Source organism: Mesorhizobium sp. M0633 (assembly GCF_040320645.1).
Classification (GTDB): domain Bacteria; phylum Pseudomonadota; class Alphaproteobacteria; order Rhizobiales; family Rhizobiaceae; genus Mesorhizobium.
Window position 1 is genome coordinate 1 of the sequence record NZ_JAMYQC010000027.1, and the last position, 54,346, is coordinate 54,346.

The following is a 54,346-nucleotide window of genomic DNA, read 5'->3' on the forward strand; positions in this document are numbered from 1 at the left end:
CGTCCGCCAGACTCAACTGACCCAGAACACGATCCGCCATCCCGAATCTCCCTGCTTCGACCATCATCACAGAATCACCAATCGGCTTCTGTGCAAAGGTCTCTCAAGGGGGGAGATTATCCCGCTCAGCCGCTTTCGCCCGAACGAGCTAAGTCGAGACGCAGCCGATCCCGCGCTCGACCAGGAAGCGGTGGCCGCCTGCCGCCGCCGCCGTTTCGATCAGCCGATGGCCGCTCTCGGCGCAGAAGGCGGGAATGTCGATGACGGCGAGCGGGTCGGTGGTTTCGAGCCACAGCCGGCTGCCCGGCTGCATTGCGGCCAGGCGCTTTTTTGCCTTGAGCACCGGCAACGGGCAGTTCAAGCCTTTGAGGTCGTAGACGGCGGCGGGGCTAGTTGAGGGCCTGTGTTCTTGGCCCCCATCTTCTTGCTCAAGCATGAAGTTCAGCCGCCAAACATGCCGAGCAGCTTTTTCTTCAACCTTGTCGCCGTGCTTTCGGCGTCCGCAGCCTGCGTTTCGACTGCCGGGGCGGCTTCCGATGGCGCTACGGTGGCGGTGGCGACAGGCATCTCGGCGGCGGTCTTGGCAGCTTCCTTTTCGGCGAGCGCCTGGGCTTTGGCAGCTTCCTTCTCGGCCAAGGCCTGTGCCTTGGCTGCCTCTTTCGCGGCCTTGGCCGCTTCTATGGCGGCAAGCCTTTGTTCCTCGGCCTTCTGCTTGGCGGCCTTTTCGGCATCGAGCGCCGCCATCTTGCGGCCCGCCGGCGAATCGATGCGGCCCATGCGCGCCGTTTCGGCCACGGTGCCGTCCGGGTTGAGCGAGGGCGGCTCGATCGGAACGCGTTCGCCGCGCGCACGCCGTTTCGACCAGTCGGAAACGATGCTGGCTTCCTTGATCCCGGCGATGGTCGGCTTGGGTGCCGGCACGCTGGCCTTCATGGCGCCGTTGAAGGCCGCCTCATAGGTGCTTTGATAGGCGTTGATGGCGCTCTTCAGCGAATCGGGCTGGGTGGTCGCAGGGCAAGCGCCGGTCGGATTAAAGGTCGAGCCGTCGGCCGCAACCTGGTTGAAGACGTAGCGCTTCTCGCAGACGTCGACTTTCGGCGGCACCTTGGTGACTTCGAAATTGTCGTAGCCGACCTTCAGCATCTTCCAGAATTCGTAGTTCGGGTCGTTGCGGTAACGCGCCATGTTGGCGGCGGTCATGCGGAACGGAAAAGCCTGGATCTGGAATTCGGTCTGGCCGCCCTGGAAGGCGTCGCGGCCGAAGGCGTAGATCTGCTCGATCTGCGCGTCGGTCATCGAATAGCAGCCCGACGACGAGCAGGCGCCATGGACCATCAGGTTGGAACCCGTGCGGCCATTGGCGCGGTCATAGGCGTTCGGGTAGCCGATATTGAAGGACAGGTGGTAATTCGACCGCGGGTTCATCTGTGCCGGGCGGACCGTGTAAAAGCCTTCCGGCGCCTGGCGGTCGCCTTCGGTGAACTTCGGCCCGAGCTTGCCCGACCATTTGCAGATGTCGTAGCTGGCGACCAGGTCGTAGCGGCCGTTGGTCTTGGCCTTCCAGATTTCGAGCTTGCCTTCTTCCTTGAAGATGCGGGCCATCACCGAGGAGGTGCGGACCATGCCCTTGGCCTTCATCTCGGCCAGGATCTTGTCCGGCAGCGGCTTGTTGGCTTGCGGCGCAAAATCCTTCATCGAAGCATCATTGCAACCGGCGACGCCGATCGCAGCGATCAGAACTCCGGTGCGGGCAAGCTTGGCAAACATGGATATGGCTATCGTCTTCATCTCTGCACCGCGGATGCCGCGGCTGCTAAACTGACCACTGACGGACCCTAAGCCCGTTAACCTTGAAAATTCCTTACCGCAATCATGCTGGCGCGTCCCCTTACGGCAACCCCACTGAGCCGAATGCGGCGGCATTTTTGTGGCGAAACTGGTTCACGCCGCCACATTTCGGGCCGCGTGCCTGCCGGATGTTATAGATTGCGGCCCATCGCCAGGTATTTCTCGCGGCGATGCTCGCGGAAATCGGTGTTGGCGCCGGAGAATTCCTTCATCGTCCTGGCGATGTGGTCGCCGGTTGCGGCGATCACCGTTTCGGGGGCGCGATGGGCACCGCCGAGCGGCTCGGCAATGATGGCGTCGATGATCTTCAGCTCCAGCAGGTCCTGCGCCGTGATCTTCATGTTGGTCGCCGCGTCCTTGGACCGCGTGGTGTCGCGCCACAGGATCGAGGCGGCGCCCTCCGGCGAGATCACCGAATAGATGGCGTGTTCGAGCATGTAGACGCGGTTGGCGGTGGCGATCGCTATGGCGCCGCCGGAGCCGCCTTCGCCGATCACCACCGAGATCGACGGCACCTTCAGGCCAAGGCAGGCCGAGGTCGAGCGGGCGATGGCTTCCGCCTGGCCGCGCTCTTCGGCGTTGACGCCGGGATAGGCGCCGGCAGTGTCGACCAGCGTCAGCAGCGGGATTTGGAAGCGGTCGGCGAGTTCCATCAGCCGCACCGCCTTGCGGTAGCCCTCCGGCCGGACCGAGCCGAAATTATGCTTCAGCCGGCTTGCCGTGTCGGAACCTTTTTCCTGGCCGAGGATCGCCACCGGCTCGCCACGGAAGCGGGCGAAGCCGCCGACGATCGCCTGGTCCTCGCCGAAATTGCGGTCGCCGGCGAGCGGCGTGAAATCGGTAAGCAGGCCCTTGATGTAGTCGATGCAATGCGGCCTGTCCGGATGGCGCGCCACCTGCACCTTCTGCCACGGCGTCAGCGCCTTGTAGGCGTCGCGCAGCGCATCGCGCGAGCGCTTCTCGAGACGGGCGATCTCATCGCCGACATCGACCGCCTCGCCGTTCTCGGCAAGCTTCTTCAGCTCAAGGATCTTGCCTTCGAGATCCTGCACAGGCTTTTCGAAATCGAGGTAATTGTACATTCTTGGGCGGACCGGCAAGTCGGAAGGCAATGACTGACGCAAGCCTGAAAATGCAGGCTGGGCGCGGTGGAACGTCGTTCTCACATAGCGGCATGACGCCTAGTCGGCAAGCGGATGATGATCGTTGACCAGACGCACCAGCCGCTCCTCCAGCACATGCGTGTAGATCTGCGTCGTTGAAATATCGGCATGGCCAAGCAACTGCTGCACGGCCCTGAGATCAGCGCCGTTCTGCAGCAGATGGCTGGCGAAAGCATGGCGCAGCACATGCGGCGATATCTTCGCCGTGGCAATGCCGGCCCGAGCGCCAAGCCCTTTCAGCTCGCGGGCAAAGACCTGTCTCGAGAGATAGCCGCTGTCGGAGGCAGCCGGAAACAGGAACGGGCTGTCGGCAAGAGCCGGCACCGCCCCCCGTGCGGCAAGCCATGTCCGCATCGCGGTGCGCGCCTTGGCCGACAGCGGCACCATGCGCTCCTTGTTGCCCTTGCCTCGCACCATGAAGAAGCGGTCGTCGCGCTGTGCCACCGTCACGGGAAGGCCGACCAGCTCCGAAACGCGCAAGCCGGTGGCGTAGAGCACCTCGACCAGCGCGTGCAGGCGCAGCGCCGCCAGGCTGTCGCCGTCATGCAGGGAGGGGTCCATTGCCTCCTGCGCGGCACGGTCGAGCAGCCGGCCGGTGTCGGCCTCGCTCATCGTCTTAGGCAGCGGCCGGCCCTTCTTCGGACTGTCCAGCGTGCCGGTCGGATCGTCACCGCGCAGGCCTTCGGCGTAGAGGAACTTGAAGAACTGCCGGATCGCCGACAATTTGCGCGCCTGCGAGGTGGCGGCAAAGCCGCGCGCGGCGATGTCGTCGAGGTAGGCGCGGATGTCGGCGCTGGTGGCAGCGGCAAGCCCACCGCCGATCCCGGCGGAAGCGTCCTCGAGGTCGCGGCGATAGGAGGAAAGCGTGTTTTCGGCGGCGCCGCGCTCGGCGCTCATCATCTCCAGGAAAGCTTCGATGCGGGCGGCGCTGTTCATTTTTTGGGATTGAGCTTTTCCGGAGGGATACGCACGCTCATTTCCGCCTTCCTCGGCTCGACGAACATGACCAGGGCGAACATCGCGCCATAGACAATGCCGGCCAGAATCGCGAGCGTCACGACAAAGCGAAACAGTGTTGGCATTAATTTTCGCCCGTCGTCTTATTCTTCATTTCCAACCCTGTGCCCTTATGAGACGCCAATCCGGCCAATTCAAGGGTGAAGCCCATAGTCCCGGTTGCGCCGCGCTTGACGCAAACAGGCTTTTGATGTCGATACGCCGCCAAAGAGGCCCTAGAAGCATGAACGCGCTACCAGCAAATCCTCCGGGCGAGAGCTATGCCGCGCTGCTCGGCCGGCTGGGCGGCCGTTCCATCGTCTTTGTCGGGCTGATGGGCGCCGGCAAGACGGCGATCGGCCGCAAGGTGGCGGCGATGCTGGCACTGCCCTTCATCGACAGCGACCAGGAGATCGAAACTGTTTCGCGCATGAGCGTCCCGGACCTGTTCGAGCGCTATGGCGAGGCGGAGTTCCGGGCACTGGAGCAGCGCGTCATCCTGCGTGTGCTGGAGCACGGGCCGCAGGTGCTGTCGACCGGCGGCGGCGCCTTCATGAACGCGCAGACGCGCGAGGCGATCGCCAGCCATGGCGTTTCGGTTTGGCTGAAAGCCGAGATCGACCTGTTGATGGAGCGCGTTTCCAAGAAACAGAACCGGCCGCTGCTGAAAAGCGCCGATCCGCGCGCCGTGCTGGAACGGCTGATGGCGGAACGCTACCCGGTTTACGCCGCGGCCGATGTCATCGTGCCGACCCGCGACGACCGCAAGGAGATCATTGCCGCCGAAGTGGTGGACGCGCTGCGCGGCCATCTCGGCGTTGCCGATATTGACGAGGTGCGGTCGTGAGCGCTGATGCAACGGTCTCTGTCGAAGTCGGGCTTGGCGAGCGTGCCTACGATATTTTGATCGGTCCCGGCCTGCTGTCACGCGCCGGCGCCGAGATTTCGCGCCGTCTGCCGGGGACGCGGGCGGCGGTCGTCACCGACGAAAACGTCGCGGCCGCGCATCTCGCGACGCTTGCGGCCGGCCTGGCAAGCGGTGGCATCCAACATGCCGTCATCACGTTGCTGCCAGGCGAAAAGACCAAGAGCTTTGCCCATCTGGAAGAGGTGGTCGACGGCGTGCTGGCCGCCAAGCTGGAGCGCGGCGACGTCGTCATCGCGCTCGGCGGCGGCGTCGTCGGCGACCTCGCCGGCTTTGCCGCCGGCATCGCGCGGCGCGGCATGAACTTCGTGCAGGTTCCGACCTCGCTGCTGGCGCAGGTCGATTCCTCCGTCGGCGGCAAGACCGGCATCAACAGCAAGCGCGGCAAGAACCTGGTCGGGGTATTCCACCAGCCCAGGCTGGTGCTGGCCGACACCGAAGTGCTCGACACGCTGCCAATCCGCGAGTTTCGCGCCGGCTATGCCGAACTGGCCAAATACGGGCTGATCGACCGGCCCGAGTTTTTCGCCTGGCTGGAAGAAAACTGGCGTCAAGTGTTTGCCGGCGGGCCGGAGCGGGCTGCGGCCATCGCCGAGGCCTGTCGTGCCAAGGCCGACGTCGTTGCCCGCGACGAGTTCGAGACCGGCGACCGCGCGTTGCTCAATCTCGGCCACACCTTCGGTCATGCGCTGGAGGCGGCGACCGGCTATGACGGCGCAAGGCTCGTGCATGGCGAGGGCGTCGCCATCGGCATGGCGCTGGCGCACCGCTTTTCGTCAAGGCTCAATTTGGCGAGCCCCGACGACGCGGCGCGTGTCGAGGCGCATCTTCGCGCCGTCGGTCTGCCCTGGCGCATGGCCGACATTCCAGGCGAACTGCCCGACGCCGAGACGCTGTTCTCCTTCATCACCCAGGACAAGAAGGTGTCGCGCGGCGCGCTGACCTTCATCCTGACGCGCGGCATCGGCCAGGCCTTTATCGCCCGGGATGTGCCGGCCTCGGAAGTGCTGGCGTTCCTCCGGGAGAACCATCCGGGTCGGCAGGAAAGCCGCCCGGGATGAGCCAGGCCGGCTGGATCGCGGCTGCCGTGCTCGCCGGCCTCGGCCTGCTGGGCTTCGTCTTGCGCCGGCGCCTGCTCGCCGCCTTCGGCTACGAGCTGCAACGCATCGAGCCGCAGCGCTCTGCGCGCGAGGAACTGCGCGGCGCCGTCGACGATTTCCGCCGCGACGGCCAGGTGGTGCGCGAGGACCGCGCCCGCATCGGCGGCCTGTTCGACCTCGAGGAGCTCGAAGTGTCGGACGTCATGGTCCACCGCACGAATATGCGCTCCGTCAACGCTGACGACCCGCCCGAAGCGGTGGTTCGCGAGATCCTGCAGAGCCCGCACACCCGCATGCCGTTATGGAAGGGTTCGCTCGACAACATTGTCGGCGTGCTGCACGCGAAGGATCTGCTGCGCGCGCTGAACGAGGTCGGCAACGATTTTTCCAGGATCGACGTGATGAAGATCGCGTCGAAACCGTGGTTCGTGCCCGACACCACGACGCTTCAGGAGCAGCTCAATGCCTTCCTGCGCCGCAAGGCGCATTTCGCCATCGTCGTCGACGAATATGGCGAGGTCGAGGGGCTGGTGACGCTGGAAGACATCATCGAGGAGATCGTCGGCGAGATCGCCGACGAGCACGACATCGACATCCAGGGCGTCAAGCAGGAGGCCGATGGCTCCGTCGTCGTCGACGGCACGGTGCCGATCCGCGACCTTAACCGGGCGCTCGACTGGAACCTGCCGGACGAGGAAGCCACCACCATCGCCGGCCTTGTCATCCACGAGGCGCAGTCGATCCCGGACGAAAAGCAGGCCTTTACGTTTCACGGCAAGCGCTTCGTAGTCATGAAGCGCGACAAGAACCGTATCGCGCGGCTGAGGATCAAGCCGGCGATGCTTGGAGAATGACAGTGCGCACCTTGTGGCAGCCGTGGGCAGTCAGGAGTTGGTGACGATCGATCGGCGAAGCCTGCTTCTGGCGTCGATGGCGGCGCTGCTGCCGGGACAGGCGGCGGCATTGCGGCTGCGTTCGCCGTCGCCCGAAACCTTCGACTATGGGCCGGCCAAGCTCGACATCTATTCCCGCGATGGCGCAAGCGGCCTGCCGGTCGTCTTCTTCGTCCATGGCGGCGCCTGGCGGGTCGGCAACCGCAACAATGTCAATTCCAAGCCTGGTTTCCTGCTCGACAATGGCTTCGGCTTCGTCTCGATCGACTACCGGATGCTGCCTGAAGCCGACGTCGCCACCCAGGCGGCAGATGTCGAACTGGCCTATCGTTACGTCCGCGCCAACATCGCCAGGCATGGCGGCGATCCGGACCGGATCGTCGCCATGGGCCATTCGGCCGGCTGCCATCTCGTAGCATTGACCGGGCTGCGCGGCGGCCTGCCCGGCGTCGCGGCGCTGGTTCTCGACGACACCAGGGCCTACGATCTGGAGGCGCTGGCCAGAAGCGGCGGCATTGCAGGGGTCTATGCCCGCGCCTTTCCCGATCCGGCGCAGTGGCGCGCGCTGTCGCCTGTCACCTATGTGGAAGGCCGCAAGCACCCGCCGACCTTCATCGCCCATTCGCGGGCGAAAGCCCGCGCGGCGGACGCCCAGGCCTTCGCCGGGCGTCTGCGCGCCACCGGAACCAGGGTCACGCTGTTCGACGGCGGCGCCTATTCGCACATGTCGATCAATCGCGACTTCGGCACCGACGGCGATGCATTGACCGCAGCGGTGATGGCTTTCCTGAGGGCGAGCCTCGGCTGAAATTTACCAGCGGGTCTTTTCACCGGGCGCCACCGGCTCGATTGCCAGGGCGTGGACGCCGGATTTCAACTCCTCGGCCAGCAGATCGTTGACTGCGCGGTGACGCTCGACGCGGCTCATGCCGGCAAAGGCTGGCGCGACGATGCGGACGCGGAAATGCGTCTCGCCAGTGCCGTCGAAGGTGGCGTGATGGCCGGAATCCACATGATGATGCCCGGCATGGAGATGGCTTTCGTTGATGACGTCCAGCCGTTCCGGCGAAAACGCCTTTTTCAGCTTATCTTCCATCGTTGCCTGTATGGACATCGCCGCTTCCCTTCACCACATCTATGTCATCGCACAAAATTCGCAATTCGCCGGTTTTATGCCGCGATTCAGCGGTTAGGGCGATCATCGCGAAAATGTCAATTCTTGTTTCGCATCAGCGAACAGCCCATAAATGGGTGAGATGAAGCCGTACCCAAAATATTTCGAGAAGATTCGCATCCGCCCGGAGAAGGACGCGGAGCTGAAGTCGCGTTCGCCGATCTGCCAGTGGGATGGCTGCAAGGAGGCCGGTACCCACCGTGCCCCGGTCGGACGGATGAAGGAAGGCGAGTATTTCCAGTTCTGCTTCGATCACGTGCGCGAGTACAACAAGGGCTTCAATTATTTCTCGGGCGTTCCCGACACCGAGATCGCCCGCTTCCAGAAGGAAGCCATGACCGGCCACCGGCCGACCTGGAAAATGGGCGTCAACGGTGCCTCGACACGCTCCTCGCCAGACTTCGCCCAGGCGCGCTCCGGCCGCGCCGGCTACTACAATCGCATGCGCGATCCGTTCGACCTGTTCAAAGGCCCGAAGGACCCGCGCGAAGCACGCGAGCGCAAGGCCAAGCCGCTTGAGGCCAAGGCACTGGAAACGCTTGGCCTTGATACAAAGGCAAGTGGCAAGGATATCAAGGCGCGCTATAAGGAACTTGTGAAACGCCACCACCCGGATGCGAATGGCGGCGACAGAGGTTCGGAAGACCGGTTCCGCGATGTGCTCCAGGCGTATCGCGTGCTCAAGCAGGCAGGTTTGTGCTGAGCGACCATACGGTTCGTGTCGCTTTCCAACTTTCATAAGGTTGGAAAAGGCTCTAAGACCGCCCCCGAACAAAATCGATTGCCGGCGAAACGCGGCGTTTCGCTTGTGGAGACGTTGATAGAGATGAACAAGGTCGATCGCGACATCGCCAACCTGCCCGACACCACGGTGTCGGTGAAGGAGACATTCGGCTTCGACTCCAAGATGGTGGTGCCGGCCTATGCGGTGACGAGCGAGCATGTCCCCGACATCGATCCGGACTACCTGTTCGACAAGAACACGACCATGGCGATCCTCGCCGGCTTTGCCTATAACCGCCGGGTCATGGTGTCGGGCTATCACGGCACCGGCAAGTCGACGCATATCGAGCAGGTCGCCGCCCGCCTCAACTGGCCCTGCGTGCGTGTCAATCTCGATAGCCATGTCAGCCGTATCGACCTCGTCGGCAAGGACGCCATCGTCGTCAAGGACGGGCTGCAGATCACCGAATTCCGCGACGGCATCCTGCCCTGGGCCTATCAGCACAATGTCGCGCTGTGCTTCGACGAGTACGATGCCGGCCGCCCGGACGTGATGTTCGTCATCCAGCGCGTGCTGGAATCGTCGGGCCGGCTGACGCTGCTCGACCAGAGCCGGGTCATCCGCCCGCACCCGGCCTTCCGGCTGTTTTCGACCGCCAACACGGTTGGGCTGGGCGACACCACCGGCCTCTACCACGGCACCCAGCAGATCAACCAGGCGCAGATGGACCGCTGGTCGATCGTCACCACGCTGAACTACCTGCCGCACGACAATGAAGTGAACATCGTGCTGGCCAAGGCCAAGCACTACCGCGATGGCAAGGGCAAGGAGATCGTCAACAAGATGGTGCGGGTCGCCGACATGACGCGCTCGGCCTTCATCAACGGCGATTTGTCGACGGTTATGAGCCCGCGCACGGTTATCACCTGGGCCGAGAATGCCGAAATCTTCGGCAATATCGGCATGGCGTTCCGGCTGACCTTCCTCAACAAATGCGACGAGCTGGAACGCTCGCTCGTCGCCGAATTCTACCAGCGCGCCTTCGGCGAAGATCTGCCGGAATCGGCGGCGAATGTGGTGCTGGGCTAAGCAGAGTCTCGATGGCGGGTCCGGGCGACAACACGCGAAACAAATCCAAGACCGGCGCTGAGAACGACAGCTTCAAGCGCGCCGTCACCGTCTGCATGCGCGCCATCGCCGGCGACAAGGATCTCGAGGTCGGCTTCGCCAAGGATCGGCCGGCGCTGGCCGGCAGCCGCGCCCGGCTGCCGGAATTGCCGAAGAAGGCATCGAAGGCGGACATCGCCATCACCCGCGGGCTCGGCGATTCCATGGCGCTGAAGCGCGCCTGCCACGATGCGCGCATCCACACCAGGCTGGCACCGGAAGGCAAACAGGCCCGCGCCATCTATGACGCGGTCGAGCAGGCCCGCGTCGAGGCGATCGGCAGCCGCGCCATGCAGGGCGTCGCCGACAATATCGGCTCGATGCTGGAGGACAAATACGCCAGGGCCAACCTCGTCGACGTCAAGGACAAGGCCGACGCGCCGATCGAGGAAGCGCTGGCGCTGATGGTGCGCGAAAAGCTGACCGGCCGCACTGTGCCGAAAAGCGGCGAACGGCTGGTCGATCTCTGGCGCCCTTGGGTCGAGGAAAAAGCCAGTGCCGATCTCGACGGGCTGTCGGCAAAGCTCGACGACCAGCAGGCGTTCGCCCGCGTGGTGCGCGAGATGCTCGCCTCCATGGAAATGGCCGAGGAACTCGGCGATGACCAGGAGACGGAAGACTCCGAGGACAACGACGAAAACCAGCCGCAAGGCGAGGAGCAGAGCGAGGAGGGCGGCGAAGACGATTCGGGCTCCGAGCAGTCGCAGTCCGAGGATACCGAGGCATCGTCGGACGACGAGCAATCGGCCGAGACGGAGGCCTCCGACGCCACCGCCGAGGATCTCTCCGACGATGACGACGCCGATGCGGAGACGCCCGGCGAGGCGCGCCGCAACGACAATCCCTTCACCAATCTGCCGAAAGAGATCGACTACAAGGTCTTCACCACGGCCTTCGACGAGACCGTAGGTGCGGAGGAACTGTGCGAGGAGGAGGAGCTCGACCGGCTGCGCGCCTTCCTCGACAAGCAGCTCGCCAACCTCTCCGGCGTCGTCGGGCGGCTGGCCAACCGGCTGCAGCGCCGCCTGATGGCGCAGCAGAACCGCTCCTGGGATTTCGATCTCGAAGAAGGCTATCTCGATCCGGCACGGCTGGTGCGCGTCGTCATCGACCCGATGCAGCCTTTGTCCTTCAAGCAGGAGCGCGATACCAAATTCCGCGACACGGTGGTGTCGCTGGTGCTCGACAATTCGGGTTCTATGCGCGGCCGGCCGATCACGGTCGCCGCGACCTGCGCCGACATCCTGGCGCGCACGCTGGAACGCTGCGGCGTCTCGGTCGAAATCCTCGGCTTCACCACCCGCGCCTGGAAGGGCGGACAGGCGCGCGAGAAATGGCTGAAGGAAGGCAAGCCGCCGAACCCCGGCCGGCTCAACGATCTGCGCCACATCATCTACAAATCCGCCGACCATCCGTGGCGGCGGGCGCGCCGCAATCTCGGCCTGATGATGCGCGAGGGCCTGCTCAAGGAAAACATCGACGGCGAGGCGCTGCTGTGGGCGCATAACCGGCTGATCGCGCGGCCGGAGCAGCGCAAGATCCTGATGATGATCTCGGACGGCGCGCCGGTCGATGATTCGACGCTGTCGGTCAATCCGGGCAATTATCTCGAGCGGCATCTGCGCGCCATCATCGAGCTCATCGAGACGCGCTCGCCGGTCGAGCTTTTGGCCATCGGCATCGGCCACGACGTCACCCGCTACTATCGCCGCGCCGTCACCATCGTCGATGCCGAAGAACTGGCCGGCGCCATGACCGAGCAGCTGGCCTCGCTGTTCGCCGAGGAAACCGTGCGCGACACGCGGCGCGGCGGCATGCGGCGCGCCGGATGATTTGTTCCCGCGGCGGCTTTTGGCAGAAGCTTTTGGCCGCCATTGCGTTGTTCGGCATCACTTTGGCCCCGGCTGTCGCTGCCGGGCCGGCCTCGGTCGAGCCGGCCGAAATCTCGGCCCGGCCCATAACCCAGTTTCGCATCGGCAATGACGAAAAACAGTTCGGGCCGCTCGAATTCGTCGGCGGGCTCGAAATGACCTCGCCGACGCGCGATTTCGGCGCGCTGTCGGCGCTTCGGTTCCTCAAGCCAGGCAGCGATTTCATCGGCGTTGCCGACACCGGTTTCTGGTTCTTCGGCACCCTCGTTCACGATGCCGAGAAGCGGCCTTCCGGCATCCAGAATTTTCGCATGCAGCAGATGGTCGATGCGGCCGGCCAGCCGATCGACGAGAAATGGGCGGTCGATGCCGAAGGCCTCGCGGTCAAGGACGGCATTGCCACGGTCGGTTTCGAGCGCGATCACCGTATCGCCGAGTTCAAGATCGACCCGGACGACATGAAGGCGCCGTTCAGGCAATTGGACTTCCTTATCCCGGCCTGGGAACTCCGCCGCAATCGCGGCTTCGAGACCGTTACCCGCGCCCATCCTCACGGGCAGCACGCGGGCGGGCTGGTCGTGGTGTCGGAAAAGAGCCTCGACAAGACCGGCAACATCTTTGCCGCGATCATCGAAGGGCCGCGCAAGGGCGTCTTCACCATCAAGCGCAATGGCGATTTCGACATCACCGACGGCGCCTTCCTGCCGGACGGCGACCTGTTGCTTCTGGAGCGCAGTTTTTCGATGGCCGGCGGCGTCAAGATGCGGCTGCGGCGCATCTATGGCGAAAGCGTCGAGAAGGGCGCCGTCGCCGACGGGCCGGTGCTGCTCGAAGCCGACATGGGCTACCAGATCGACAACATGGAAGCGCTCGACGTCTGGACCCGCGACGATGGCGCGCTGATCGTGTCGCTGATGTCCGACGACAACCACTCGATCCTGCAGCGCAATCTTTACCTGGAATTTGTGCTGCACGAGGATTGACGCGCGACCGGCCTGCTGGCTGACAGCATCGCTGGCGTTTCCGCGCCGTTTTGCAGCGCAGGCAATTTCCCTCGCAATTTCCCCTGGCAATGACCCGCGTCGCGGGTTTTCCAGCCGGCTCTCACCATCAGCAAAAATACTTTAGCCGTGACTTGACAATTTGTGTCATCGGCGAAATACTCAAGTCCATGCTTAAGTATTCCGAGATCGACAGCATCCTGCGGGCTCTTGCCGAGCCGACGCGCCGGGCAATCCTGGAAAGGCTGAGCCGCGGGCCGGCCACCGTCAGCCAGTTGGCGGAGCCGTTCGGCATGACCTTCGCCGCCGTGCTCCAGCATCTTCAGGCGCTGGAAGCGTGCGGGCTGATCCGCAGCGAGAAGGTCGGACGCGTGCGCACCTGCCGGATCGAGCCCGGCGGGCTTGCCCCGCTCGCCGACTGGATCGCCGCGCGCCGTACGCCGGCCGAACGCCACCTCGACCGTCTCGGCCAGATCCTGGCGGAGACTGACCAAACGAACGCAACAATCCACGACCAGGAAAAGGACGACAAGAAATGAACCAGATTGCCCCCGTGAACGACCAGCAGTCCGTCATCCATTCGACCTTCACGATCGAGCGGACCTATCCGCAATCGCCCGAGAGCGTCTTCTTCGCCTTTGCCGACAAGGCGACGGTGCGGCGCTGGCGGGTCGAAGGCGACGGCTTCACCATCGCCGAATTCACCTTCGATTTCCGTGTCGGCGGCGGCGAGGTTTCGCGGTTCAGCTACCAGGGCGGCCCGGAGATCAGGCTCGATGCGCAGTTCCAGGACATCGTCCCTGACCGGCGCATCGTATTTTCATACCGGATGGCGGTCGGGGCGCAGCCGCTGTCGGCGTCGCTCACCACGGTCGAGCTTGCACCTTCCGGCGAGGGCACCCGCCTGACCTATACCGAACAGGGTGCGTTCTTCGATGGCGTCGATTCAGCGCAAGGGCGCGAGGAGGGCACACGCGGGCTGCTGCAGGCGCTTGCCGCCGAGCTTCAGAAGGCGAAGTAGAGGTTCGCCGGCGTACCGGGCGGCGTCCAACAAGGCCCGCCCGGATTGCGAGGTGGCCTATTGCCCCTTGCTCGCGAGCCAGACGATGTGACGGGCGCCGCGCTTGCCGTGAGCCCGCACCTTGACCTCCTCGACCGTGAAGCCGGCCTGCTTGAGCCTTCGGGTGAAACCTGCGTCAGGGCCCTGCGACCAGACCGCCAGCACACCGCCGGGCTTGAGAGCTGCTCTCGCGCTGATCAGGCCGGCTGCGCTGTAGAGCGCATCGTTGGCCTTGTAGACGATGCCCTCGGGGCCGTTGTCGACATCGAGCAGGATCGCGTCCCAGGCCGAAGCTTGCGATCGGATGAGCTGACCGACATCGGCCTCACGAATGCTGACGCGCCGGTCATCAAGGCAGCCGCCGAACAGCTCGGCCATCGGGCCGCGCGCCCAAATCACGATGGCCGGCACCAGTTCGGCAACGGCGACCTGCGCATCGTCGCCGAGCTCGGCCAGCGCCGCGCGCAGCGTAAAGCCCATGCCGAGGCCGCCGATCAGGATGTTTGGGGTCCGGCGGCCGGCAATCCTTTGACAGGACAGTTTCGCCAGCGCTTCTTCGGAACCGCTGAGCCGGCTGTTCATCAGCTCGTTCGCGCCAAGCATGATCGAGAATTCGCCGCCGCGCCGTTTCAGGCGGAGTTCCTGTCCGCCGTCAGGCGTTTTTGCCGAGTCCAGTTGAAGCCAGGGGATCATGCTCGATAGTCTTTGAGCATGATCTTGTCCGAAAACCGGTTCCCACTTTTCGGGATCACGCTCTATGCCGCCAGTGCCGGCTGGCTCCAGCGGGCGGCAAGCAGCCGGTAGGGGATCAGCGCCACCACCGCTATGACCAGCTTGACGCCGAGATCGCCGAGCGCCCAGGAAATCCAGCGCATCGTCTCGACCGGCAGCACGCCCATCAGCGGCGCGGTTTCCAGCGCAAAGCCGTCATTGGGCCCGGCGAAGGCGAACGCCGCCGCGAAGGCGACGGTGAAAAACACCACCGTATCGAAGACGGAGCCGACCAGGGTGCCGACGATCGGCGCGCGCCACCAGCTCTGCCGGCGCAGCCGGTTGAACACGGTGACGTCGAGCAACTGCGCGGTGAGAAAGGCCGCACCCGACGCCGCGGCAATACGCACCAGCCGGTCGGCGGCGGTCTCGAATTCGATCAGGCCGTGGCGAAACAGCAGCGGTGGGATGACGATCGAGCAGACCACCGCTGTCATGAAGCCGACAAAGACGATCCTGCGCGCCACCGCCGGCCCATAACGGCGATTGGCGAGATCGGTGACCAGGAAGGAGAACGGATAGGTGAAGGCGCCCCAGGTCAGGATGTCGGCCAGCGACAACCCGCCGATTGCACCCTGCATCGGGAACTGCACGAGGATGTTCGAGGCCACGACGACGAGCGCCATGGCCGCCACGAAGGGCAGGTACCGCGAGAGGAAAATCATTTTTTTATCCTGGGTAATGGAACCAGCGGAACGCGATCCGGAACCCGGTCGCGCCCTGGAAGGCGGCCGCCGCCGAAAAACTCAGGCGGCCGGCTGTTCGGCGAGCTTCTTGGCGATCTGCTTCTTCAACAGGCGGGCGCGCTGCGACAATTCCTTGGCATCGGCCTTGGCCAGGAAGGCATCGAGGCCGCCGCGATGCTCGACCGAACGCAGCGCGTTGGCCGAAATGCGCAGGCGCACATTCTGGTTCAGCGCTTCCGAGATCAGCGTCACATTGACGAGATTGGGCAGGAAGCGACGCTTGGTTTTGTTGTTGGCGTGGCTCACATTGTTGCCGGACATGACTGCCTTGGCAGTGAGTTCGCAGGTGCGGGACATGGTTCTAACCTTCGGTTCTCGGTCCTGGCCAAACATTCGACCCGCGCCGGGTGGCGCGCGGTTTCGGTCAGGCGGCCTTATGGAAAAAGTTGGCGTTCCATAGTTGCATTTCGCCGATGCGTCAAGCTTGGGGTTGCTTCGGGGATGGGGAATCGCACTTTCGGAGTAGGTGTCGTCGGTGAAGCTGCTGATCGCCCCCTCAGGAGGAGATGTTGCTGTCCCGCGGATCTCTCAAGACCTAGGTTCCTCGCCCACCGCGAAGCGGGGGAGAGGTGGCCGCCCACGGGTCTTGCCTTCGGCAAGCCCGAGGACAGGCTCTGCGGCCGGAGAGGGGCCTTTTCGTAGAGCGCGGTTCCCCCTCTCCGTCTCGGCTTCGCCGAGCCACCTTTCCCCCCGCAACCCTTTCCCTCTGCCGGGCCGAGGCAGATCGGCAGATTCGTCGAGGGCGCCACATTTGTTCTTGCTTTGTCCGGCAGCTATGCTACTAATTTCGGTATGGTGCTAATTGGCTCCAACGACCCGCCCGCCGAGGCGGGTTTTTTATTTTGGCCGTCGACCAGCCCCAACGTTGCCTGCCGACGGCGCCTTTCACATTAAGGCCGGAATTCAGCCTATAAGCGGTCGCACAGGGACATGCCAGACCGGAGCCGCCCGTCCGGTCGACAATCAAGGACCCGCCATGCCTCGTTCTTTCCTCCATGCCCTGGTCGTGCTGATGGCCGTCGCGCTTTCGACGACGGTTTCGGCCGCTGAGCCGCAATCCTTCACGGGCGAATATTCGGTGTCGTTCCTCGGCCTCTCCGTGGCCAAGGCGAAATTCTCCAGCCATTACGAGGGTGACACCTATTCGATCGAGGGCAGCGTTTCCGCCGCCGGGCTCGCCACTTTGTTCGACGATACGCGAGGCACGATCTCGTCGAAGGGCAAGATTTCGGGCAAGCAGTTGCAGCCGCAAGCGTTCCACGCCGACTACACGTCCGGCAAGAAGGCATCGATGATCGACATCCAGTTTGCCAACGGCGTCGTCACCTCGACCAAGGTCGTGCCTGAGCCGAAGAAGCGCAATCCCGAGAATTGGATACCGCTGGTCGGCAGCCATCTCGTATCGGTCCTCGATCCGATGGCCGCGACCGTCATCCATGCCGACAGCCTCGACCAGGTCTGCGGGCGCACGGTGAAGCTCTATGACGGCGAAATGCGTGCCGATCTCAAACTGACCTACGAGTCCAAAGGGTCGATCTCGGTGACCGGCTACAAGGGCGATACGGTCACCTGCAGGCTGGGCTTCGAGCCGGTGGCCGGCTACCGCAAGAACCGCAAGGCGCTGAACTACCTGAAGAAACGCAGCCGCATCATGGTGACGTTTGCACCGGTCGGCCAAAGCGGCGTATATGCGCCGATCCGCGCCACGGTCAGCACGCAAATCGGCCCGTTGACGATCAGCGCGGAGCGGTTCGAAGCGAACGAATAGGCGTGATGGTGCGCCGCCAACGGGGCACGGGGGCGACGGATATGGCGCGCGCAACACTGATCGGCTTCTCCGCGGTCGCCATGTGGGCGCTGCTGGCGCTGCTTACGGATGCTTCGGGCGCCGTTCCGCCGTTCCTGCTTTCAGCAATCACCTTCACGATCGGCACTTGCGTCGGGCTGGTTGCCCGGCTGTTCATGCCGGCAGCCGGCGGCGCCGCGAAGATACCGCGCCAGGTCTGGGTGATTGGCATTGCCGGCCTGTTCGGCTACCACTTCTTCTACTTCACCGCGCTGCGCAATGCGCCGGCCGTCGAGGCCAGCCTGATCGCCTATCTGTGGCCGCTGCTGATCGTGCTCGGATCGGCGCTGATGCCGGGCGAGCGGCTGGCCTGGAACCACGTCGCCGGCGCGCTGCTCGGCCTTGCTGGCACGGTCCTGATCGTCACCAAGGGCGGCGGGCTTGCCTTCGACGCGCGTTATGCCTTCGGCTACGCCATGGCCGGCGTCTGCGCGGTGCTGTGGTCGTCCTATTCGCTGTTGTCGCGGCGCTTCCCCTCGGTGCCGACCAGCATCGTCACCTGGTTCTGCGCCGCCACCGCGACCCTTTCGCTGGTCTGCCATCTGTTGCTTGAAGAGACGGTGCTGCCCGCCGGCGCCGGCCAGTGGCTGGCCGTGCTCGGCCTCGGTCTGATGCCGGTGGGGGCGGCGTTCTATGCCTGGGACATCGGCGTCAAGCGCGGCAACATCCAGGTGCTGGGGGCGGCGAGCTATGCCGCGCCGCTGCTGTCCACCCTGGTGCTGATATCAGCCGGCTTCGCCGAGCCGTCATGGCGCATCCTCGCCGCCTGCGTGCTGATCACCGGCGGCGCGGCACTGGCGGCGAAATCGCTGTTCCTGCGCAAGAGGGCCGCGAGCGAGGCAAACGCATGATGCCGTTTCCCGGCGGCATCGATGCCAATGCCAATGCGACGCTGCTGTTTTCGCTGGCGGCGGCGGTGATTTACGCGTTCAGCCTTGGCATGCGGCCGCGCCTTTCGCGGTCGGCGGCAAGGACATTGGCGGTGGCGATGCTGGCGGTGCTGGTCGCGCAGCAGGGCGGCCCATGGCTGCTCGTCGCCGCGCTGGGCGTCAGTGCCATCGGCGACGCCTTCCTGTCGCGCGACGGCGAGAAGGCATTTCTTGGCGGCACGGCCAGTTTTCTTGCCGCGCACGTGCTTTACGTCGTGCTGTTCCTGCGTGCCGGCGGCGGCCTCGGGCTGCTTTCGGCCGAGCCGTGGCGGGCAGCGATCGTGCTGGCGATGATCGTGTCGGTGCTGGCCATGCTTTTCGCGCTCCGGCGCCGCATCGGCCCGGCCTTGCGTTTGCCGATCGGTGTGCATGCCGCGGCACTGCTTGCCATGGGCATTGCGGCGCTCACCCTGAACAGCGTCGGGGTCGTCGGCGGCGTCGTCCTGCTCATGCTGTCCGACGGGCTGCACGCCGCGGAAAAGTTCCTGCTGCCCGCCATCTCGCCACACCGCATTTGGGTGCGCCATGCGGTCTGGGCGCTGTATTACGTCGGCCAGCTGGCGATTACGCTGGGTTTGCTGCTGGGCTAGGTGCCTAGGGCGTGCCCGGCAGCCAGCCTGGTTCGGCAAGTTCGAAGGCGGCGAAATCGAAACCCGGCGCCACGGTGCAGCCGACCAGGGTCCATTCGCCGAGGCTGCGCGCCGACTGCCACCAGCCTGCCGGCACGACGATCTGCGGTCGCTCGCCCGCGGCAAGCGCCGTACCGAGGATCTCCTCGATGACGGGACCGCCTTCTCGGTGTATCGATAGCGCCAGCGGCGCGCCGTCATAGAAATGCCAGACCTCGGCCGCGTCCTTGACCCGATGCCAGGCCGACAATTGGTCCTTCTCGAGGAGGAAATAGATCGCCGTCGAATGGCCGCGGGCGCCTGCCGCGCCGTCGCGAAAGGTCTCGGCATACCAGCCGCCTTCCGGATGCGGCTTCAGGCCGAGCAGGGCGATGATTTCGGCGGAACTGGTCACGACCCTAGCTCCTGGCGCCGCTCAGAAATTGTCTTTGCGCTTGCGGATCTCGGCGAACACTTCGGCGTCGGAGGCGTTCTCCAGGCCGAGATGCCTGCGGATCGCCGGGTCGTGCCAGCGCAGGAACGGATTGGTCGACAGTTCCTCGCCGATTGTCGTCGGCAGCGTCGGCTTGCCGTCGGCGCGCAGCGCCTCGATCTTGGCGGCGCGCTCTTTCAGCGCCGAATTGGTCGGGTCGACGGTCAGCGCGAAACGGGCGTTGGCCAGCGTATACTCATGGCCGCAATAGACGACCGTCTCGGCCGGCAGCGCCGCGAGCTTCTTCAGGGATCCGTACATCACCGGCGGCTTGCATTCGAGCAGCCGCCCACAGCCGAGCGCAAACAGCGTGTCGGCGGCGAAAGCCACTTTCGACGCCGGCAGATGATAGGTGACATGGCCGGCGGTATGGCCGGGTGTGGCGATGACCTCGATCCGCTCATCGCCGAGGTGGACGACCGAGCCTTGCTCGACGGTTTCGTCGATGCCGGGAATCTTTGCCTTTTCGGCTTCCGGCCCGACAATGCGCAGCTTGAAGCGCTCCTTCAGCGCCAGATTGGCCTCGACATGGTCGAGATGGTGGTGGGTGGTCAGGATCATCGTTGGCGTCCAGCCGGTGCGCTTGATCGCTGCCAGGATCGGCGCCTCCTCGGGCGCATCGATGAGCGCCGTCTGACCGCTTTTCGGGTCATGCACCAGCACGCCGAAATTGTCGCTGCGGCACATGAATTGTTCGATCTCGACCGGCATCGCATCTCTCCCTTTATTGCCGCAGACATAGGGCGCCTGCCAGCCGATGTCATCTGCCTTTGTTGAACTTGGACTGCTTCGAAGCTACCGTTCCGCGCATGCATTCAGACATTGTCGATCTCCGTTCGTTTTATTCGACCACGCTCGGCCGCCTGGCCGAACGCTCGATCACCATGGCGCTGTCCTCGATATGGGCCGTCGTGCCCAACGAGCGGCTGGTCGGCCTCGGCTACACCTTGCCTTGGCTGGAGCGCTTCGGCAGCGATGCCGAGCGCGTCTTTGCCTTCATGCCGGCGACACAGGGCGCAGTGGTCTGGCCGGCGACGGGGCCGACGGCGACCGCCCTGGTCTTCGATGAGGAACTGCCGCTGGTCGATTCCTGCATCGACCGCATGCTGCTCGTCCATTCGCTCGAACATGTCGAGAACCCACGCGAGACGCTGAACGAGATCTGGCGGGTGCTGTCGCCGGCCGGCCGTGTCGTCATCGTCGTGCCCAACCGGCGCGGCGTCTGGGCACGCTTCGAGCATACGCCTTTCGGCAATGGCCGGCCGTTCTCGCGCAGCCAGCTGACCGAATTGCTGCGCGAAGCGAATTTCACGCCGGCGGCGTGGTCCGATGCGCTGTTCTTCCCGCCGTCGCCGCGACGTTTCATGATGCAGTTCCACAATGTGCTGGAACGTGCCGGCCGGCGCTTCTGGCCGATCTTTTCGGGCGTTATCGTCGTCGAGGCGCAGAAGCGGCTCTATCAAGGCGTGCCGGTCGCCCAGCGCGCGTCCCGCCGCGTCTTCGTGCCGGTTCTCTCGCCGCATGGCGCGCCGACGCTTGGCCGGCTGTCGCGGGCCGAACACCCGGCACCGCCAGGATGACGCGTTCGTGATCCGAGACGTGCTTTTTCACGCCTATCTGACGATATCAGGTTTGCTGTCCGATTGAAGGCCGTGCGGCCGATCCCTATGACCGGTTTGGCATTGCTCCGAATGCAAGGATTTAACCGATGGATGATCGTCCGGATGTCGAGGCCAGCGCCCAGAAGCTTGCCACGTCGATCGAAGCCAGCAGCCTGCGTGAGCAGCTGGCAACAATCAAGATAGCGCTGACCACCTCGCCGGTGCGAAAACAATTGCTTTGGGCAGCGATCGGCATCGTCGCCGTCATCGTGGCGAGCTCGATCGGGCAGGTTCTGCTCAATCGCTGGAACCAGCCTTTCTACGACGCGCTGGCGCGGCGCGACATGCCGGCTTTCCTGCATCAGCTTCTGGTCTTTGCCGGCATCGCCGGCGGGCTTGTGGTGCTCAATGTCGGCCAGACCTGGCTCGACCAGATGCTCCGCCTGAAGCTGCGCGAGGCGCTGACGCTCGACCTGATCGACGAATGGATGCGGCCGGCGCGTGCCTTCCGGCTGACCCATGCCGGCGCCATCGGCGTCAATCCCGACCAGCGCCTGCAGCAGGATGCCGGGCATCTCTCCGATCTTTCCACCGGTCTTGGCATCGGCCTGCTGCAGTCCTGCATCCTGCTTGCCTCGTTCGTTGGCGTCCTGTGGTCGCTGTCTTCCGGCTTCGTCTTCCACATAGGCGGCCATTCGCTGGCCATACCCGGCTACATGGTCTGGGCGGCGATCCTTTATGCTGGCACCGCCTCCTGGTTGAGCTGGCTGGTCGGGCGACCGTTGATCCGCTTCAACAACGATCGCTATACGCGTGAAGCGGAGCTGCGCTCCTCGGTGGTTCGCGTCAACGAGAATGTCGATGCCATCGCGCTGGCGCATGGCGAGGCCGATGCCAGGCGCCGGCTCGAATTCGATCTCGGCACGGTGCTGGGCGCCATGCGGCGCATCTACAGCGCCCAGATCAATCTTTCCTGGGTTACCGACACCTATGGCTGGATCACTGTCGTCGCGCCGATTCTGGTCGCCTCACCGGTCTATTTCGCCGGCGATATCAGCTTTGGTGGCTTGATGATGGCAGTCGGCGCTTTCAACCAGGTCCATTCGTCGCTGCGCTGGTTCATCAACAATATCGGCGGCATCGCCGATTGGCGCGCTACGCTGATGCGGGTCGCCGACTTCCGCATCGCGCTTGGCGACACCGACGCGCTGCACGATACGGAACGGCGCATTTCGTTCGGCGAAAACCCGGACGGCAGCCTGACATTCGAGAAACTCGAGATCGCCTCGCCGGAGGGATGCACCAAGCTTGCCGAGCCGCATGTCGAAATCCGCGCCGGCGACCGGGTCATGATCACCGGAGATCCGGGCGCCGGCAAGACGCTGTTCTTCCGGGCCATTGCCGGTCTGTGGCCATGGGGCAGCGGACGGATCGGCATGCCGGCCGGAGAAGCGCCGATCTTTGTTCCGCGTACCCCCTATTTTCCGCTCGGCAAGCTGCGCGAGGTGCTCAACCATTCAGACGGCGCGGCGGAGGCGAGCGATGCCGAGATCTCGGAGGTGCTGGCCGATGTCGGGCTGCAACGCCTGTCGTCCTCGCTCGATCGCTCGGCGCGCTGGGAGCGTGAGCTCAGCGACGACGAGCAGCGTCTGCTGGCCTTTGCCAGGCTGGCCTTGCGACGGCCGAAATGGGTGATCATCGACGAGGCGCTGGACGCGTTCGACGGCCCAACGCTGAGGCAAGTGCTGTCGATGCTGGAGAAGCGCCTTCCCGACGCCGCGATCCTCAATATCGGCCGCGGCCAGCACAATGCCCGCTTCTTCCGGCGGGCGTTGACCATCGTCAAGGATGCCGGCCAACCGCCACTCAAGCCGGCCCGTATCAGGGCAGGTGCCATCGAACCGCCGCCGGTTATCGTTTCGGCTGGCCGAAAGAAATAGAAGGCAAGCTTTATTTCGCCGCGATCGCGGCGAAAAACTGTCGCGATCGTTTCAGATGGGAACGTTCCGATCAGCCATGCTTGACGCTCTCGCCCTGCTCGCCTGCCTTGCCTGCACCCCGGCGGCACCTGCGGCCGCACCGGCCAATGCAATTGCCGTCGATGTCGAGCTGGTGCTGGCCGTCGACATCTCGCAGTCAATGGATGAAAGGGAGTTTGCCCTGCAGCGCGCCGGCTATGTCGCGGCGCTGCGCCACCCCGACTTCATCAACGCCGTGCGTGCCGGCACCTTCGGCCGCATCGCCATCGCCTATTTCGAATGGGCCGGCACCATCCGCGACGACGCGGTCATTGCCTGGCAGGTCGTCGACAGCAAGGAGAGCGCCAACGCTTTCGCCGACAAGATCGCGGCCCGCCCGTTCAGGAGCTTTCGCGGCACCTCGATTTCCGGTGCTGTGGCTTTCGGCGCCGAGCTTTTCAACGGCACGGCCTTCACCGGCAAACGCCGCGTCATCGACGTCTCGGGGGACGGCCCAAACAACACCGGCTTGCCGGTCACAACGGCACGCGATGCGGCGCTGGCGAAGGGCATCGTCATCAACGGGCTGCCGATCCTGATCAGCCCGTCACCCACCTTCAGCCATCTCGACCGGTATTATGCCGAATGCGTTACCGGCGGGCCGGGCTCGTTCGTGCTGCCGATCTATGCTGCTTCCGAATTCGCCACCGCCACTCGCCGCAAACTGATCCTCGAGGTCAGCGGCATCGAGTATCCCAAGGTGGATCCGAGGACGATCCGCATCGACGCACCGATCGACTGCCTGCAAGGCGAGCGCGACCGAAGGTTTTTCTCGGACCCATATTTCCCGGAACTTGACCGATAAGGCTGGCCCAGGGGTAAGCTAGGCTGGTGGCAGGCCGAAGGCCGGGAACAGAGATGGCCCGAGCGGCCCTATGAAGATCGTCAAGGAAGCGATCCCGCCCTCGGCTGCGTCGAACACATGCAGGGAATGGGCCCGCCATTCAGGGCCATCGTGGCTGCGGGAATAAACCCCGACCGCCGGCTGGGCATTGGCCCGGGTGGCCAGCGTGCGAAAGCCGCCAAACCTCGGCCAGACGGTCTCGAAGAGACCGCGGATCGCTTCGCGGCCTTGATACCATTCACGCCAAGGCGGCATGGTGTAGATGGCGTCCTCACGCAGCAGCTCGATCAAGCTGTCGAGATTGGCGGCCTGCCAGGCCTGCATGTAGCGTTCGAGCAGCAGGCCTTCTTCGCGGCTGGGCCGTGATCGGCTGGCCGGCCGTCCCTGAGGATAGCGCGCCGCCAGCGTTACGCGGGCCCGCTGCAACGCGCTGTTGATCGAAGCCGTCGATCCGCCCAGCAAACGCGCCGTCTCGACAGCCGACCATCCGAGGACGTCGGCAAGCAGCAGCGCGGCGCGCTGCCTGGGCGGCAGATCCTGGATCGCCGCGACGAAGGCGAGCTGGACGGCCTCGCGGCTCTCGTAACGGGCTTCCGGACCTGGCTCGCTGCCGGCAATGTCTGGAAGCTCGGCGTCGGGGTAGGGCTCCAGCCAGGCGATGTCGGCTACGGGCCCGCCTATGGCCGCCCCGTGCGAGGGCTGCCGTCCGGGTTCCCGGAGAATGCGACGCGCCCTCGACCTCGCCTTGATGGCGTTGAGGCAAGCGTTGGTCGCGATCATGTAGAGCCAACCGCGAACCGAACCTCGCCCGTCGAACTCCGATCTTGCGCGCCAGGCGCGAAGCAACGTGTCCTGGACGAGGTCGTCGGCCTCGTGCAGCGAACCCATCATGCGATAACAATGCAGCTTGAGCTCGCGGCGATGGGCGGCCGTGACCTTCTCGAAGGCCAGCCGATCGAGGATCGGCTGGCCTGCTGGTTCCAGAGGTGGTTGAGCGTCTGTCATGTGGCTTGTGCGGTTACGAGCGAGCGTTGCATTACGCGCCCCTCAGGCGGCCGGGGCAAGCCCGCTACCGCTCACCATGAAGGAACTGCCTTGCGGCTGGCCGGTGGCGAGTGCGACCACCGCCCGTCCGACATCGGCCGGCGTTTGCATGTCGGTCATGGCGGCGATGAAGTCCGCCGGCTGGATGCCCATATAGGCCGCTATGCTGTCGACGCCGGCCTTGCCCACGCCGGTTTCCGGCATGATGCGCATCGGCGCGAGCGCCATGAAGCGCAGGCCGAGGCCAAGCCGGTCGGCCTCCTTCTGGCTATGACCGGCCAGGAACATCTGCATGCGTTTTGCGCCGGCATAGCCGCCGGCGTTCGGTGGTCCGCCGGTCAAGGCCGCGCCGCTGGAGATCAGAACGATCCGGGTCCCCGGCTTGAGCGGACGCCGCAGAGCGGCCCGGCAAAACAGGAACGATGCCTTGACGTCCGTGTCCCAATTTGCCGAGAACGCCTTCCAGTTCTGTTCATGCACCGGCGCAGAAGGCGCCAGCGCGCCTGCACAGATCACCAGCACGTCCGGCTCAAGCGCGGCGAAGACCTTATCCGGGGCGGAGTCCACCGTAGCATCGACCGCGAGCGTCTTCACGCCCGAGACCTCCCAGGCAAATTGCGCCAGGGCCTGTTTTCCGCGGGCAACGGCCAGCACCGCCGCTTTCTCCTTGAGAGCGGCCTCCGCGATCGAGCGGCCGACACCACGGCTGCCTCCGACGACGACGACATTCTGATTTTGCAACGATCCCATGGATCACCTCTCGTTCCCGGCCGCCGGACCATCCAGGCGCGCTCATCGATAAGGACAGCGCAGGTGTGCCAAAATCATCGGTGCCAGGTGGAAATATCTTTCAGGTGACGGCAGCCGCGCTTCGTTTTTGTATTCAGTGTCATTACCTCTGGGGTAATCGACCAGCGCATTACGTCTCGGCAAACTGCTCCCATCAAGCCGGTTGTCCGGCCTTCGACCACAAGGAGATACGCCATGACCGCCTACGCCGTCGCCCATATGCGCCAGGTCACGCCGGGGCCGCAGATCGTCGAGTACCTGCACAAGATCGATGAAACGCTGGAACCGTTTGGCGGCCGCTTCGTGGTGCACGGAGGCGAGGTGGAAGTCGTTGAAAACACCTGGCCGGGCCACCTCGTCATGATCGAATTTCCAGACATGCAGCAGGCGCGCGCATGGTACCGCTCGCGCGCCTATCAGGAGATCTTGCCGCTGCGCACCGAGAATTCTCAGTCCGACGTGGTCCTGGTCGATGGCGTTGCGCATCCGCACAAGGCCACCGACGTTCTCGAATAAGGGGACGATCTGCGACGATTGGCTCTTATCGTTTCAGCAGAAACACCGCCTGCTGGCCGAAAAAATTCCAGAACCACCACGGCATCGAGAAGCCGATCCGCTGGCCATTGGCGTCGAGCGCGGTCGCCTTTTCCACCGTCGCGCCAAGCTCGTCGCACAGATTGACGAAATCGCGAATGGTGCAGAAATGGATGTTGGGGGTGTCATACCAGGAATAGGGCAGGTCCCTGGTCACCGGCATGCGGCCGTTGAAGAGCAACGAAAAGCGCACCCGCCAGTGGCCGAAATTCGGGAATGAGACGATGGCGCGGTTGCCGATCCGGAGCAGTTCGTCGAGCACCAGCTTCGGATTGCGTGTCGCCTGCAAGGTCTGCGACAAGACGACGAAGTCGAAGCCCTTGTCGGGATAGAATTGGAGATCCTTGTCGGCATCGCCCTGGATGACCGACAGGCCACGCGCCACGCATTCGTTGACGCCGCGCTGCGACAGCTCCAGGCCGCGGCCATCGACCTTCTTGGTCGCCTGCAGCAATTCGAGCAGCAGGCCGTCGCCGGAACCGACATCCAGCACCCGCGACTGCGGCGGGATGAGATCGGCGACGACTTCGAGGTCGACGCGCTGGGCGCGGTTGACGCTCATGCGTTCGCCTCTTGCCTGGCGCATGATCCTGATCCGAAAAGTCTGCAACTTTTCGGGGTCATGCGCTGATGCCTGGCGCATGGTCCTGATCCGAAAAGCCGGCAACTTTTCGGGGTCATGCGCCGAGCCCTCTCGCCCGAGCGGCCGAGGCGATGAAGCCTTTGATGGCGGCGAACAGTTCGGGCTCGTCGAGCAGAAAGGCGTCGTGGCCGCGGTCGGTCTCGATTTCGACGAACGATACCGAGGCGCCGGCCGCGTTCAGCGCGTGCACGACCGAGCGGCTCTCTTCGGTCGGGAACAGCCAGTCGCTGGTGAACGAAACCAGGCAGAAGCGCGTCTTGGTGCTGGCGAAGGCATCGGCCAGCCGGCCGCCATGGTCGGCGGCGAGATCGAAATAGTCCATCGCCCGGGTCATGTAGAGATAGGAGTTGGCATCGAAGCGATCGACGAAGGTCATGCCCTGATGGCGCAGATAGCTCTCGATCTGGAAGTCGGCATCGAAACCGAAGGTCAGCGCTTCTCGGTCCTGCAGGTTGCGGCCGAACTTGCGGTGCAGCGCTGCTTCCGACAGATAGGTGATGTGGGCGGCCATGCGCGCCACCGCCAGCCCCTTTTCCGGCCGCTTGCCATGCTCGAAATATTTGCCGCCGTGCCAGTCCGGGTCGGCCATCACCGCCTGCCTGCCGACCTCGTGGAAAGCGATGTTCTGCGAGGAATGGCGGGCGCCGGTGGCGATCGGCAGCGCCGAGAAGACGCGCTCGGGATAGCTGGAGGCCCATTGCAGCACCTGCATGCCGCCCATCGAGCCGCCAAGCACGCTGAACAGCTGTTCGATGCCGAAATGCTCGACCAGCATCAGCTGCGCCCGCACCATGTCGCGGATGGTGATGATCGGCAGGTCGAGCCCGTAAGGCTTGGCTGTGGCGGGACTTGTCGAGGCGGGGCCGGTGGATCCGAGGCAGCCGCCGATGACGTTTGACGAGATGACGAAGAAACGGTCGGTGTCGATGATCTTGCCGGGGCCGATCAGCACCTCCCACCAGCCCGGCTTGCCGGTCACCGGATTGGTGTTGGCGACATGCTGGTCGCCGGTCAGCGCATGGCAGACGAGGATGGCGTTGGAACGCGCGTCGTTGAGCGTGCCATAGGTCTGGTAGGCGATCTGGAACGGCGACAGCAGCGTGCCGGCGTCGAGCTTGAGCGGCTTGTCGGCGCCGAAACGCAACACCGGGCTCGACGGCTGGTCGGCCTCGTTGTTGGTTTTTCGAGCGCGCAAAGCGACCATTACATCTCCTTGCCCGGCCTTCCGTTGTCCGCCGGTCCGGGCAACAGCCAGTCAGGGCAACAAAAACCGGCCATGCCTTCGCAAAGCCGGTTACAAGATGCAAACGGCCCTTTAGCAAGTTGTTTAACGTGGCTGCAAGCCGACCGGCCAAATCACCACGGAACTGTCGATGCTCTTCTATGACTCGCGCGTGGGTTCGTCAACGGCAAGTTCTTGATCCCGAATTGCCGCCCCTCGACATTCCGGGCCACGGCTTGTATTTCCGCTGCGGCCTCCCGATGGAGGCACTCTCGACGGATTTCATGAAATGAGCCAGACACCGGATCAGACACGTCCAAGGCCCCGCGCCGGCATCATGGACATCGAAGCCTATGTGCCCGGCAAGAGCGCGGCGCCTGAAGGTGTCGCCAAGGTCCATAAATTGTCGGCGAACGAGAACCCGCTCGGTCCTTCGCCAAAGGCGATAGAGGCCGCGCGCGCGGTCGCCGACAAGCTCGCGGTCTATCCCGACGGCAGCGCCAGGCGCCTGAGGGAAGCGATCGCCGAGGTGCACGGGCTCAACCCGGCGAACATCGTCTGCTCCAACGGCTCCGACGAGATTCTGGGCCTGCTGGCGCAGACCTATCTCGCACCCGGCGACGAAGCCATCATCACCGAACACGGCTTCATGGTCTACAAGATCTACATACAGTCGGCCGGTGCCGTCCCGGTAACGGTCAAGGAGACCGATGAACGCGCCGACATCGATGCGATCCTCGCCGCGGTGACGCCGCGCACCAGGATCATCTTCCTTGCCAATCCAAACAATCCAACCGGCACCTACGTGCCGTTCCAGGAGGTGCGCCGCCTGCATGCCGGCCTGCCGCGAAACGTGCTTCTGGTGCTGGATGCAGCTTACGCCGAATATGTCCGGCGAAACGATTATGAAGCCGGCGTCGAGTTGGTGGGCAGCGCGGAAAACGTGGTCATGACCCGCACTTTTTCCAAATTGGGCCTGGGCGGGGCGCGGATCGGCTGGATGTATGCGCCAATGCACGTCATCGACGCGATCAACCGCGTGCGCGGGCCTTTCAACGTCAATGCGACGGCAATCGAGGCCGGCATCGCGGCGATCCACGACCGCGCCCATATCGAACGCAGCGTGGCGCACAACGAGACCTGGCTGGCATGGCTGAGCGAGCAACTAAGCTGGCTCGGGCTGCGGGTGACACCGAGCGTCGGCAATTTCATCCTCATCCACTTTCCCGAGGACAAAAAGCATTCGGCGGCGGCCGCCGACGACTACCTCAGTGCGCGCGGCTACATATTGCGGCGCGTTTCCGGCTACGGCTTTTCGAACGCGCTGCGCATGAGCATCGGGACCGAAGAGGCCAATCGCGGCGTTGTCGCAGCACTCGCGACATTCCTGAAAAGCTAGAACACCATGACCTCACCGATGTTCGAAAAGATCGCGCTGGTCGGCATCGGCCTGATCGGCTCGTCGCTGGCCCGCGTCATCCGCCGCGAGGGACTCGCCGGCCAAGTCGCGATTTCGACGCGCAGCGACGCGACGCTGGCACGCGCGAGCCAACTCGGCCTTGGCGACACCTATACGACGGATGCGAAAGAGGCGGTTCGCGATGCTGATCTGGTTATCGTTTCGGTGCCGGTCGGCTCTTCAGGCACGGTCGCCGCAGAGATCGCGCCGGCGCTGAAGAAGGGCGCCATCCTCACCGATGTCGGCTCGACCAAGGCGTCGGTGATCGCGCAGATGCAGCCGCACGTGCCTGATGGCGTGCACTTCATCCCCGGCCATCCTTTGGCCGGCACCGAAAAATCGGGACCGGACGCCGGTTTTGCCGAACTGTTCGAGAACCGCTGGTGCATTTTCACGCCGCTGCCCGGCACCGATCCCGCAGCACTGGAAAAACTCTCGGAATTCTGGCGCCGCTGCGGCTCCAACATCGACACGATGGACCCGCAGCATCACGACATGACGCTGGCCATCGTTTCGCACCTGCCGCACATCATCGCCTATAACATCGTCGGTACCGCCGACGATCTGGAGTCGGTGACCAAGTCGGAGGTCATCAAATACTCGGCTTCCGGCTTTCGCGACTTCACTCGTCTCGCGGCGTCCGACCCGACCATGTGGCGCGACGTCTGCCTGCACAACAAGGACGCCATTCTCGAAATGCTGGCGCGGTTTTCCGAGGATCTGTCCTCGCTGCAGCGGGCGATCCGCTGGGGCGACGGCGAAAAACTGTTCGACCTGTTCACCCGCACCCGCGCCGTCCGCCGCTCGATTATCGAGGCCGGCCAGGACATCGACGTACCGGATTTCGGCCGCCAGGCAGTCGAACACCCGCCGAAGGGATAAGCCGCGGCAGGCCGATGGCAGGCCGGCCCGGCTTAGAGCGGTTCATCGTTTCACAGAAACGCCGAACCGCTCTATCTCTTTGTTTTTGCGCAATTCCGGACGGAAAACCGTTTCACACTTTTCCTGGAATTGCTCTAGTCGAGCGGCTTGATCTTGCCGAGCGGGATGAAGCCGAGCGAGGCCTTGCCCCTGACGATCTTCAGCGGCATCGACGGCTGGTTGCCGAGCAGCGCCAGTCCGGCAAAGCCGGTTTGGATCTCTTTCTTCTGCTCGGGGATGGCGGTGGCGAGGATTGCCGCCACGGCCTTCGGATCATTGAGCCTGATCGTCAGGTCGGCATTTATGAGACCGTCGTCATCGACCGACAGCGGTCCGGAAACGGTGATGCGCGCAGTTCCGGACGACAGATCGAGCTCGTGGATTTCGGCCGCCTGGCCGCGCAGGCTCTTCGGATTTGCCTTGATCAGCGTCACGCCGTTCTTCAGCGTCACGTCGCCGCTGCCGTCGAGCGGCGGCAAGACGCGCCCGTCGATGGCCGCCGCGTCGATTTCGAGATCGGTGAAATTGCCGGTATAGTCGATGTCCGGGCCGTTTGGGCGCAATTGCCCGATGGCAGTTCCGGCGCTGAACAGCGAGACGGGATCGGTGTCGTCTGCCGGATCGGTCTGGCCGGACAGGCCTTCTGCCTGCAGCGAGAGGCGTCTCGGCAGCGGCCAGGACAGCTTCATGTCGGCCCGCAGATCATCCCAGTCGATCCAGAGCGGGGTCATGCCGGGAACAGAGGTCCTGAGCGGCCCCCTGAGCTCGGCGGCAGGCGACAAAAGCCGGGTGATCTGCGTGGCGGCGTTGATCTTGCCTGTCGATGCCGCGACGTTGCGGCTGTCGTCCTCGTAAGCCAGGCTATCGCAGGAAAGGGTGAAGCTGAAGGGATAGCCGCTGACCGCGAGATTGGCGCAGTCGGCCCTGATGCCTTTGTCGTCGAGATCGGCGACCGCCTTGTCGGTCGCGCTCTCGACCAGGTCCGCCAGGTAGAACCAGCCCGCGCTGTAGATGCCGAACAGCACGAGAATGAAAGCGGCAAGCCACAACAGGCGGCGACGTTGGCTGGGCGGCGGGCGCTCGTCACTTGACGTCATGCTGCGGCTTTCGTTAACGCGGGTGGCACGGGCGGGCTGTCGCTTGCGGCAACAACAGGTAGACGGACTGAAACACCACCGGTGGGTGGTTCGTCACAATCAGGCTTGGCGATATGGGCGATTTTTGGGTTTTTGGCTACGGCTCACTGATCTGGCGACCGGGATTCGCGCATGTCGAGACGCGGCGCGCCCGCCTGCATGGCTACCGCCGTTCGCTGTGCGTCTATTCTTTCGTGCATCGCGGCACGCGCGAACGGCCGGGCCTGGTGCTCGGCCTCGACCGCGGCGGCTCCTGCATCGGGCTCGCGTTCCGGGTTCCAGGCGAGCTGCGCAACGAGGTCATTACCTATCTGCGCGAACGCGAGCTGGTCACCAACGTCTATCTCGAACGTGTGCTCAGCGTTCGCCTCGACAAGGGTAAAACGGATGGGGGCGAGACGGTCGACGCCGTCGCCTATGTCGTGGACCGCAGCCATGAGCAATATGCCGGTGCGCTCGACGCTGCCGAGGCGGCGGCCGTCGTCCGCGGCGCCGTCGGCCAGTCGGGGAGGAATGAGGATTACGTGCTCAGCACGCTGGAGCACCTCGAAGCACTGGGTATAAGCGACCACTGGCTGGAAGACGTGACAAGACGGGTCGCGACGTAGCTTCGGTGTCGTGAGCGGGCTACATCCTGAAAATCTGTTTGCCAAGATCGGCGCGATCCAGGCTGTTTGCCACGGCAAGCTTGAACTCGGTCAGCGCGTGGAGACCGCCGACAGGAACGTGGAAGCCGGGCTGGCCGAAGGTGTCGATAACCTCGCGTAGCACAGGCCGGTCGGCTTCGGCCGGCGGCGAAAAGAAATAGCGATAGATATTCGCCCTGATCTCGACGCCGCTCAGCAACACATCGAAATTGTGCAGTTCGAAGCGCTCGGCACTCATGCCGCCATTGATCACCATCTGCCCGCCGAGCGCCAGGGTGCGGATCAATTCGCCGCTGACAGGTCCGCCGACATTGTCGATAATCCCGTTCAATCCGGCGCCACCGGTGATATCCATCACCGCTTCCCGGATACTTGCCTTCAAGTCAGAAAGGTCAAGAATGGCGGCGGCGCCAAGCGTCTTCAGATCGAAGCTTTGGTGCGAGTGCCGCACCAGCGCGATGACGTTGATACCGCGTCGTTGGGCGAACTGCATCACCATTGTCGAAATCGACGAATAGCCGGCCGTGACAGCCAGCCACTGGCCAGGCCGCACACGGGAATCCACCAGCAGATCCCACGCGGTAATGGGGTTCACCATCTGCCCGGCGCGTTCGACCGGATAGCCGGCAGGCAACGGGATCAGCCATTCGGCGGGAATGGCCGCGTACTCGGCCCAGCTGCCATAATAGCTGAATGCGACAAGCGTGCCCGGTTCCAGCAAGACGTTCGCGCCGACGGCTTCGACGATGCCGGCGCCATGGTTTCCTGCGACCTGCCGGGGAAAATGCGGCTTCTTCGGTTCGGGATAGAGGTTCTGGATAAACAGGAAGTCGCCCGGATTGATCGAGGCCGAGACCATCCTGACCAGCACCTCGCCGTCGCCGATGCGCGGCATCGGCAGGTCGTCCATGTAGAGCACGTCGCGCGGCGAACCGATGGCGTCAAATACAATTGCTTTCATTCCGGTCTCCACAACAAACGATCCGGGGCAAACAGTCCGGGCTTGGCCAGACCGTGCCGAGATTTGCGTCGGCGCCGCGGAACCTATGGCCGGCCGGCAAAGGTCTGAATTGGCAGATTTGACAATCTATGTGCTAAACTTGCCAGATTGTTTCCTCAGAGGGTACTGGTTTGGAAATTCGGGACAGCGTCTTGAAGCCCGACACGGCGCGGCGGGTCGCGGTTTTGTGAAGCGCCGGCGGGCTGGAAAAGAGGCTATGCGTTTGACGTTGCCACGGTGCGACATAGGTTAGCCCGGTCGGCGGCTCCCACCCGCCCCAGCATGAATCACCATGGAGATCAGCCTTGCAGAAACGTCGTCTCGGTCGCACCGACCTATCCATCGCGCCATTGGTTCTGGGCGGCAATGTGTTCGGCTGGACCGCCGATGAGAAAACCTCGTTCGACCTGCTCGACCGCTTTGTCGACGCTGGCCTCAACGCCATCGACACGGCCGATTCCTATTCGCGCTGGATTGCCGGCCACCAGGGCGGCGAATCCGAAACCATCATCGGCCGATGGATGAAGAGCCGTGGTAACCGCGACAAGGTTGTCGTTATCACCAAGGTCGGTTCGGATATGGGACAGGGCAAGAGGGACCTGTCCGCCGCCTATATCGAAAAGGCCATCGATGCTTCGCTGAAGAGGCTGCAGGTCGATACAATCGATCTCTATCTGTCGCACTGGCCTGATCCGGCCACTCCCTATGAGGAAACGCTCGGCGCCTACCAGAAACTGCTCGACAAGGGCAAAATCCGTTATGCCGGCGCTTCCAACCTCGACGCCGCCCAGTTGCGGGCCGCACTTGACGTAGCAAGCCTGCGCGGCCTGCCGCGCTACGAGGTGCTGCAGCCGGAATACAACCTTTACGACCGCTCGTCCTTCGATGGTCCGCTGCGCGATCTGTGCGCGGCCGAGGACATCGGCGTCATCACCTATTTCAGCCTCGCCAAGGGGTTTCTGAGCGGCAAGTACCGCAGCGAGGCCGACCTCGGCAAAAGCCCGCGCGGTGGCGGTGTGAAGGGCTATCTCAACACCCGCGGCATGCGCATTCTCTCAGCGCTCGATGCCGTTTCAGCCAGACATTCGGCCAAGCCAGCGGAAGTGGCGCTTGCCTGGGTCATGGCACGGCCCGGCGTCACCGCTCCGATCGCCAGCGCGACGACGCTCGACCAGCTCGACAGCCTGGTGCGTGCCGCATCGTTGCAGCTCAGTCCGGACGATATCGCCGAGCTCGACAAGGCCAGCGCATAGCCGCGCACGATCGTTCAAGACCGGCGCCGCTGCCTTGCCCTACCGTCCCTGCCTCGTCGCAGGATGCAGGGACGCCGCATGGCCGGACAGGGTCTTCTCGATCAGCAGCTATGGCAGCAATTGCTGGCGCTGGTGCTGGCATCGGCCATCGTTATGGGCAGCCCGGGGCCGGCGACGATAAGCGTCACCGCGGTCGGTGCTGCGTTCGGCCTGCGCGATTCGCTCCGTTATGCCTCGGGAATCGTTGTCGGGACGGTCCTCGTGCTTTTGGTGGTGGCGACGGGCATCATGGCCGTTCTCATCGCGCTGCCGAAGCTCGCAGCGCTGTTGGCGGTCGCGTCAGCAGCCTACATCCTCTATCTGGCGTTCAAGATAGCGACGGCGCCGCCACTGGCGGCACGCATTGGTGGGGCGGCGCTTCCCACTTTCCTGGGCGGGTTCCTTCTGGCCGTTGCCAATCCGAAAGCCTATGTGGCGATTGCCGCCGTGTTTGCCGGCGCGTCTTCCGGCGCCGGCGGTCTTGCTATTTCAGCCAAGCTGGCGGTCCTCGCCTTGATGATTGTTGCCATTCATCTCTTGTGGCTTCTCGCCGGCGCGGCTTTTGCACGTTTGCTGCGCAAACCGCTGGCGTCGCGGATCATCAATCTGGTGTTTGCCGTGACGCTGGTTGCAACAGCCGCCCTGGCTGCCTTGCCGTGAGCCTTTCTGGCATCCGCGGCGGGTGTCTCAGCCTTTCAATTCAGGTTTCGCATCCAGCTCACCAAGCCGTTTCATTGCCGTCGGCGGCATCGGCGGCGGGTTCGGCGTCTGCGACGCTTCGACGAGGAGCTGGTCGCAGGCGGCCTCCGTCTCGCCGATCAGCCGTTGCATGAATTCGTCCTTGCCGAGGCCGGGCGGGATCGGTGGCAGGAAGCGCGCCTTGATCGTGCCGGGATAGCGCAGGAATTTGCGGCGCGGCCAATAGAGGCCGGCGACGTGAGCGACCGGCACCACCGGAATGCCAAGTTGCGCGTAGAGTTCGACGATGCCGTATTTGTAGACCGGTTCGTCGCCCGGCGCCCGGCGGGTGCCCTCGGGATAGATGATCAGCTGGCGCGGATTGCGCGCCAATTCCTGTTTGGTCGCGGCGATCACCGTCTTCAATGCCTTCGAGCGGCTGCCGCGGTCGACAGGAATCATCCGCATCTTCAAAATGTACCAGCCGAAGAACGGGATCCAGGTCAGCTCCCGTTTCAATATGTAAACGGGATCGTCGAGATAAGGCAGGAAAGCGATCGTGTCCCAGAAGGACTGGTGCTTCGGCGCCAGGATGAAGGAGCCGTCAGGCAGGTTTTCCTGGCCGGTGATCTCACTTCTGGTGCCGGCGATCTTGTCGTAGAGCCACATGCTGGTGCGCGACCAGAATTTCGGCACGAACCAGGCGCGATGGCGCGGCGACAGGAAATAATACGGGGTCCAGACGATCATCTGGACGATCAGATTGAGGTAAAAGGCGAGATTGAACGCCAGCGAGCGGATATGGAGCATACAGCAAGTGCCCGGTGAGGAGGTGTGCGTTGGTTACACCAAGCGCCGGCAAAAAGGAAACGCTGCGAGGCGGCCGATCGGCCCGGCCTTGCGATGGGCCGTCTTCTTCACGTTTGCCACGCCGCCTGCAGCAGGCGCTGTCTCAGGCGCGGGGCGGCGAAGTCGAGGAATGCGCGCAGCTTCACCGGCAGTAGCCCCTGGCCGGCATGGACGAGGCTCACCGGCCATGGGTCTGGCTCAAACTCTTGAAGCACCGGGCGCAGCGTACCCGACCGGACTGCGGCGGCGATCTGGTAGGAAAGCAGCCTCGTCACGCCGACGCCGGCAATCGCCGCATCGATCGCTGCCTCAGCCGTGTTGACCCGTAACCTGGAGCGGACCGGCACGCTGACTTCGGTCTTGCCGGTGGCGAAGCTCCAGGCTGCGGCGGTGAGCCCTTCGAAGGTGATGGCACTGTGTGCTGCAAGCTCTTGCGGCGTTTTCGGTGTGCCGTGCTCGGCGAGATAGGCCGGGCTCGCGCAAACGACGCGGCGGATTGAACCCAGGCGGGTGGCGATCAGGCTCGAATCGGCAAGCTCGCCGATGCGGATGGCGAGGTCGATGTGCTCTTCGACCAACTGGGTTATCCGGTCGGCGAGTGTCAGCCGCACACCTACCTCAGGATAGACGGAGAGGAAGCTGGTGACGACCGGCAGCACATGCAGGCGGCCGAAGACGATCGGCGCAGTGACGATGAGTTCGCCGGTCGGGGCATTGTATTCGCCGGCGGCTATTCGCTCGGCCTCGCCGACCTCGTCGAGAATGCGACGACAGGCGGCGAGATAGGCATGGCCTGCATCGGTCAGCGACAGCTGCCGCGCCGGGCGGTTCAACAGCCGTGTCTTCAGGTGCTTTTCCAGGTCCGAAACCTTGCGGCTGACCGTCGTCAGCGGAATGCCGAAGCGGCGCCCGGCAGCCGAGAGGCTGCCTGTCTCCGCCGCGGCAACGAACAGCGACATGGACTGGAGGCGATCCATAGCTCTCCCGAAAATTTGCCCTCCCGAAAAACGGAAGGATAGATTGCAGATATGGCATCTGCATCTCGAAGATGGAAGGACCTATTTCCTGACTAGCAATGCAGCGCAGCTTGGCGCTTGAGGAGGCTTCCATGAACGCTCACACCAGCGATGTTGCTTTCACTCCGACGGTGAAGGCGATTCAGGCGCGCAAGGGCTCGCGCCAGGCCTATGCCCGTGTCGAGGAGCGTGGCGGCTGGCAGGCGGCAATCACGCCCGATCTCGCCGCCTTCATCGAGGCGCAGACCAGCGTCTTTCTGTCGACCGCCAATGCGGACGGGCAGCCTTACATCCAGCATCGCGGCGGGCCTGCCGGTTTCCTCACGGTGCTCGACGAACGGACGATCGGCTTTGCCGATTTTTCCGGCAACAGGCAGTTCATCACCCAGGGCAACCTCAGCGACAACCCACAGGCTTTCCTATTCCTGATCGATTATGCGCACCGGCAGCGCATCAAGATCTGGGGCAGGGCGCGCGTCGTCGAGGGCGATGCCGAGCTGACGGCAAAGCTGATGCCGCAAGACTATAAGGCGCGACCCGAGCAGGTCATCCTGTTTACGGTTTCGGCTTGGGATTCAAATTGCTCGCAGCACATCCCGCAGCGTTTCGAAGCGGCCGACGTGGCGGCGGCGCTGGGCGAACGCGACAAGCGCATCGAACGGCTCGAACAGGAGATCGCACGCTTGCGATCAGATGCAGCAGCCAGGGAATAAGAGCTAGGGAATAAAAGTGCCGGTGCCGTTCAGTTTCCGCCCGCGGCGTCGGCCAGCGTGACGCCGTTGGGCGATTGCTTCACCGGCATGATGCCGCGCGCCAGCGCCAGCAGGTATTTGTTGTATTCGGTGAACAGCACGCGCAGCGCTTCTGGCTTGGTCAGCCAGCCGCCATTCTCGAGGTTGGTGTTGACCACCGGATAGGGCTCGAGCCTGGCGCCGTGCAGCAGCCGGCCCATTTCCAGCAAGCTACGCGGCATATGATAATTGTTGGTGACGAGAATGACCGTGCCGTAGGCATGGTCCTCGACCCATTTGGCACTTTCCTCGGCATTGCCGATCGTGTCGAGCGCGGCGCGGTCGATGTCGACGCAGCAGGAAAACAGCCTCTTGTCGCCGCCGGTCGCGGCCTGAAGCTGGCGGCGGCTGGCGGAGGGATGGACGCCGCTGATCAGCAGCCGCTCGCCCTTGCCTAACGCAAGCAGGCCCATCGCAGCGTCGAGGCGCGACTGGCCGCCGGTCAGCACGATGATAGCGTCGGCCCTTGCCGGATCGGCGGGCGTAGTCAGGCGGCTGACGGTATTGGCGAACCAGCCGAAGCCGGCGACAAACAGCGCCATAAAGGCGAGCAGAAGGAGAGCCGAGATGCGCAAGGAACGGGCTGCCAGCAGCCGCCCATGTTTGGCGAACTGATCCGGCTTGGCAAATTCATCAGGCTCGGCGAATACAGGCGGGCGCGCAACCAGCACTGGCATGCATCCAGCGGTATCGGTCGAGTCCCGAACGTCCATCATGAAATGGTTAATCCCGAAATACGGCCTTTGGTAGGAAAAAAATGCAATTTTCGTGACGATGCGTTTTCATCCGTGATCGATCTTTCCTTTAGCCGGCGTCCGGCTGGCGAATGTCGATGTCGCTGAGATAGGTAACCACGGTGAAATGGGAGGTTGCCGCCGTCAGCGCGCCGATCACCAGCACCATGACAGCGACCCCGAGATAACCCGCCGAGCCGATGGCGAAATTGCCGAACAGGGCGGTCGCCTGGTCGGCCTGCGGCGTTGCCATGTTGCGTGACGACCACCAGGAGAAGACGATGAAGACCAGGATCGCCGCGGCGCCGCCTGCCGCGGCGCCCTTCATGCCGGTGACCAGAAAATGCCGGCGGAATTCGCGCGCGATGAAGCGCGCCTCGGCGCCGACAAAATGCAGCACCTCGATGATGTGACCATTGCCGGCCATGGCGCCGCGCGTTGCGAACACAACGGTCAGCACCGTCGCCGACAGCATCAGCGCCAGCACTGCAATACCGATCGTTACCGTGGTGCGGGCCATGGCAACCAGCCGGTCGACCCAGGTGCGATGATCGTCGAGCGAGGCACTCGGCAGCTTCGGCGTGATTGCCGCACGCAGTGCGGCGAAATCGGGCGGGTTGTTCTCATCGATGGTGATGATGATCAAGCGCGGCACCGGCAGCTCATCGATGTTCAGGCCCGAGCCCAGCCAAGGCTCGAGCAGCCGGGCCGTTGCTTCGCGGTCGACGATCCTGGCGCTTTTCACCCCAGGGAATTCGCCGGCGATCTGCGAGGCCAGCGCAAGTGCGGCCTCCATGTCGAGGCCGTCGACCGGCTTGATCTGGATGGTCGCCTCGCGCGAGATCTGGTTCTCCCAGACGGAGGCGGTGTCACGCACCAGCGTGACTGCGCCAAACGTCAGACAGGACAGAAACGTCATGATGGCGATGACCAGCACCAGCGCCCGGCCGGCGATGTTCTGCGCCGGCACGATCGGCGCCATTTTGCGCTGGACGCGGGGCTTTGCCGCCGCGGCGTCGTGACCCTCGAAATGTTCGACGGAGAGCTCAGTCATAGATGTCCAGCCTTCCGCCGGCCAGGATCATTCGCCGTGCGTCGACCTGTTCCATCAGGCCGAGGTCGTGTGTGGCGATCACCACGGCGGTGCCCAGCCGGTTGAGCTCGATGAACAACCGCAGCAAGCGTCGTGCCAGCGGCGGGTCGACATTGCCGGTCGGCTCGTCGGCGAGGAGGATCTCGGGCTGCTCGATCAACGCCCGGGCGATGGCGGCGCGCTGCTTCTCGCCGCCAGACAGCACCGGCGGCAGCACATGCATGCGCTCGCCGAGGCCGACCCATTTCAGCAGCTCGGTGACGTCGGTGCGATAGGTCGCCTCCTCGCGGCCGCGCACGCGCAGCGGCAAGGCCACGTTCTCGTAGGTAGTCATATGGTCGAGCAGGCGAAAATCCTGGAACACCACGCCGATGCGACGTCTCAGATGCGGCAACTCGGTACGCGAGATGCGCGAGCGATCCTTGCCGAAAATGGTGATCAGGCCGCGCGTCGGCTTCAGCGACATGAACAAAAGCCGCAGCAACGTCGTCTTGCCGGCGCCTGAAGGTCCGCTCAGGAACTGAAAGGAGCGCTCCGGAATGTGCAAGGAGATGTCGCGGAGAATCTCCGGACCCATGCCATAGCGGAGGCCGACATTTTCGAAGCGGATCACTTTCGACGACCTGAAATTCTCGGCGGCAAGATGCCAGCCCCTTCTGTGGAAAGACCATCGGCCGGCATGGTTAACCGACGGTTAATTTGGGGCTTTTCGAGCGAGTCACAGGGGTTCCGGTGGGGAAGCGTTAACCATTTCCGTTTACCCAAAAGAAACGAACAGCGAACAGGTGCGGTAGTGTTGGGCCATGATGGCTGAGGATCGAACCGCGCGCCCGGTTTCCGGCGAAATCATGACCGATCCGGCCGCCGAGCCGGAACGCATCATGCGCGACGTGACCGCCGAGGTCATCGATGCCGACTATGAGGTGCTGCCCCGCCATTTTACACGTCCAGACTTTGCGCCGCCGCCTGCGCGCATGATTTCCATGCCTTCGATCGAAGGCATGGACATGTTGCGCAAGCCCGAAACCGCCGTCGAACGGCCGTTGTGGGTGCATGGTGGGCCGATCTTCTGGATTGTCGGCGTCGGTGCCGCCTTTGCCGCCTTCTGGATTTCGGGCGGCCATGCGCTGGTTCGTTAGAGCGGCGCCAGAAAATCAACAGGTCACCAGATAAACGATTCGCGACGCTCTGGGACATCCGACCGTTCGCGGGCGCCCTGCGAAAGATTTGGCCTTGCCAGCCGGCTCGACATGCCTAGAAACAGGTTGAAGACCGTTTTCGGTCGGCTTCGCCTACAAGGCGATCATTGTGGGAGGGCAGCCAATGCCAGTTGTGCGCGGCAAGGACATCGAAGTCCTGTTTTCGGCGTCCGCCATCGCGCGGCGGAACCTGGAACTTGCCAAGGAGATCGCCGGGCACGACTACCACGACCTTCTGGTAATCTCGGTGCTGAAGGGATCGTTCATCTTCGCCGCCGATCTTATCCGTGCCATGCACGATGTCGGCCTGTCGCCGGAGGTCGAGTTCATCTTCATCTCCAGCTATGGCGCCGGCACGACCAGTGGTGAGGTGAGGGTGCTGCGCGACATCGACAACGAGGTCGCCGGCCGCGATGTGCTTTTGATCGATGACATTCTGGAATCCGGCAAGACGCTGAGTTTCACCCGCGACCTCATGCTGTCGCGCGGCGCGAGGAGCTGTGCCATCGCCGTGCTGCTCGACAAGCGCATGCGCCGCCAGACCACGCTCAACGCCGACTATGTCGGCTTCGACTGCCCCGATTATTTCGTCGTCGGTTATGGCATGGACGTCGCCCACGCGTTTCGCGAATTGCCCTTCGTCGGCATCGTCAAGGGCGACGCTTGAGGCCTTTTGATAATTCTACTCCGGCGGCCACCTGACGCAGTTTTCTGCGCTTCCGGTGCTCTCGGACTCGAACGTCCGCTCCGCTCCGGTTCTCGAAAACCACGCTATCTGACTCGGCGGAGCGAATTCTGAAAAGGCCTCATCGACCCTTGGCGCCTTCAGGAAACATCAACTTTTCCCCGCCAAATATCCTGCCCATGGCAAAGCTCCTGATCGTCGAGGACGATGAATCCGTCCGCACTCTCGCCGCTCGCGCGCTCGAACGCGCCGGGCATAATGTCACTGTTGCCGCCGACGGCGCACATGGCCTTTCTCTGATCCGGGCGGCGCAAGGGAGCTATGACCTTGTGCTGTCCGACATCCGCATGCCGGAAATAGACGGCATCGAGATGGCCAAGGCGGCAGCAGCGCTGTTCCCGGCGATGAAGATCATGCTGATGACCGGCTATGCCGACCAGCGCGAGCGCGCCGAGGAATTGGACGGCATTATTCTCGACGTCGTGCAAAAGCCGTTCACGCTGGCTGAAATCCGCGCCCGCGTCGAACAGGCGCTCGCCTGCTTCGCCTAAAGCCCAAGGCCGACCGCCTTCAGGCAGGGTCGCAGGTCGCCGCAATGGCTGGCGCGCCGCTCAGGCGCCGGCTGGCATTGAGGGCAAACAGGCCGGCGCCGATGATGAGGGCTGCGCCCGCCGCCGTCGCTGGTCGCGGCACTTCGGCAAAGAACAGAAAACCCCATAGCGGCGACCAGATGATACCGGTGTATTCGAAGGTGGCGACGCTGTTGGCGGGCGCCAGCCGGTAGGCCTGCGACAACAGGATCATGCCGGCCGAGGCAACGAAGCCGCATGCCCCCATCTTGAGGAGATCCGGCGTCGCCGGCCAGACCCATGGCCGGACGAGGAATTCGAGACTCGGATGCACGGCGTGGTCAATGCCTGCCAGCCAAAACAATGCCGCCACAAATGCGGCGCCGATCAGATAAGCGCCGTTCTGATAGAAAGCCATGACAGTCGAGGATTCGGTGTCGCCGATCTTGCGTGCCATCAGCTGCGAGAAACCGTAGAGCAGAGCCGAACCTAGCGACAGCAGCGCTGCCCAGTCGAACAAGCCGGCGCCCGGGCGCACCATCACCAGCACGCCGAGCATGCCGACCAGGACGGTGGCGAGCGCCTGCCAGGACACGCGTTCGCCGAGATAGGGGCCGGCCAACGCCATGATGAACAGCGGCGCCATGAAATAGAGCGCCACCGCGTCAGCCAGCGGCAGGGCGGCGATTGCCAGGTAGTAGGCCGTGTAGGAGGTGAACTGGATGAAGGCGCGCATCGTCAGCATGCCGAACCGCTTCGACAGGATCGCCTGGAATCCGACATCGGCGTGGACAAGGAAAACCAGGATCGGCAGGGCGACGATCGAGCGGATCGCCATCACCTCGGTGACCGGATAGTGGCTCGACACCGCCTTGACCAGCGGGTCCTGCAGCGAAAAGACCAGCACGCCGAGACAGAGGCTGAGGATGCCGAGCACAAGCCGATTCTGCATAGGCGCTCCTGTCTCCCGCGTGCGCGGCCGAAAGCAGGCCTGCATCCGGGTAAAAAGAACCCGCCACCGTTTCGGGCAGCGGGTACGAGTGAGGACTTTTGATTGGTCCGCAGCCGATTTCCCGGCCGCATATCCAATGGGTAAGGCGACTATCGTCCGCCGTTTGACATGTTGCAAACGAATTGGAATGATGCCAGCAATCAGATTTTCTTATGGCGGGCACATGCGACCCAATCTCGACAGCGACCTGTTGCGCACCTTCGTGGCGGTCGCCGACACCGGCAATTTCACCAAAGCGGCGGAGCGGGCCGGCCGCACCCAGTCGGCGGTCTCGATGCAGATGAAGAGGCTCGAAGGCATGATCGGCGACAGCCTGTTCGAGCGCGGGTCGCGCGGTGTAGCGTTGACGCAGCGCGGCGGCGAACTCATAGCCAACGCCAGGCGCATCGTTTCACTGCTCGACGAGACGGCGGCATCGATGGTCGCGGCGCCGCTTGGCGGGCCGGTGCGCATCGGTATCCCGGAGGAATATGGCCACGCGATCCTGTCGCGGGCACTCGCCGCCTTTGCCAAGCGCCATCCTCAGGTCGACATCACCGTCCGCTACGCGCATTCCGGTGCGCAGATCGCGGCGCTCGCTGCCGGCGAGCTCGATCTGGCGGTGGTGTTCGAATGGCAGGATCTGTCCGGCGGTGAGGTGCTGATGCATGACCCGACCGTATGGGTGACGTCGGAGCTGCATCACATGCATGAGGAGCGGCCGGTGCCGATCGCGCTCTACAACCGTGCCGGTTGGTGCAAGGATTTCGCTATAAAGTCGCTGGAACAGCGCGGTCTCGCCTATCGTGTCGCCTACACCAGCGATACCAATGGCGGCCTGCGGCTCGCCGTCACCTCCGGGTTGGCGATTGCGCCGATCTCGCGCAGCAACATCCCGGCCGGCTGCCGCGAGCTTACGGCCGCCGACGGGTTCGGCGACATCGATTCCTCGAACGTGGTGCTGCGGCGCAATCCGAACGCTTCCGGCGAGGCCATCGACGGCATGGAAGAGGCGATCCGCGAGGCGTTCACCAACCGTTAAAAGTGCCGCTCAGTCCGGCGGTGGCGGCCTCCACGGACCGCACGGCGATCTTCCGAATATTGGGGGGCAGCCTTACTTCAGCTCCAGCAACCGCTCCAGATAGCTGCGCTCGATATCGGGGCTGAGTGCGTTGCCGAGCCGCTTGCGGATCGCTTCGAGGATCTGGCGGGCACGCTGCACATCGATCTCGTCAGGCACTCTCACCGAACTTCCGTCATCGGGACCCTCGCTGGTGCGGGGCCGCCCGAGCGGGTCACGGTCGGCATTCTGCTGGCGTCCGCCCTGCCCGTTGCCGCCCTGGTCGCCTTGCATCGCCTGCAGTTGCTTCATCATGTCCTTGGCGCCCCTGCGCAAGGCTTCCAATGCGCGGCCCTGGTGACCGACGGCCTGATCGCCTTCGCCCTCGCCGAGCGCCTGTTCGGCATTGCCCATGGATTTGCCGGCCTCGCCAAACCCCTCATTGGGGTCGAGACCCATGCCTTCGAGGCTCTTCCTCAATTGATCGAGCTCGCCCTGCAGCTTGCCCTGGCCTTCCTGCAATTGCTTCAGCGCATCAGCAAATTCCTGCGGCGTCATCGGCTTCGGCCGGCCGAGCGGATCGCGGTCGTCACCCGGGCCGGGTTTGCCCTCTTCGCCCATCGGGCCTGGCTCACCGTTCTCGCCGAGCTGCTCGTCGCGGTTCTGCCCGCGCTGTTGCTGGCCGCGCTGCATCTGGTCCATACGGAAAGTGTCGTTCATCATCTCCTGCTGGCGCCGCATGATCTCGCCCAGCTTGTCCATCTGCTGGCGCATCTCGCTGTCTTGCTGGCCGCCTTGCTGCTGGCGGCCTGCCTGCAGATTGTTCATCATGTCCTGCAACTCGGACAGCAATTGCTGCGCCTGGTCGCGATTGCCGGATTTCGCCAGGTTCTCGATCTGGTCCATCATGCGGTCGATGTCGCTCTGGCGCAGTTCCTGACCGTTCTGCTGCATCTGTGGCGCATTCGGATTCTGCTGCGCCCGCGCCGCGAATTCCTGCAGGAACTGGTTCATCGCCTCGCGCAGTTCCTTCATCGCCTTCTCGATCTCTTGGTCGCTGGCGCCGTTCTTGATCGCATCCTGCAGCGCCTGCTGCGCCTGGCGCAGCCGCTTCTCGGCCGCCGACAGATTGCCTTCCTCGATGCCGAGCGCGATCTCCCAGAGATAAGCGACCTCGTCGCGCAACTGGTCGTCGCTGTCGGCCATCTTCAGCCGGGTGCGGGCGCCCATGATGGCGAGGTAGTGCGCCATGTTGTCGAACGTGTCTTCCGGCCTGAGCGTGATTGCATCCATCAGGTCGAGCACGCGGTCCTTGGCATAGGCGTCGAGCGCCAGTATGCGGCGCTGCTCGACCACAGCCCGTGCCAACGGATTGGAGAATGGCCGCTCCGGCATCACCAGCGTCTTGGTTTCGCTGGTCGCCGTGTGTCCGGCACCGTCGGTGGCGACAAGCGACAGCTTGACGTTGCCACCTGCCCAGACATGGTCGGTCAGATCCTTCGTCGTCTTAGCGGCATTGGCCTTGCCGCCGCGGCGCGGCAACGTCAGCGGCATTTCCGGCGGGCCATAGAGCGGATGCGCGTTGGGCACCTGCGGATCGGCCAATGCGAAAACCGCCTTGGCGGAGGCCGCGCCATAGTCGTCGTCGATCTGGTAGTTGAGTTCGAAGGCGCCGTTGACGGCGCGCTTCGGCTCGCCGACAAAGCGGATCTGCGGCGGCTTGTCGGGAATTATGGCGAAGGCCCAGCGGCCGAGCTCGCCGTCGCTGGACTGCAGCGTCAGGGTGCCGTCGGCCGTTAACTTGCCGCTGAACTGGCGCACGGTGGAAGGCATTGCCGGACTTGCCTCAGTCTTGGCGGCTTGCGGCCCGGTCGGATCGATGGCGCGGGTGTTGCCGCCGGTGTCGGCGTAGCTCAGCGTTTCCTCGCCCGAACCGCCGGTGACGCGCAGCGACACATCGCTGCCCTCCGGAACCGTGAAGGTCGGCGGCGCTTGAGTGGCGTTGTTGGCCAGGACCGGGGCGTTCAGGAATACCGGCGGCCTGCCGGTATAGGCCGGCGGCGTCACCCAGGCATCAATGCGCGGCGGCACGACGTCGCGGGCGGCACGGGCAACAAAACCGTCGCTCAGCCTGCCGCCCGATGGCCCGAAGGAGAAGGCAAAGGCAGTGACCAACAAAAGCGCGGCAACGGCGCGCAGCGCCCACGGGTCGCGTTCCGGCACGCGTGTGCGTGGCACGTCGCCGCCAAGCTCGCCCAGCCGGTCCGCCATGCGCCGCTGATGCTCGCGCCACAGGGCTTGCGAAAAAATGCTTTCCTTGCCGCTCGGGCGATCGGTCTGGACCTGCACCGGGCTGTGCAGCAATCGGTTGGCCGCCTCGATGCGGCGGTCGACCTCGGCACTGGATGGCGTGCGGAAGAAACGCAGTGGATAGAGTGCGGCAAGCGCTGCGACGCCGAATGCCGTGATAAGACCGATCCGCGCCAGATCGGGCAAAAATGGGAACAGGCCGAGCCACGAAATGCTGAGGAACAGGCTGGCGACAATGATCAGTGGCAGCAGCAATGGCCAGCCGCGTTCGACGATTATCGAGACCTGCGTCCCCAGCCGGCTCAAGGCAAGGCGCCTGGCCAGACTGCGATCGCTGGTGAAAATGGGTCGTTGTGTCATCGGCCCTTCCTGGCCGGGCGGGATAGCCCAGGCCTCACGAGTCTATCGCATGGGCCCGAAAAGTCGATTCTCGGGAAGCACGATGCGAAGACCTAAAATCTTAGCGCGTACTTCGTGCGTCCAAGCGGATGCACATCGCCCCAAGGATACCAACAAACACGGCGAAGGCGAGGCGGTTCCCCAAAACGTGAACAATAATGCCCCGGATATTGTCAGAATTTCGCCGGATTGGAGTTTGCGCCGCAGACCAGTACGGCAACGCGCTCGCCTGCAGCCGGTGCGTAGCGGCCGGACAGGAGCGCCGCGAAGGCGGCCGCACCGCCCGGCTCGGAGATGATTCGCACGCGGTCCCACAGCGCCGCCTGGGCGGCGATAATGTCGTCGTCGCCGACCAGGATCGAGCGCTCGACGAATGCCTCGGCGATAGGAAACATCATTTCGCCGACACGCTTTGGCGCGAGCGAATCGGCGGCGATGCCCTCAGCCGGCGCGTCGACGGGTCGGCCCGCCTCGAAGGCGCGATGAAGCGTCGGCGCACCCTCCGGCTCGACCGCGATTATCCTGATGCGGCCGGAAAACCAGGCAGCGATGCCGCCGATCAGCCCGCCGCCGCCGACGGCGACCAGCAGGGTGTCGAGCTTCGGCAGGTCGGCCTCGATCTCGAGGCCGAGCGTGCCTTGCCCGACCAGCGTCTCCTCCTGGTTGAAGGCGTGGATCTGCAGCGCGCCGGATTTTTCGGCGAAGCTCTCGCTGGCGGCCAGCGCCTCGGCATAACGGGCGCCGCCGACGATCAGCTCGGCGCCGTAGCCGCGGATGCGGTCCAGCTTGGCCTGCGGGCTCACTTCGGGAACAAAGATGGTCGCCTTGTGGCCGAGTCGCATGGCGGCATAGGCGACGGCGGCGCCGTGATTGCCGCCCGACGCGGCGACGACGCCGGCCGCAGGAACCGGCCGTTCGAGGAGATTGGTGAACGCACCACGCGCCTTGAACGAGCCGGAATGCTGCAAGCACTCAAGCTTCAGGTCGACAGGCAGAGGCGGGCGGCCGAAATCGGCCATGTCGACGCGCAGCACCGGCGTGTGGCGCACGAAGGGCCGGATGCGGGGTTGTATCGCCGCAATGCGCTCGCGTGTGATCGTGTGGCCGTGCAGCATGCTTTCACTCCCAGAGTTGACATTCAGAGTTGACATTACTTAGTAACTTGGCAAAGTTCCTAAATGCAAGAGGTCGACGTTTTCAAAGCGATTGCCAACGAGCGCAGGCTCCAGATCCTCGATTGGCTCAAGGACCCGCGCGCGCATTTTCGGCCGCAGACGGACGGCGATCTGGTCGAGGACGGCGTCTGCGCGCTGCTGATCGCGGAAAAGCTGGGGATCACCCAGGCAACGCTCAGCGAGCATATGCGCGTGCTCACCCAGACAGGGCTTTTGCGTAGCAAGCGCATCAAGCAGTGGATATTCTATCGCCGGAACGAAGACAGGATCGCCGAAACCAGGGCGCTCATTCAGCACCGGCTGTAGCTGCAGAGTTCTACTCCAACCAGTCCGGCACCGAGTCCAGTCCGATCAGCTGGTCATAGGTCTGGCGCGGGCGCACAACGTGGAAGCGGTCGCCGTCGACCAGCACTTCCGGTACCAGCAGCCTGGTATTGTAGGTGCCGGCCTGAACGGCGCCATAGGCGCCGGCGGTGGAGACAGCGATCAGGTCGCCGGATTTCAGCCGGGGCAGGTCACGGTCGAGCCCGAGATAGTCGCCGGTCTCGCAAACCGGGCCGACGACGTCGACCTTCATGCGTGGTGCTGCGGCCGGCTGCTGCGCCACCGGCTTGATGTCGTGGAAAGCGTCGTAAAGCGTCGGCCGGATCAGATCGTTCATCGCGGCGTCGACGACGAGGAAGTTCTTGGCGTCGCCCTCCTTCACGAAGATCACCTGCGAGACCAGGATGCCGGCGTTGCCGACGATCAGCCGGCCTGGCTCGAACATTACCTTCAGCCCAAGTTTGGCAACATGCTTCCTGACGATCCGGGCATAGGCATCGGGCAAAGGCGGCGGGTTGTTGTCGACGCGGTAGGGAATGCCAAGGCCGCCGCCGACATCGATGTGCTCGATGGCATGACCGTCGGAGCGCAAGGCGCCGACCAGCTCCACCAGCAGCGCAAAGGCGTCGTCGAAGGGCTGCAATTCGGTGATCTGGCTGCCGATATGGGTGTCTATGCCGGTGACCTTGATGCCCGGCAGCTCAGCCGCGCGCGCATAGACCTTCCGCGCATGCTGCCACGGAATGCCGAACTTGTTCTCGGCCTTCCCAGTCGAAATCTTCTTGTGCGTCCTGGCGTCGACATCCGGATTGATGCGCAGCGAGATCGGCGCGATCTTGCCCAGCGCAGTGGCGCGGGCCGACAGCAGCTCCAGCTCCGGTTCGGATTCGACGTTGAAACAGAGAATGCCGGCCGAGAGCGCAAAATCCATTTCGCGAGCGGTCTTGCCGACGCCCGAAAACAGGATCTTGCTTGCCGGGATGCAGGCCGTCAAAGCGCGGCGCAATTCGCCCTCCGAGACCACGTCGGCGCCGGCGCCGAGCCTTGCCAGCACCCTCAGCACGGCCTGGTTGGAATTCGCCTTCATGGCATAGCAGACGAGAGCATCGAGCCCGGCAAAGGCCTCGGTGAAGACGCGAAAATGCCTGGTCAGCGTCGCCGTCGAATAACAGTAGAACGGCGTGCCGACGCTGGCGGCGATGTCTGATATCGCCACGTCCTCGGCATGCAGCGCGCCGTCGCGGTAGTCGAAATGGTTCACGAGATTGGTCCGAAATCAGAGCAGCGGGTCGAGGATGAATTTCTTGTCCTCGACAGGTTTTTCCGGCTCCGGCGGCAAAGGTTGCTTGGCCTTCTCGGCGTCCTTGCGGGCCTGCACGGCTGCCGCGTACGGCGTGTCGAGCGCAGCCTTCCTGCCGCAGGCCGCAACGGTGGCCATTGCCGCCAGCAGCGTCAGCGTCACCAAAATCCTGCTTCCGGTCATCGTGCCATCCGTCCGAAACTGTTGCCCGCAGCCGCTTCTAGCCGAGTTTTGCGGCCATTGCACCCCGCGTCTTACGCCTTGGCGAGCCGCTTTTTCCAGTAGCGGATCTGCTTGCGCACCTCGGACGGCGCGGTGCCGCCGAAGCTCGTGCGGCTCTTTACAGAATTCTGCACGGCAAGAACCGAAAACAGGTCGGCGCTGATACCGGGGTGAATGGACTGCAGATCCTCCAGCGAAAGCCTGTCGAGCCCGATCTTCCTGTCCTCGGCCAGCGCCACCGCCCGGCCAGTGATATGGTGCGCCTCGCGGAACGGCAGCCCGAGCGTGCGCACCAGCCAGTCGGCGAGGTCGGTCGCAGTCGAATAGCCGGCGCCGGCCGCCTTTTTCATCGCGGCAGTGTTCACCGTCATGTCGCGCACCATGCCGGTCATTGCCGCCAGCATCAGGTCGAGCGTCTCGGCCGCGTCGAAGACGGATTCCTTGTCTTCCTGCATGTCCTTGCCATAGGTCAGCGGCATGCCCTTCATCACCGTCAGCAGGCCGACGAGGTGCCCGGTGACGCGGCCGGTCTTGCCGCGCACCAGTTCGGCAGCGTCGGGATTCTTCTTCTGCGGCATGATCGACGAACCCGTCGAGAAACTATCCGACAGCCTGACGAAGCCGAATTGCGGCGTCGACCAGATGATGATCTCTTCGGCCAGCCGCGACAGATGCGTCGCGCAGATCGCCGCCAAGCCCAGGAACTCGAGCGCGAAATCGCGGTCCGAAACACTGTCGAGCGAATTGCGCATCGGCTCGCGGAAGCCAAGCGCCTTCGCCGTCTGGTGCCGGTCGATGGAAAAGCTGGTGCCGGCAAGGGCGGCGGCGCCGAGCGGGCTTTCATCCATCCGCTCGATGGCGTCGCGGACACGCGACAGGTCGCGCGCAAACATCTCGACATAGGCCATGCAGTGGTGGCCGAAGGTCACCGGCTGCGCCGCCTGCATGTGGGTGAAGCCCGGCATCACCGTTGCCGCATGCTCCTCGGCCCGATCCAGGAACGCCGTGATCAGGCCCTTCAGCGCCTCGGCGACACGAAAGCATTCGTCCTTGACCCACAGCCTGAGGTCGACCGCCACCTGGTCGTTGCGCGAGCGGGCGGTATGCAGGCGGCCGGCGGCGGGGCCGATCAAATCGGCCAGACGGGCCTCGACATTCATGTGGATGTCTTCCAGCCTGGTCGAGAACTCGAATGTGCCGGCCTCGATCTCTGCGAGGATCGTGTTCAGCCCGTGAGCGATTTTTTCTTGATCGGCCGCCGAAATAATGCCCGTTTGCGCCAGCATCTGGCTATGGGCGATCGAGCCGCGAATATCCTGCGCATAGAGTTTGCGGTCGAACGAGATCGACGCGTTGATCGCTTCCATGATTGCGGCCGGACCCGAGGCAAAACGTCCGCCCCACATCTGGTTGCTGGCCTTCTTGTCGTTCATCGCTATAACCCGTGCTCCGGAGCAGTTTTTCAAAAATGGCAGACGGCAATAGATTTTTCCCGGCTTTGCGTCTCATCCTCGCCGCTTTGGTTGCGGGCGTGCTGGCCGGCGCGGTCGCGGTATATGTCAGGGAAAGCAGTTCTGGCAACAAGGCGCCCGCGCAAGTGGCCGCCGGCGGCGGCAAGGACGACGTCGCCTGCGCCGCCAAGACCGACCGTGCCAAGAAGATCGCCGCCGCTGCCACCGGCCAGGTTGCCGCGCTTTTGCCGGCGGATCCGCCGCAATCGCTGAAAAGCCTTGCCTTCAACGGCCCCGACGGCAAGCCGACGACGATCGCCGATCATGCCGGCAAGACGGTGCTGCTCAATCTGTGGGCGACATGGTGCGCACCTTGCCGCGCCGAAATGCCGGCGCTCGATGCGCTGCAGAAGGAGATGGGCAGCGATGCGTTTCAGGTTGTTGCCGTCAACGTCGATGCCGGCGACGATGCCAAACCGAAGAAGTTCCTGGGGGACACCGGCGTCAAGTCGCTCGGCTACTATCGCGATGCCACGATGGCGCTGTTCAACGACGTCAAGACGCGCGGCCTGGCGCTCGGTCTGCCGGTCACCATGCTGATCGATGGGCAAGGCTGCCTGATCGCCCATATGAATGGCCCGGCCGAATGGTCGGGGCCGGATGCCAAGCGTCTGGTCGAGGCGGCGCTTCAGCCGGGATAGGCTCAGACCGTGCGCAGGCGCGGCTTGAGCACGGCAATGCTTGCGCCGCGTCGGCTGGCGGTGCGGATTGCCGGAGCGGCCACGCCCGTCAGTTCCCCGAATGTCTCGATCGGAGCCGGTTTGCCGAGGTAGTAGCCTTGCCCGATCTCGCAAGCCTCGGCGTCCAGGAACTGCAATTCACCCGGCGTCTCGATGCCTTCTGCCAGAACCGGTAGGCCGAGACCGCGTCCAAGCCCCAGCACGGCGCGAACGATCGCCGCGAACTGGGCGTTCTTGTCGACCGATTTGATGAACGACCCGTCGATCTTGATCTTGTCGAAGGGAAAGGCGCTGAGGTTGGACAGCGAAGAATAGCCGGTGCCAAAATCGTCCATCGCCACATGCACGCCAAGCGCCTTGACCTGCCTCAAGGTTGCCAGCGCGCGCGGCATGTCCTTCACCAGGGCCGTTTCGGTGATCTCCAGTTCGAGCCTGCCGGGGGCCAGGCCGGATCTCGTCAATGCGTCGTGCACCTTGCGGCTGAAGTTCGGATTGTGAAGTTGCACGGCGGAGACGTTGACGGCGACCATCAGCGGGTTTCTCCAGCGAACAGCATCGTTACAAGCCGTCGTCAGCACCCAGTCGCCGATCTGCGCGATAGCGCCACTGTCCTCGGCCACGGGGATGAAAACGGCCGGAGAAATGTCACCCCGCTCAGGGTGCTGCCAACGGACCAAGGCTTCGAAGCCGATCATCCTGCCGCCGCGGATCTCCTTCTGCGGCTGATAGACGAGGTGGAACTCCTTGCGGGCGATCGCCTGGCGCAATTCATGCTCCATCACGCGCTTGTCGCGGGCCGCGGTGCCCATGGCTATCTCGAAAAACCGATAAGTGTCCCTGCCTTCGGTTTTGGCGCGATGGAGTGCCGTGTCGGCATGGCTGATCAGGCCGGCCTGGTCTTCGGCATCCAGCGGAAAGAAGGCGATGCCGATGCTGGCCGAGACGAGGCCGGAGCCGACCGAAACCCTGTTTTCCTCCCGGATCGCCGCCAGCAAGTCCTCGGCTATCCGGCCTGCGGCCAGGGGGTCGGGGAGGTTCGGAGCTATGATGGCAAATTCATCGCCGCCGAGACGCGCGAGCATCTGTCCGTGGCGCGGGATGCCGGAAATGCAGTGCGCCAGCTTCTGCAGCATAGCATCGCCGGCCCCGTGGCCATAGAGGTCGTTGACTTGCTTGAACCGGTCAAGGTCAAGCAGCAGGAGCGCCAGATGTCCATCCTTGCCGCCACGATCCATCGAGGCGAATTCTGCTTCCAGCCGGGAAGAAAAGCTCCGCCGATTGGCAAGCCCGGTAAGCGGATCGAAATGCGCGAGGCGGAGGATCTCTTGTTCTGCCTTCTTGCGCTCACGGATGTCGCGAACGGCAAGCACCGTATGAGGCCTGCCGCAGTAGGTGATTTTCCTGGCGATCAGCTCGACAGGAATTCTCGCCCCGTCACTGCCCCTTAACTTCGCTTCCTGCGCCTGTTCGCCGAAGCCGGACATATCGGCTGCGCTCTGTCCGTCGAAAAGCTCGCCGAATTGCATCGTGTTCAGGGTGGCTGTCGCTGTTCCGGTCAGCTTCGCCATACTGTCATTGGCGCTGACAATGCGGGTGCCATCGCAAACGATCAGACCTTCCACCGCCGCATTGGCGAGATCGTGCATGCGATCGGCCTCGAGCTTCTGGCGGCGAAAGCGCAGGTCGATCCACAGCGCGGCACCCGATAGCACAAGGATTATCAGGCTGGCGACCGCTGCGGCAAAGGCCTGGGAAATGGGCTCGATGGAATGTTCGGATATTTCAATCGAGGAATCCGGAATGATCGACACCGCAGCCATCGCGATGAAATGCAAGCTGCAAATCGCCAGCGTCAAAAGCGCGGCGCCGCCGAAAGTCGCGAGCGCTGACGGACGGCGCAAGACGACAAGGAGCGCCAGTGCCGCGAGGGTCACGCCGGCCAGAAGCGATATCGCGACAAGGAGCAGGTTCCATACGACCCGGCCTTCGACCTCGAAAGCTGCCATGCCGATGTAGTGCATCGTCGCGATGGCGCCGCCCAGAATGGCGCCACCGACGAGGAAATAGTCGATGCCGCGGCGCAAGGTGGCGACCCACATCCCAAGCGCGGTCATGATAACGGCGGCGGCAAGCGAAAAGGCGGATAATCCCGGATTGTATGCGTTCGGTATTCCCGGCGTAAACGCGGTCATGGCGATGAAATGCGTCGCCCATATGCCGAACCCGGTCGAGGCC

General features: G+C 63.9%; 58 protein-coding genes and 1 riboswitch (1 of these 59 cut by a window edge). Of the genes, 29 read left to right on the forward strand and 29 right to left on the reverse strand.

The genetic code is table 11. The annotated features are described in order from the left end of the window. Positions 1-148: 148 nt before the first annotated feature. The 5 genes from NKI47_RS24540 to NKI47_RS24560 all read right to left on the reverse strand — a co-directional run bounded on the left by NKI47_RS24540 (position 149) and on the right by NKI47_RS24560 (position 4,093). Positions 149-436, reverse strand: a complete 288-nt coding sequence (locus NKI47_RS24540) for a sulfurtransferase TusA family protein (RefSeq protein ID WP_352593888.1) — start codon at positions 434-436, stop codon at positions 149-151. A 5-nt stretch (positions 437-441) separates the two neighbouring features. Then, positions 442-1,767, reverse strand: a complete 1,326-nt coding sequence (locus NKI47_RS24545) for a L,D-transpeptidase family protein (protein ID WP_352593937.1) — start codon at positions 1,765-1,767, stop codon at positions 442-444. Positions 1,768-1,979: 212 nt separating this feature from the next. Continuing rightward, positions 1,980-2,930, reverse strand: coding sequence for an acetyl-CoA carboxylase carboxyltransferase subunit alpha (locus NKI47_RS24550; protein WP_023677882.1), 951 nt, complete (start codon positions 2,928-2,930; stop codon positions 1,980-1,982). Between the two features lie 99 nt (positions 2,931-3,029). Next, on the reverse strand, positions 3,030-3,947 hold the full coding sequence (locus tag NKI47_RS24555) for a site-specific tyrosine recombinase XerD (protein ID WP_352593889.1): 918 nt from the start codon (positions 3,945-3,947) through the stop codon (positions 3,030-3,032). Then, positions 3,944-4,093 (reverse strand): hypothetical protein, encoded by a 150-nt coding sequence (locus NKI47_RS24560; protein WP_023677884.1) that lies wholly within the window; start codon positions 4,091-4,093, stop codon positions 3,944-3,946. Before NKI47_RS24560 ends, NKI47_RS24555 begins: the two co-directional genes overlap by 4 nt. A 158-nt stretch (positions 4,094-4,251) precedes the next feature. On the opposite strand from NKI47_RS24560, the gene NKI47_RS24565 reads away from it, so the two are divergent. From NKI47_RS24565 to NKI47_RS24580, 4 genes are all read left to right on the forward strand, one after another. Further along, a complete protein-coding gene (locus NKI47_RS24565; RefSeq protein WP_352593890.1) occupies positions 4,252-4,854 on the forward strand; it encodes a shikimate kinase in 603 nt (200 codons plus the stop codon). Further along, positions 4,851-5,993 (forward strand): 3-dehydroquinate synthase, encoded by a 1,143-nt coding sequence (aroB, locus tag NKI47_RS24570; protein ID WP_352593891.1) that lies wholly within the window; start codon positions 4,851-4,853, stop codon positions 5,991-5,993. Before NKI47_RS24565 ends, aroB begins: the two co-directional genes overlap by 4 nt. After that, complete coding sequence (locus tag NKI47_RS24575) at positions 5,990-6,886, forward strand: HlyC/CorC family transporter (protein WP_023677887.1); 897 nt, start codon at positions 5,990-5,992, stop codon at positions 6,884-6,886. The genes aroB and NKI47_RS24575 overlap by 4 nt, the downstream gene beginning before the upstream one ends. A 76-nt stretch (positions 6,887-6,962) precedes the next feature. Beyond that, positions 6,963-7,733: an alpha/beta hydrolase gene (locus tag NKI47_RS24580; RefSeq protein ID WP_352593938.1), complete on the forward strand. Its 771-nt coding sequence runs from the start codon at positions 6,963-6,965 to the stop codon at positions 7,731-7,733. Between the two features lie 3 nt (positions 7,734-7,736). Here NKI47_RS24580 and NKI47_RS24585 read toward each other — a convergent pair whose 3' ends face one another. Then, positions 7,737-8,039, reverse strand: coding sequence for a BolA family protein (locus NKI47_RS24585; protein ID WP_352570588.1), 303 nt, complete (start codon positions 8,037-8,039; stop codon positions 7,737-7,739). Positions 8,040-8,172: 133 nt separating this feature from the next. Between NKI47_RS24585 and NKI47_RS24590 the strand changes: the two genes are divergently transcribed. From NKI47_RS24590 to NKI47_RS24615, 6 genes are all read left to right on the forward strand, one after another. Next, positions 8,173-8,802 (forward strand): J domain-containing protein, encoded by a 630-nt coding sequence (locus NKI47_RS24590; RefSeq protein ID WP_254816626.1) that lies wholly within the window; start codon positions 8,173-8,175, stop codon positions 8,800-8,802. Between the two features lie 123 nt (positions 8,803-8,925). Then, on the forward strand, positions 8,926-9,912 hold the full coding sequence (gene cobS / locus NKI47_RS24595) for a cobaltochelatase subunit CobS (RefSeq protein WP_352451201.1): 987 nt from the start codon (positions 8,926-8,928) through the stop codon (positions 9,910-9,912). An 11-nt stretch (positions 9,913-9,923) separates the two neighbouring features. Next, positions 9,924-11,822 carry a cobaltochelatase subunit CobT gene (cobT, locus tag NKI47_RS24600; RefSeq protein ID WP_352451202.1) on the forward strand — a complete coding sequence of 633 codons (1,899 nt, stop codon included), beginning with the start codon at positions 9,924-9,926 and terminating at the stop codon, positions 11,820-11,822. After that, positions 11,819-12,844 (forward strand): esterase-like activity of phytase family protein, encoded by a 1,026-nt coding sequence (locus NKI47_RS24605; RefSeq protein WP_352593892.1) that lies wholly within the window; start codon positions 11,819-11,821, stop codon positions 12,842-12,844. Before cobT ends, NKI47_RS24605 begins: the two co-directional genes overlap by 4 nt. A gap of 188 nt (positions 12,845-13,032) precedes the next feature. After that, complete coding sequence (locus NKI47_RS24610; protein ID WP_352593939.1) at positions 13,033-13,401, forward strand: ArsR/SmtB family transcription factor; 369 nt, start codon at positions 13,033-13,035, stop codon at positions 13,399-13,401. Further along, a complete protein-coding gene (locus NKI47_RS24615; RefSeq protein ID WP_352593893.1) occupies positions 13,398-13,883 on the forward strand; it encodes an SRPBCC family protein in 486 nt (161 codons plus the stop codon). The genes NKI47_RS24610 and NKI47_RS24615 overlap by 4 nt, the downstream gene beginning before the upstream one ends. 57 nt (positions 13,884-13,940) lie before the next feature. On the opposite strand, the gene NKI47_RS24620 is transcribed toward NKI47_RS24615, so the two are convergent. From NKI47_RS24620 to rpmB, 3 genes are all read right to left on the reverse strand, one after another. Then, positions 13,941-14,615 (reverse strand): polyamine aminopropyltransferase, encoded by a 675-nt coding sequence (locus tag NKI47_RS24620; protein ID WP_023677895.1) that lies wholly within the window; start codon positions 14,613-14,615, stop codon positions 13,941-13,943. A 62-nt stretch (positions 14,616-14,677) separates the two neighbouring features. Beyond that, positions 14,678-15,358: a queuosine precursor transporter gene (locus NKI47_RS24625; RefSeq protein ID WP_023677896.1), complete on the reverse strand. Its 681-nt coding sequence runs from the start codon at positions 15,356-15,358 to the stop codon at positions 14,678-14,680. An 81-nt stretch (positions 15,359-15,439) separates the two neighbouring features. After that, a complete protein-coding gene (gene rpmB, locus NKI47_RS24630) occupies positions 15,440-15,736 on the reverse strand; it encodes a 50S ribosomal protein L28 (protein WP_006328411.1) in 297 nt (98 codons plus the stop codon). 679 nt (positions 15,737-16,415) lie between these two features. Here rpmB and NKI47_RS24635 point away from each other — a divergent pair. Genes NKI47_RS24635 through NKI47_RS24645 form a run of 3 tightly spaced genes read left to right on the forward strand, consistent with a single transcriptional unit; the run spans position 16,416 to position 18,804 of the window. Beyond that, entirely contained in the window at positions 16,416-17,207 is a 792-nt protein-coding gene (locus tag NKI47_RS24635) for a DUF3108 domain-containing protein (RefSeq protein ID WP_352593894.1), read from the forward strand. A gap of 41 nt (positions 17,208-17,248) precedes the next feature. After that, positions 17,249-18,136 carry an aromatic amino acid exporter YddG gene (yddG, locus tag NKI47_RS24640; RefSeq protein WP_352593895.1) on the forward strand — a complete coding sequence of 296 codons (888 nt, stop codon included), beginning with the start codon at positions 17,249-17,251 and terminating at the stop codon, positions 18,134-18,136. Beyond that, on the forward strand, positions 18,133-18,804 hold the full coding sequence (locus NKI47_RS24645) for a lysoplasmalogenase family protein (RefSeq protein WP_352593896.1): 672 nt from the start codon (positions 18,133-18,135) through the stop codon (positions 18,802-18,804). The genes yddG and NKI47_RS24645 overlap by 4 nt, the downstream gene beginning before the upstream one ends. A 4-nt stretch (positions 18,805-18,808) precedes the next feature. Here the strand turns inward: NKI47_RS24645 and NKI47_RS24650 are convergent, their stop codons facing one another. Both NKI47_RS24650 and gloB read right to left on the reverse strand, forming a co-directional pair. Further along, on the reverse strand, positions 18,809-19,237 hold the full coding sequence (locus NKI47_RS24650) for a cupin domain-containing protein (protein WP_352593897.1): 429 nt from the start codon (positions 19,235-19,237) through the stop codon (positions 18,809-18,811). A 21-nt stretch (positions 19,238-19,258) separates the two neighbouring features. Next, positions 19,259-20,026: a hydroxyacylglutathione hydrolase gene (gene gloB, locus NKI47_RS24655; protein WP_352593898.1), complete on the reverse strand. Its 768-nt coding sequence runs from the start codon at positions 20,024-20,026 to the stop codon at positions 19,259-19,261. Positions 20,027-20,124: 98 nt separating this feature from the next. On the opposite strand from gloB, the gene NKI47_RS24660 reads away from it, so the two are divergent. From NKI47_RS24660 to NKI47_RS24670, 3 genes are all read left to right on the forward strand, one after another. Next, positions 20,125-20,895, forward strand: a complete 771-nt coding sequence (locus NKI47_RS24660; protein WP_352593899.1) for a class I SAM-dependent methyltransferase — start codon at positions 20,125-20,127, stop codon at positions 20,893-20,895. A 128-nt stretch (positions 20,896-21,023) separates the two neighbouring features. Next, positions 21,024-22,856: an ABC transporter ATP-binding protein/permease gene (locus NKI47_RS24665; protein WP_352593900.1), complete on the forward strand. Its 1,833-nt coding sequence runs from the start codon at positions 21,024-21,026 to the stop codon at positions 22,854-22,856. A 76-nt stretch (positions 22,857-22,932) separates the two neighbouring features. Beyond that, a complete protein-coding gene (locus NKI47_RS24670) occupies positions 22,933-23,739 on the forward strand; it encodes a DUF1194 domain-containing protein (RefSeq protein ID WP_023677905.1) in 807 nt (268 codons plus the stop codon). 18 nt (positions 23,740-23,757) lie between these two features. Here NKI47_RS24670 and NKI47_RS24675 read toward each other — a convergent pair whose 3' ends face one another. Both NKI47_RS24675 and NKI47_RS24680 read right to left on the reverse strand, forming a co-directional pair. Then, on the reverse strand, positions 23,758-24,783 hold the full coding sequence (locus NKI47_RS24675) for an RNA polymerase subunit sigma-70 (protein ID WP_352593901.1): 1,026 nt from the start codon (positions 24,781-24,783) through the stop codon (positions 23,758-23,760). A 42-nt stretch (positions 24,784-24,825) separates the two neighbouring features. Then, positions 24,826-25,572, reverse strand: a complete 747-nt coding sequence (locus NKI47_RS24680; RefSeq protein ID WP_023677907.1) for an SDR family NAD(P)-dependent oxidoreductase — start codon at positions 25,570-25,572, stop codon at positions 24,826-24,828. Between the two features lie 234 nt (positions 25,573-25,806). Here NKI47_RS24680 and NKI47_RS24685 point away from each other — a divergent pair, with 234 nt between their 5' ends. After that, positions 25,807-26,127 carry a DUF1330 domain-containing protein gene (locus tag NKI47_RS24685; RefSeq protein WP_023677908.1) on the forward strand — a complete coding sequence of 107 codons (321 nt, stop codon included), beginning with the start codon at positions 25,807-25,809 and terminating at the stop codon, positions 26,125-26,127. A gap of 25 nt (positions 26,128-26,152) precedes the next feature. On the opposite strand, the gene metW is transcribed toward NKI47_RS24685, so the two are convergent. Both metW and metX read right to left on the reverse strand, forming a co-directional pair. Next, entirely contained in the window at positions 26,153-26,767 is a 615-nt protein-coding gene (gene metW / locus NKI47_RS24690) for a methionine biosynthesis protein MetW (RefSeq protein ID WP_023677909.1), read from the reverse strand. A gap of 115 nt (positions 26,768-26,882) precedes the next feature. Then, positions 26,883-28,052: a homoserine O-acetyltransferase MetX gene (metX, locus tag NKI47_RS24695; RefSeq protein ID WP_352593902.1), complete on the reverse strand. Its 1,170-nt coding sequence runs from the start codon at positions 28,050-28,052 to the stop codon at positions 26,883-26,885. A 91-nt stretch (positions 28,053-28,143) separates the two neighbouring features. Continuing rightward, positions 28,144-28,221, reverse strand: a riboswitch (SAM riboswitch). A gap of 138 nt (positions 28,222-28,359) precedes the next feature. Between metX and hisC the strand changes: the two genes are divergently transcribed. Further along, positions 28,360-29,469 carry a histidinol-phosphate transaminase gene (gene hisC / locus NKI47_RS24700; protein WP_352593903.1) on the forward strand — a complete coding sequence of 370 codons (1,110 nt, stop codon included), beginning with the start codon at positions 28,360-28,362 and terminating at the stop codon, positions 29,467-29,469. Between the two features lie 6 nt (positions 29,470-29,475). Beyond that, entirely contained in the window at positions 29,476-30,411 is a 936-nt protein-coding gene (locus NKI47_RS24705; protein WP_023677912.1) for a prephenate/arogenate dehydrogenase family protein, read from the forward strand. Between the two features lie 134 nt (positions 30,412-30,545). On the opposite strand, the gene NKI47_RS24710 is transcribed toward NKI47_RS24705, so the two are convergent. Beyond that, positions 30,546-31,547: a DUF2125 domain-containing protein gene (locus tag NKI47_RS24710; RefSeq protein WP_352593904.1), complete on the reverse strand. Its 1,002-nt coding sequence runs from the start codon at positions 31,545-31,547 to the stop codon at positions 30,546-30,548. A 113-nt stretch (positions 31,548-31,660) separates the two neighbouring features. Between NKI47_RS24710 and NKI47_RS24715 the strand changes: the two genes are divergently transcribed. Then, positions 31,661-32,194 carry a gamma-glutamylcyclotransferase gene (locus NKI47_RS24715; protein WP_023677914.1) on the forward strand — a complete coding sequence of 178 codons (534 nt, stop codon included), beginning with the start codon at positions 31,661-31,663 and terminating at the stop codon, positions 32,192-32,194. A 19-nt stretch (positions 32,195-32,213) separates the two neighbouring features. Here the strand turns inward: NKI47_RS24715 and NKI47_RS24720 are convergent, their stop codons facing one another. Next, the gene (locus NKI47_RS24720) at positions 32,214-33,194 is read right to left on the reverse strand and encodes a quinone oxidoreductase family protein (RefSeq protein WP_352577230.1); all 981 of its coding nucleotides are present in this window, start codon (positions 33,192-33,194) and stop codon (positions 32,214-32,216) included. 344 nt (positions 33,195-33,538) lie between these two features. On the opposite strand from NKI47_RS24720, the gene NKI47_RS24725 reads away from it, so the two are divergent. Both NKI47_RS24725 and NKI47_RS24730 read left to right on the forward strand, forming a co-directional pair. After that, positions 33,539-34,486, forward strand: coding sequence for an aldo/keto reductase (locus tag NKI47_RS24725; RefSeq protein ID WP_352593905.1), 948 nt, complete (start codon positions 33,539-33,541; stop codon positions 34,484-34,486). 78 nt (positions 34,487-34,564) lie between these two features. Beyond that, on the forward strand, positions 34,565-35,185 hold the full coding sequence (locus NKI47_RS24730) for a LysE family transporter (protein WP_352577228.1): 621 nt from the start codon (positions 34,565-34,567) through the stop codon (positions 35,183-35,185). A gap of 27 nt (positions 35,186-35,212) precedes the next feature. Here NKI47_RS24730 and NKI47_RS24735 read toward each other — a convergent pair whose 3' ends face one another. After that, a complete protein-coding gene (locus NKI47_RS24735) occupies positions 35,213-36,013 on the reverse strand; it encodes a lysophospholipid acyltransferase family protein (protein WP_352577226.1) in 801 nt (266 codons plus the stop codon). 107 nt (positions 36,014-36,120) lie between these two features. After that, positions 36,121-37,029 carry a LysR family transcriptional regulator gene (locus NKI47_RS24740; protein WP_352577224.1) on the reverse strand — a complete coding sequence of 303 codons (909 nt, stop codon included), beginning with the start codon at positions 37,027-37,029 and terminating at the stop codon, positions 36,121-36,123. A gap of 131 nt (positions 37,030-37,160) precedes the next feature. Here NKI47_RS24740 and NKI47_RS24745 point away from each other — a divergent pair, with 131 nt between their 5' ends. Further along, complete coding sequence (locus NKI47_RS24745) at positions 37,161-37,781, forward strand: pyridoxamine 5'-phosphate oxidase family protein (RefSeq protein ID WP_352540196.1); 621 nt, start codon at positions 37,161-37,163, stop codon at positions 37,779-37,781. 29 nt (positions 37,782-37,810) lie between these two features. Here the strand turns inward: NKI47_RS24745 and NKI47_RS24750 are convergent, their stop codons facing one another. From NKI47_RS24750 to ftsE, 3 genes are all read right to left on the reverse strand, one after another. Further along, a complete protein-coding gene (locus tag NKI47_RS24750; RefSeq protein ID WP_352577222.1) occupies positions 37,811-38,575 on the reverse strand; it encodes a YdcF family protein in 765 nt (254 codons plus the stop codon). A gap of 88 nt (positions 38,576-38,663) precedes the next feature. Next, entirely contained in the window at positions 38,664-39,647 is a 984-nt protein-coding gene (locus NKI47_RS24755; RefSeq protein ID WP_352577220.1) for a cell division protein FtsX, read from the reverse strand. Further along, a complete protein-coding gene (gene ftsE, locus NKI47_RS24760; protein ID WP_023677923.1) occupies positions 39,640-40,299 on the reverse strand; it encodes a cell division ATP-binding protein FtsE in 660 nt (219 codons plus the stop codon). Before ftsE ends, NKI47_RS24755 begins: the two co-directional genes overlap by 8 nt. Positions 40,300-40,534: 235 nt before the next feature. On the opposite strand from ftsE, the gene NKI47_RS24765 reads away from it, so the two are divergent. The 3 genes from NKI47_RS24765 (at position 40,535) to NKI47_RS24775 (ending at position 42,121) form a co-directional block, all read left to right on the forward strand. Then, positions 40,535-40,825, forward strand: coding sequence for a hypothetical protein (locus tag NKI47_RS24765; RefSeq protein ID WP_352456694.1), 291 nt, complete (start codon positions 40,535-40,537; stop codon positions 40,823-40,825). A gap of 184 nt (positions 40,826-41,009) precedes the next feature. After that, positions 41,010-41,552, forward strand: a complete 543-nt coding sequence (gene hpt, locus NKI47_RS24770; protein ID WP_254816654.1) for a hypoxanthine phosphoribosyltransferase — start codon at positions 41,010-41,012, stop codon at positions 41,550-41,552. A gap of 197 nt (positions 41,553-41,749) precedes the next feature. Beyond that, positions 41,750-42,121: a response regulator gene (locus NKI47_RS24775; RefSeq protein ID WP_023677925.1), complete on the forward strand. Its 372-nt coding sequence runs from the start codon at positions 41,750-41,752 to the stop codon at positions 42,119-42,121. A 19-nt stretch (positions 42,122-42,140) separates the two neighbouring features. On the opposite strand, the gene NKI47_RS24780 is transcribed toward NKI47_RS24775, so the two are convergent. Then, positions 42,141-43,091, reverse strand: coding sequence for a DMT family transporter (locus tag NKI47_RS24780; protein WP_352593906.1), 951 nt, complete (start codon positions 43,089-43,091; stop codon positions 42,141-42,143). Positions 43,092-43,314: 223 nt separating this feature from the next. On the opposite strand from NKI47_RS24780, the gene NKI47_RS24785 reads away from it, so the two are divergent. Then, the gene (locus NKI47_RS24785) at positions 43,315-44,172 is read left to right on the forward strand and encodes a LysR substrate-binding domain-containing protein (RefSeq protein WP_352593907.1); all 858 of its coding nucleotides are present in this window, start codon (positions 43,315-43,317) and stop codon (positions 44,170-44,172) included. A 72-nt stretch (positions 44,173-44,244) separates the two neighbouring features. On the opposite strand, the gene NKI47_RS24790 is transcribed toward NKI47_RS24785, so the two are convergent. Both NKI47_RS24790 and NKI47_RS24795 read right to left on the reverse strand, forming a co-directional pair. Then, on the reverse strand, positions 44,245-46,860 hold the full coding sequence (locus NKI47_RS24790) for a TIGR02302 family protein (protein ID WP_352593908.1): 2,616 nt from the start codon (positions 46,858-46,860) through the stop codon (positions 44,245-44,247). A gap of 212 nt (positions 46,861-47,072) precedes the next feature. Next, on the reverse strand, positions 47,073-48,014 hold the full coding sequence (locus tag NKI47_RS24795; RefSeq protein ID WP_352593909.1) for a threonine/serine dehydratase: 942 nt from the start codon (positions 48,012-48,014) through the stop codon (positions 47,073-47,075). A gap of 63 nt (positions 48,015-48,077) precedes the next feature. Here NKI47_RS24795 and NKI47_RS24800 point away from each other — a divergent pair, with 63 nt between their 5' ends. Beyond that, complete coding sequence (locus tag NKI47_RS24800; RefSeq protein ID WP_352593910.1) at positions 48,078-48,380, forward strand: ArsR/SmtB family transcription factor; 303 nt, start codon at positions 48,078-48,080, stop codon at positions 48,378-48,380. A 10-nt stretch (positions 48,381-48,390) separates the two neighbouring features. On the opposite strand, the gene lysA is transcribed toward NKI47_RS24800, so the two are convergent. The 3 genes from lysA to argH form a co-directional block, all read right to left on the reverse strand. Continuing rightward, positions 48,391-49,659, reverse strand: coding sequence for a diaminopimelate decarboxylase (gene lysA, locus NKI47_RS24805; RefSeq protein WP_352593911.1), 1,269 nt, complete (start codon positions 49,657-49,659; stop codon positions 48,391-48,393). 15 nt (positions 49,660-49,674) lie between these two features. Next, positions 49,675-49,881, reverse strand: a complete 207-nt coding sequence (locus tag NKI47_RS24810) for a hypothetical protein (protein ID WP_023677931.1) — start codon at positions 49,879-49,881, stop codon at positions 49,675-49,677. A 71-nt stretch (positions 49,882-49,952) separates the two neighbouring features. Further along, a complete protein-coding gene (gene argH, locus NKI47_RS24815) occupies positions 49,953-51,353 on the reverse strand; it encodes an argininosuccinate lyase (protein ID WP_352593912.1) in 1,401 nt (466 codons plus the stop codon). 35 nt (positions 51,354-51,388) lie between these two features. Between argH and tlpA the strand changes: the two genes are divergently transcribed. Continuing rightward, entirely contained in the window at positions 51,389-52,072 is a 684-nt protein-coding gene (gene tlpA / locus NKI47_RS24820) for a thiol:disulfide interchange protein TlpA (protein WP_352593913.1), read from the forward strand. Between the two features lie 2 nt (positions 52,073-52,074). Here tlpA and NKI47_RS24825 read toward each other — a convergent pair whose 3' ends face one another. Further along, positions 52,075-54,346 carry the 3' portion of a bifunctional diguanylate cyclase/phosphodiesterase gene (locus NKI47_RS24825; RefSeq protein ID WP_352593914.1) on the reverse strand. Its footprint extends 161 nt past the window's final position, so 2,272 of the gene's 2,433 nt are visible here — the last part of the coding sequence; its start codon lies beyond the right edge, outside the window; it ends in the stop codon at positions 52,075-52,077.

Bases quoted from the DNA above. Each gene is read 5' to 3' on its own strand.
- NKI47_RS24555 (WP_352593889.1), bottom strand. From the start codon at position 3,947: ATGAACAGCGCCGCCCGCATCGAAGCTTTCCTGGAGATGATGAGCGCC.
- NKI47_RS24685 (WP_023677908.1), top strand. From the start codon at position 25,807: ATGACCGCCTACGCCGTCGCCCATATGCGCCAGGTCACGCCGGGGCCG.
- hisC (WP_352593903.1), top strand. From the start codon at position 28,360: ATGAGCCAGACACCGGATCAGACACGTCCAAGGCCCCGCGCCGGCATC.
- hpt (WP_254816654.1), top strand. From the start codon at position 41,010: ATGCCAGTTGTGCGCGGCAAGGACATCGAAGTCCTGTTTTCGGCGTCC.
- NKI47_RS24610 (WP_352593939.1), top strand. From the start codon at position 13,033: ATGCTTAAGTATTCCGAGATCGACAGCATCCTGCGGGCTCTTGCCGAG.
- NKI47_RS24795 (WP_352593909.1), bottom strand. From the start codon at position 48,014: ATGCTGCACGGCCACACGATCACACGCGAGCGCATTGCGGCGATACAA.
- NKI47_RS24575 (WP_023677887.1), top strand. From the start codon at position 5,990: ATGAGCCAGGCCGGCTGGATCGCGGCTGCCGTGCTCGCCGGCCTCGGC.
- NKI47_RS24660 (WP_352593899.1), top strand. From the start codon at position 20,125: ATGCATTCAGACATTGTCGATCTCCGTTCGTTTTATTCGACCACGCTC.
- metW (WP_023677909.1), bottom strand. From the start codon at position 26,767: ATGAGCGTCAACCGCGCCCAGCGCGTCGACCTCGAAGTCGTCGCCGAT.
- NKI47_RS24745 (WP_352540196.1), top strand. From the start codon at position 37,161: ATGAACGCTCACACCAGCGATGTTGCTTTCACTCCGACGGTGAAGGCG.
- yddG (WP_352593895.1), top strand. From the start codon at position 17,249: ATGGCGCGCGCAACACTGATCGGCTTCTCCGCGGTCGCCATGTGGGCG.
- NKI47_RS24665 (WP_352593900.1), top strand. From the start codon at position 21,024: ATGGATGATCGTCCGGATGTCGAGGCCAGCGCCCAGAAGCTTGCCACG.
- NKI47_RS24740 (WP_352577224.1), bottom strand. From the start codon at position 37,029: ATGGATCGCCTCCAGTCCATGTCGCTGTTCGTTGCCGCGGCGGAGACA.
- NKI47_RS24675 (WP_352593901.1), bottom strand. From the start codon at position 24,783: ATGACAGACGCTCAACCACCTCTGGAACCAGCAGGCCAGCCGATCCTC.
- rpmB (WP_006328411.1), bottom strand. From the start codon at position 15,736: ATGTCCCGCACCTGCGAACTCACTGCCAAGGCAGTCATGTCCGGCAAC.
- cobT (WP_352451202.1), top strand. From the start codon at position 9,924: ATGGCGGGTCCGGGCGACAACACGCGAAACAAATCCAAGACCGGCGCT.
- NKI47_RS24735 (WP_352577226.1), bottom strand. From the start codon at position 36,013: ATGCTCCATATCCGCTCGCTGGCGTTCAATCTCGCCTTTTACCTCAAT.
- NKI47_RS24790 (WP_352593908.1), bottom strand. From the start codon at position 46,860: ATGACACAACGACCCATTTTCACCAGCGATCGCAGTCTGGCCAGGCGC.
- NKI47_RS24730 (WP_352577228.1), top strand. From the start codon at position 34,565: ATGGCCGGACAGGGTCTTCTCGATCAGCAGCTATGGCAGCAATTGCTG.
- NKI47_RS24750 (WP_352577222.1), bottom strand. From the start codon at position 38,575: ATGATGGACGTTCGGGACTCGACCGATACCGCTGGATGCATGCCAGTG.
- NKI47_RS24590 (WP_254816626.1), top strand. From the start codon at position 8,173: ATGGGTGAGATGAAGCCGTACCCAAAATATTTCGAGAAGATTCGCATC.
- argH (WP_352593912.1), bottom strand. From the start codon at position 51,353: ATGAACGACAAGAAGGCCAGCAACCAGATGTGGGGCGGACGTTTTGCC.
- NKI47_RS24670 (WP_023677905.1), top strand. From the start codon at position 22,933: ATGCTTGACGCTCTCGCCCTGCTCGCCTGCCTTGCCTGCACCCCGGCG.
- NKI47_RS24615 (WP_352593893.1), top strand. From the start codon at position 13,398: ATGAACCAGATTGCCCCCGTGAACGACCAGCAGTCCGTCATCCATTCG.
- tlpA (WP_352593913.1), top strand. From the start codon at position 51,389: ATGGCAGACGGCAATAGATTTTTCCCGGCTTTGCGTCTCATCCTCGCC.
- NKI47_RS24755 (WP_352577220.1), bottom strand. From the start codon at position 39,647: ATGACTGAGCTCTCCGTCGAACATTTCGAGGGTCACGACGCCGCGGCG.
- NKI47_RS24715 (WP_023677914.1), top strand. From the start codon at position 31,661: ATGGGCGATTTTTGGGTTTTTGGCTACGGCTCACTGATCTGGCGACCG.
- NKI47_RS24780 (WP_352593906.1), bottom strand. From the start codon at position 43,091: ATGCAGAATCGGCTTGTGCTCGGCATCCTCAGCCTCTGTCTCGGCGTG.
- cobS (WP_352451201.1), top strand. From the start codon at position 8,926: ATGAACAAGGTCGATCGCGACATCGCCAACCTGCCCGACACCACGGTG.
- NKI47_RS24540 (WP_352593888.1), bottom strand. From the start codon at position 436: ATGCTTGAGCAAGAAGATGGGGGCCAAGAACACAGGCCCTCAACTAGC.
- NKI47_RS24720 (WP_352577230.1), bottom strand. From the start codon at position 33,194: ATGAAAGCAATTGTATTTGACGCCATCGGTTCGCCGCGCGACGTGCTC.
- NKI47_RS24645 (WP_352593896.1), top strand. From the start codon at position 18,133: ATGATGCCGTTTCCCGGCGGCATCGATGCCAATGCCAATGCGACGCTG.
- NKI47_RS24605 (WP_352593892.1), top strand. From the start codon at position 11,819: ATGATTTGTTCCCGCGGCGGCTTTTGGCAGAAGCTTTTGGCCGCCATT.
- NKI47_RS24625 (WP_023677896.1), bottom strand. From the start codon at position 15,358: ATGATTTTCCTCTCGCGGTACCTGCCCTTCGTGGCGGCCATGGCGCTC.
- NKI47_RS24545 (WP_352593937.1), bottom strand. From the start codon at position 1,767: ATGTTTGCCAAGCTTGCCCGCACCGGAGTTCTGATCGCTGCGATCGGC.
- NKI47_RS24765 (WP_352456694.1), top strand. From the start codon at position 40,535: ATGACCGATCCGGCCGCCGAGCCGGAACGCATCATGCGCGACGTGACC.
- NKI47_RS24580 (WP_352593938.1), top strand. From the start codon at position 6,963: ATGGCGGCGCTGCTGCCGGGACAGGCGGCGGCATTGCGGCTGCGTTCG.
- metX (WP_352593902.1), bottom strand. From the start codon at position 28,052: ATGGTCGCTTTGCGCGCTCGAAAAACCAACAACGAGGCCGACCAGCCG.
- gloB (WP_352593898.1), bottom strand. From the start codon at position 20,026: ATGCCGGTCGAGATCGAACAATTCATGTGCCGCAGCGACAATTTCGGC.
- NKI47_RS24785 (WP_352593907.1), top strand. From the start codon at position 43,315: ATGCGACCCAATCTCGACAGCGACCTGTTGCGCACCTTCGTGGCGGTC.
- NKI47_RS24800 (WP_352593910.1), top strand. From the start codon at position 48,078: ATGCAAGAGGTCGACGTTTTCAAAGCGATTGCCAACGAGCGCAGGCTC.
- NKI47_RS24565 (WP_352593890.1), top strand. From the start codon at position 4,252: ATGAACGCGCTACCAGCAAATCCTCCGGGCGAGAGCTATGCCGCGCTG.
- NKI47_RS24810 (WP_023677931.1), bottom strand. From the start codon at position 49,881: ATGACCGGAAGCAGGATTTTGGTGACGCTGACGCTGCTGGCGGCAATG.
- NKI47_RS24680 (WP_023677907.1), bottom strand. From the start codon at position 25,572: ATGGGATCGTTGCAAAATCAGAATGTCGTCGTCGTCGGAGGCAGCCGT.
- NKI47_RS24635 (WP_352593894.1), top strand. From the start codon at position 16,416: ATGCCTCGTTCTTTCCTCCATGCCCTGGTCGTGCTGATGGCCGTCGCG.
- NKI47_RS24620 (WP_023677895.1), bottom strand. From the start codon at position 14,615: ATGATCCCCTGGCTTCAACTGGACTCGGCAAAAACGCCTGACGGCGGA.
- NKI47_RS24705 (WP_023677912.1), top strand. From the start codon at position 29,476: ATGACCTCACCGATGTTCGAAAAGATCGCGCTGGTCGGCATCGGCCTG.
- NKI47_RS24560 (WP_023677884.1), bottom strand. From the start codon at position 4,093: ATGCCAACACTGTTTCGCTTTGTCGTGACGCTCGCGATTCTGGCCGGC.
- NKI47_RS24710 (WP_352593904.1), bottom strand. From the start codon at position 31,547: ATGACGTCAAGTGACGAGCGCCCGCCGCCCAGCCAACGTCGCCGCCTG.
- NKI47_RS24775 (WP_023677925.1), top strand. From the start codon at position 41,750: ATGGCAAAGCTCCTGATCGTCGAGGACGATGAATCCGTCCGCACTCTC.
- NKI47_RS24585 (WP_352570588.1), bottom strand. From the start codon at position 8,039: ATGTCCATACAGGCAACGATGGAAGATAAGCTGAAAAAGGCGTTTTCG.
- NKI47_RS24550 (WP_023677882.1), bottom strand. From the start codon at position 2,930: ATGTACAATTACCTCGATTTCGAAAAGCCTGTGCAGGATCTCGAAGGC.